50 protein-coding genes (2 of these 50 cut by a window edge) are annotated in these 57,671 nt (G+C 70.9%); 26 read left to right on the top strand and 24 right to left on the bottom strand.

Annotated features, from left to right (window positions below; all coding sequences use genetic code 11):
* Positions 1-392: the final stretch of a VOC family protein gene (locus G3I54_RS31900; protein WP_164619773.1), read on the top strand. Its footprint begins 595 nt before the window's first position; 392 of the gene's 987 nt are visible here — the last part of the coding sequence; the start codon falls outside the window, past its left edge; its stop codon occupies positions 390-392.
* A 13-nt stretch (positions 393-405) separates the two neighbouring features.
* On the opposite strand, the gene G3I54_RS31895 is transcribed toward G3I54_RS31900, so the two are convergent.
* Positions 406-969, bottom strand: coding sequence for a hypothetical protein (locus tag G3I54_RS31895; protein WP_239144673.1), 564 nt, complete (start codon positions 967-969; stop codon positions 406-408).
* A 141-nt stretch (positions 970-1,110) separates the two neighbouring features.
* Positions 1,111-1,569, bottom strand: coding sequence for an NUDIX hydrolase (locus G3I54_RS31890; RefSeq protein ID WP_164619874.1), 459 nt, complete (start codon positions 1,567-1,569; stop codon positions 1,111-1,113).
* 18 nt (positions 1,570-1,587) lie between these two features.
* Between G3I54_RS31890 and G3I54_RS31885 the strand changes: the two genes are divergently transcribed.
* From G3I54_RS31885 to G3I54_RS31865, 6 genes are all read left to right on the top strand, one after another.
* The gene (locus G3I54_RS31885) at positions 1,588-2,367 is read left to right on the top strand and encodes a GntR family transcriptional regulator (protein WP_164619771.1); all 780 of its coding nucleotides are present in this window, start codon (positions 1,588-1,590) and stop codon (positions 2,365-2,367) included.
* Positions 2,368-2,698: 331 nt separating this feature from the next.
* Positions 2,699-3,025, top strand: a complete 327-nt coding sequence (locus G3I54_RS31880; protein WP_164619769.1) for a hypothetical protein — start codon at positions 2,699-2,701, stop codon at positions 3,023-3,025.
* Entirely contained in the window at positions 3,013-4,131 is a 1,119-nt protein-coding gene (locus G3I54_RS31875; protein WP_164619767.1) for a radical SAM protein, read from the top strand. Before G3I54_RS31880 ends, G3I54_RS31875 begins: the two co-directional genes overlap by 13 nt.
* Positions 4,128-4,265 carry a hypothetical protein gene (locus G3I54_RS39130; protein WP_203687441.1) on the top strand — a complete coding sequence of 46 codons (138 nt, stop codon included), beginning with the start codon at positions 4,128-4,130 and terminating at the stop codon, positions 4,263-4,265. Before G3I54_RS31875 ends, G3I54_RS39130 begins: the two co-directional genes overlap by 4 nt.
* A gap of 109 nt (positions 4,266-4,374) precedes the next feature.
* Positions 4,375-5,196 (top strand): aminoglycoside phosphotransferase, encoded by an 822-nt coding sequence (locus G3I54_RS31870; RefSeq protein ID WP_164619765.1) that lies wholly within the window; start codon positions 4,375-4,377, stop codon positions 5,194-5,196.
* A gap of 479 nt (positions 5,197-5,675) precedes the next feature.
* Positions 5,676-6,266 (top strand): DUF4352 domain-containing protein, encoded by a 591-nt coding sequence (locus G3I54_RS31865; RefSeq protein WP_164619763.1) that lies wholly within the window; start codon positions 5,676-5,678, stop codon positions 6,264-6,266.
* Between the two features lie 299 nt (positions 6,267-6,565).
* Here G3I54_RS31865 and G3I54_RS31860 read toward each other — a convergent pair whose 3' ends face one another.
* The 3 genes from G3I54_RS31860 to G3I54_RS31850 all read right to left on the bottom strand — a co-directional run bounded on the left by G3I54_RS31860 (position 6,566) and on the right by G3I54_RS31850 (position 9,201).
* A complete protein-coding gene (locus G3I54_RS31860) occupies positions 6,566-7,642 on the bottom strand; it encodes an ATP-binding protein (RefSeq protein ID WP_343240484.1) in 1,077 nt (358 codons plus the stop codon).
* Positions 7,643-7,863: 221 nt separating this feature from the next.
* Positions 7,864-8,349, bottom strand: a complete 486-nt coding sequence (locus G3I54_RS31855) for a hypothetical protein (protein ID WP_164619870.1) — start codon at positions 8,347-8,349, stop codon at positions 7,864-7,866.
* A 207-nt stretch (positions 8,350-8,556) separates the two neighbouring features.
* Positions 8,557-9,201 carry a dihydrofolate reductase family protein gene (locus G3I54_RS31850; protein WP_164619761.1) on the bottom strand — a complete coding sequence of 215 codons (645 nt, stop codon included), beginning with the start codon at positions 9,199-9,201 and terminating at the stop codon, positions 8,557-8,559.
* A gap of 166 nt (positions 9,202-9,367) precedes the next feature.
* Here G3I54_RS31850 and G3I54_RS31845 point away from each other — a divergent pair, with 166 nt between their 5' ends.
* The 4 genes from G3I54_RS31845 (at position 9,368) to G3I54_RS31830 (ending at position 13,141) form a co-directional block, all read left to right on the top strand.
* Positions 9,368-9,931 carry a flavoprotein gene (locus G3I54_RS31845; RefSeq protein WP_164619759.1) on the top strand — a complete coding sequence of 188 codons (564 nt, stop codon included), beginning with the start codon at positions 9,368-9,370 and terminating at the stop codon, positions 9,929-9,931.
* Positions 9,932-10,476: 545 nt separating this feature from the next.
* The gene (locus G3I54_RS31840; protein WP_343240479.1) at positions 10,477-11,166 is read left to right on the top strand and encodes a hypothetical protein; all 690 of its coding nucleotides are present in this window, start codon (positions 10,477-10,479) and stop codon (positions 11,164-11,166) included.
* A gap of 227 nt (positions 11,167-11,393) precedes the next feature.
* On the top strand, positions 11,394-11,864 hold the full coding sequence (locus tag G3I54_RS31835) for a cation:proton antiporter regulatory subunit (RefSeq protein WP_164619755.1): 471 nt from the start codon (positions 11,394-11,396) through the stop codon (positions 11,862-11,864).
* Positions 11,865-11,866: 2 nt separating this feature from the next.
* Complete coding sequence (locus tag G3I54_RS31830; RefSeq protein ID WP_164619753.1) at positions 11,867-13,141, top strand: cation:proton antiporter; 1,275 nt, start codon at positions 11,867-11,869, stop codon at positions 13,139-13,141.
* A 113-nt stretch (positions 13,142-13,254) separates the two neighbouring features.
* Here G3I54_RS31830 and G3I54_RS31825 read toward each other — a convergent pair whose 3' ends face one another.
* Positions 13,255-13,692, bottom strand: coding sequence for a hypothetical protein (locus G3I54_RS31825; protein WP_164619751.1), 438 nt, complete (start codon positions 13,690-13,692; stop codon positions 13,255-13,257).
* A gap of 216 nt (positions 13,693-13,908) precedes the next feature.
* Between G3I54_RS31825 and G3I54_RS31820 the strand changes: the two genes are divergently transcribed.
* Positions 13,909-14,364, top strand: coding sequence for a TerB family tellurite resistance protein (locus tag G3I54_RS31820; protein WP_164619749.1), 456 nt, complete (start codon positions 13,909-13,911; stop codon positions 14,362-14,364).
* A 31-nt stretch (positions 14,365-14,395) separates the two neighbouring features.
* Here G3I54_RS31820 and G3I54_RS31815 read toward each other — a convergent pair whose 3' ends face one another.
* Positions 14,396-15,469, bottom strand: coding sequence for a helix-turn-helix domain-containing protein (locus G3I54_RS31815; RefSeq protein WP_164619747.1), 1,074 nt, complete (start codon positions 15,467-15,469; stop codon positions 14,396-14,398).
* Between the two features lie 435 nt (positions 15,470-15,904).
* Here G3I54_RS31815 and G3I54_RS31810 point away from each other — a divergent pair, with 435 nt between their 5' ends.
* The 4 genes from G3I54_RS31810 to G3I54_RS31795 all read left to right on the top strand — a co-directional run bounded on the left by G3I54_RS31810 (position 15,905) and on the right by G3I54_RS31795 (position 26,359).
* The gene (locus G3I54_RS31810; RefSeq protein ID WP_164619868.1) at positions 15,905-16,582 is read left to right on the top strand and encodes a hypothetical protein; all 678 of its coding nucleotides are present in this window, start codon (positions 15,905-15,907) and stop codon (positions 16,580-16,582) included.
* A 273-nt stretch (positions 16,583-16,855) separates the two neighbouring features.
* Entirely contained in the window at positions 16,856-18,973 is a 2,118-nt protein-coding gene (locus G3I54_RS31805; protein ID WP_164619745.1) for a flotillin family protein, read from the top strand.
* 284 nt (positions 18,974-19,257) lie between these two features.
* Complete coding sequence (locus G3I54_RS31800; RefSeq protein WP_164619743.1) at positions 19,258-24,315, top strand: DNA repair ATPase; 5,058 nt, start codon at positions 19,258-19,260, stop codon at positions 24,313-24,315.
* Between the two features lie 40 nt (positions 24,316-24,355).
* Entirely contained in the window at positions 24,356-26,359 is a 2,004-nt protein-coding gene (locus tag G3I54_RS31795; RefSeq protein ID WP_164619741.1) for an NAD(P)-binding protein, read from the top strand.
* Positions 26,360-26,459: 100 nt separating this feature from the next.
* Here G3I54_RS31795 and trpS read toward each other — a convergent pair whose 3' ends face one another.
* Positions 26,460-27,575 carry a tryptophan--tRNA ligase gene (gene trpS / locus G3I54_RS31790; RefSeq protein ID WP_164619739.1) on the bottom strand — a complete coding sequence of 372 codons (1,116 nt, stop codon included), beginning with the start codon at positions 27,573-27,575 and terminating at the stop codon, positions 26,460-26,462.
* Between the two features lie 330 nt (positions 27,576-27,905).
* Positions 27,906-28,046: a DUF6126 family protein gene (locus G3I54_RS39125; protein ID WP_203687479.1), complete on the bottom strand. Its 141-nt coding sequence runs from the start codon at positions 28,044-28,046 to the stop codon at positions 27,906-27,908.
* A gap of 153 nt (positions 28,047-28,199) precedes the next feature.
* On the opposite strand from G3I54_RS39125, the gene G3I54_RS31785 reads away from it, so the two are divergent.
* The 4 genes from G3I54_RS31785 (at position 28,200) to G3I54_RS31770 (ending at position 34,206) form a co-directional block, all read left to right on the top strand.
* A complete protein-coding gene (locus tag G3I54_RS31785; protein WP_164619737.1) occupies positions 28,200-29,291 on the top strand; it encodes an LLM class flavin-dependent oxidoreductase in 1,092 nt (363 codons plus the stop codon).
* Positions 29,292-29,296: 5 nt separating this feature from the next.
* Entirely contained in the window at positions 29,297-29,956 is a 660-nt protein-coding gene (locus G3I54_RS31780) for an FMN reductase (RefSeq protein WP_164619735.1), read from the top strand.
* 116 nt (positions 29,957-30,072) lie between these two features.
* Entirely contained in the window at positions 30,073-30,495 is a 423-nt protein-coding gene (locus G3I54_RS31775; RefSeq protein ID WP_164619733.1) for a universal stress protein, read from the top strand.
* 138 nt (positions 30,496-30,633) lie between these two features.
* Positions 30,634-34,206: an AAA family ATPase gene (locus G3I54_RS31770; RefSeq protein ID WP_164619731.1), complete on the top strand. Its 3,573-nt coding sequence runs from the start codon at positions 30,634-30,636 to the stop codon at positions 34,204-34,206.
* A 27-nt stretch (positions 34,207-34,233) separates the two neighbouring features.
* On the opposite strand, the gene G3I54_RS31765 is transcribed toward G3I54_RS31770, so the two are convergent.
* The 5 genes from G3I54_RS31765 to G3I54_RS31745 all read right to left on the bottom strand — a co-directional run bounded on the left by G3I54_RS31765 (position 34,234) and on the right by G3I54_RS31745 (position 38,675).
* Positions 34,234-35,511, bottom strand: a complete 1,278-nt coding sequence (locus G3I54_RS31765; RefSeq protein ID WP_164619729.1) for a MerR family transcriptional regulator — start codon at positions 35,509-35,511, stop codon at positions 34,234-34,236.
* A 143-nt stretch (positions 35,512-35,654) separates the two neighbouring features.
* Complete coding sequence (locus G3I54_RS31760) at positions 35,655-36,512, bottom strand: ABC transporter permease (protein ID WP_164619727.1); 858 nt, start codon at positions 36,510-36,512, stop codon at positions 35,655-35,657.
* A complete protein-coding gene (locus G3I54_RS31755; protein ID WP_164619725.1) occupies positions 36,509-37,480 on the bottom strand; it encodes an ATP-binding cassette domain-containing protein in 972 nt (323 codons plus the stop codon). Before G3I54_RS31755 ends, G3I54_RS31760 begins: the two co-directional genes overlap by 4 nt.
* 58 nt (positions 37,481-37,538) lie before the next feature.
* Positions 37,539-38,108, bottom strand: coding sequence for an NAD(P)H-dependent oxidoreductase (locus tag G3I54_RS31750; protein WP_164619717.1), 570 nt, complete (start codon positions 38,106-38,108; stop codon positions 37,539-37,541).
* 159 nt (positions 38,109-38,267) lie between these two features.
* Complete coding sequence (locus G3I54_RS31745) at positions 38,268-38,675, bottom strand: hypothetical protein (RefSeq protein WP_164619715.1); 408 nt, start codon at positions 38,673-38,675, stop codon at positions 38,268-38,270.
* Between the two features lie 131 nt (positions 38,676-38,806).
* Between G3I54_RS31745 and G3I54_RS31740 the strand changes: the two genes are divergently transcribed.
* Complete coding sequence (locus G3I54_RS31740) at positions 38,807-39,700, top strand: hypothetical protein (RefSeq protein WP_164619713.1); 894 nt, start codon at positions 38,807-38,809, stop codon at positions 39,698-39,700.
* Between the two features lie 144 nt (positions 39,701-39,844).
* The gene (locus G3I54_RS31735; protein WP_164205593.1) at positions 39,845-40,090 is read left to right on the top strand and encodes a DUF2630 family protein; all 246 of its coding nucleotides are present in this window, start codon (positions 39,845-39,847) and stop codon (positions 40,088-40,090) included.
* Positions 40,091-40,171: 81 nt separating this feature from the next.
* On the opposite strand, the gene G3I54_RS31730 is transcribed toward G3I54_RS31735, so the two are convergent.
* A complete protein-coding gene (locus tag G3I54_RS31730; protein WP_164619711.1) occupies positions 40,172-40,573 on the bottom strand; it encodes a S4 domain-containing protein in 402 nt (133 codons plus the stop codon).
* Positions 40,574-40,691: 118 nt separating this feature from the next.
* Positions 40,692-42,761: a PhoX family protein gene (locus G3I54_RS31725; RefSeq protein WP_164619709.1), complete on the bottom strand. Its 2,070-nt coding sequence runs from the start codon at positions 42,759-42,761 to the stop codon at positions 40,692-40,694.
* A 294-nt stretch (positions 42,762-43,055) separates the two neighbouring features.
* Between G3I54_RS31725 and G3I54_RS31720 the strand changes: the two genes are divergently transcribed.
* Positions 43,056-44,678 carry a VWA domain-containing protein gene (locus tag G3I54_RS31720; RefSeq protein WP_164619707.1) on the top strand — a complete coding sequence of 541 codons (1,623 nt, stop codon included), beginning with the start codon at positions 43,056-43,058 and terminating at the stop codon, positions 44,676-44,678.
* On the opposite strand, the gene G3I54_RS31715 is transcribed toward G3I54_RS31720, so the two are convergent.
* Together G3I54_RS31715 and G3I54_RS31710 are read right to left on the bottom strand one after the other, a co-directional pair.
* Complete coding sequence (locus tag G3I54_RS31715; protein WP_164619705.1) at positions 44,612-45,919, bottom strand: HAMP domain-containing sensor histidine kinase; 1,308 nt, start codon at positions 45,917-45,919, stop codon at positions 44,612-44,614. The two genes, G3I54_RS31720 and G3I54_RS31715, sit on opposite strands and share 67 nt — an antisense overlap.
* Entirely contained in the window at positions 45,916-46,569 is a 654-nt protein-coding gene (locus G3I54_RS31710; RefSeq protein ID WP_024263690.1) for a response regulator transcription factor, read from the bottom strand. Before G3I54_RS31710 ends, G3I54_RS31715 begins: the two co-directional genes overlap by 4 nt.
* A gap of 183 nt (positions 46,570-46,752) precedes the next feature.
* Between G3I54_RS31710 and metG the strand changes: the two genes are divergently transcribed.
* The gene (metG, locus tag G3I54_RS31705; protein WP_164619703.1) at positions 46,753-48,366 is read left to right on the top strand and encodes a methionine--tRNA ligase; all 1,614 of its coding nucleotides are present in this window, start codon (positions 46,753-46,755) and stop codon (positions 48,364-48,366) included.
* Positions 48,367-48,437: 71 nt separating this feature from the next.
* Here metG and G3I54_RS31700 read toward each other — a convergent pair whose 3' ends face one another.
* From G3I54_RS31700 to aspS, 3 genes are all read right to left on the bottom strand, one after another.
* Positions 48,438-49,019: a Uma2 family endonuclease gene (locus tag G3I54_RS31700; protein WP_164619701.1), complete on the bottom strand. Its 582-nt coding sequence runs from the start codon at positions 49,017-49,019 to the stop codon at positions 48,438-48,440.
* A 90-nt stretch (positions 49,020-49,109) separates the two neighbouring features.
* Positions 49,110-49,901, bottom strand: coding sequence for a L,D-transpeptidase family protein (locus tag G3I54_RS31695; protein ID WP_164619699.1), 792 nt, complete (start codon positions 49,899-49,901; stop codon positions 49,110-49,112).
* A gap of 247 nt (positions 49,902-50,148) precedes the next feature.
* Positions 50,149-51,945, bottom strand: coding sequence for an aspartate--tRNA ligase (gene aspS / locus G3I54_RS31690; RefSeq protein WP_137229263.1), 1,797 nt, complete (start codon positions 51,943-51,945; stop codon positions 50,149-50,151).
* Between the two features lie 166 nt (positions 51,946-52,111).
* On the opposite strand from aspS, the gene G3I54_RS31685 reads away from it, so the two are divergent.
* Entirely contained in the window at positions 52,112-54,220 is a 2,109-nt protein-coding gene (locus tag G3I54_RS31685) for a SpoIIE family protein phosphatase (RefSeq protein WP_164619697.1), read from the top strand.
* Positions 54,221-54,281: 61 nt separating this feature from the next.
* On the opposite strand, the gene G3I54_RS31680 is transcribed toward G3I54_RS31685, so the two are convergent.
* The 3 genes from G3I54_RS31680 to G3I54_RS31670 all read right to left on the bottom strand — a co-directional run bounded on the left by G3I54_RS31680 (position 54,282) and on the right by G3I54_RS31670 (position 57,124).
* Positions 54,282-55,409, bottom strand: coding sequence for an AI-2E family transporter (locus tag G3I54_RS31680; RefSeq protein WP_164619695.1), 1,128 nt, complete (start codon positions 55,407-55,409; stop codon positions 54,282-54,284).
* Between the two features lie 91 nt (positions 55,410-55,500).
* Complete coding sequence (locus G3I54_RS31675; RefSeq protein WP_164619693.1) at positions 55,501-56,457, bottom strand: pirin family protein; 957 nt, start codon at positions 56,455-56,457, stop codon at positions 55,501-55,503.
* A 199-nt stretch (positions 56,458-56,656) separates the two neighbouring features.
* A complete protein-coding gene (locus G3I54_RS31670) occupies positions 56,657-57,124 on the bottom strand; it encodes an SseB family protein (RefSeq protein ID WP_006125898.1) in 468 nt (155 codons plus the stop codon).
* A 167-nt stretch (positions 57,125-57,291) separates the two neighbouring features.
* Between G3I54_RS31670 and G3I54_RS31665 the strand changes: the two genes are divergently transcribed.
* A protein-coding gene (locus G3I54_RS31665) for an acyl-CoA dehydrogenase (RefSeq protein ID WP_164619691.1) crosses the window boundary here: on the top strand, positions 57,292-57,671 show its 5' end (the start). The gene runs 1,447 nt beyond the window's last position; 380 of the gene's 1,827 nt are visible here — the first part of the coding sequence; its start codon is at positions 57,292-57,294; the stop codon falls past the right edge of the window.

Genomic DNA, 57,671 nt, shown 5'->3' with positions numbered 1-57,671 from the left:
AGTCCGCACGACACCTGGACCACCCCAACGGGGCGACGGGTCTGGCCGAGGCGACGCTGTGCGTGGCGGACGAGGACCTGGCCGCCACGCACGACCGCTACGCGACCTACCTGGACCGCAGCCCGCGCCAGGAGGGCCAGGCCCTGATCTTCGACCTCGACGGCGCGGCCCTGAGGCTCATCCCGAAGTCGGCCCTGCCCAGGACCCTGCCGGGCGAGGAGCCACCCGCGCTCCCGGCTCTGGTGGCGTACACCGTAACGGTGCACGACCTGCCCCTGACCCGGGATCTGCTCCACCGCAACGGCGTCCCGGTGCGGGAGACGCCGACCGGCGACCTCTTCGTACCGGCAAAGGCGGCGCTGGGCACGGCGGTCGTCTTCCGCGCCGGGTGAGGCGACGGCCCTCTCAACCACCGCTGAGTGGCGAGCCCCAGCCGGAATCGTGCAGGGCCCGCCGCTCCAGATAGCCGAGCAGATGACCGGCCGCCCGTCCCACGGTGCCCCCTGGTGCCCCGACCGCGACCAGAGCGGCGACGATCCGCTCCCGGACCACGTCGCCCGACCACTCTCCACTCAGGAGAGGCAGAAGCAACAGGAAGCGCCCGGAGACTTCCTGGACGCCGTCGGCCGGAGGCTCGGGGCAGTCGGCGACCCGAATCAGCTCACGCCACGAAAGCCCCGGGCCCAGGGCCGAACTCAAGCCCGCGCCCGTGCCCGGACCGCCGGGGAGGTAGTCGACCCCGAACTCGTCGACCAGATTGCGGTAGACCACGACAACACCGGGAACAGGGTGCCCGTCCGGCACCAAGGCCCGGAACATCGGCCACTGTTCGGGATCGAAGAGCACCTCGGCGAGGGCGTCGGCATCGGCCCCGTCCCCACCGAACCACTCAGGAACGGCCCGCTCGGCACACGTCCCGGCACCGCACATCGCCAGCAGGTGGTTGGCCGAGAAGCCACGCCGCCCCACGAGCGGCTCCCCGCCACGACCGGCCCGTGGCCGTACCCCTCGATCAGCACCCGTGGATTCTCTCAGCGGCCACGTTCCAGGTCCTTGGCAGCGAGGCCGGCCGAACCTGCGGGCCGCCGAGCCGTGAGGCCGACTCATGAATCACGCGAGCTTTCGACCGTCATGGGTACGCAGGCGCGGCGCACCGTCGAGCAGGGCATCGGTGACCCGAACCGCGTAGACCTCGGCCATGCGGCCGGTCACCTCGTCCGGAGTCAGCCATTCAACTGCCGATGCCTCATTCGTCAGTTGCTCGTGACCCCCTTCGACGCGACAGCGGAAGACCAGGGCGACGATGCCTCGGGCAGTGTTCTTGTAGACCCCGGTGAGCCGGTCCACCCGGACCTTGACGCCGGTCTCCTCGTAGACCTCGCGTCGGACGCCGTCCTCGGGGGCCTCGGCCAGTTCGAGCACTCCTCCGGGCGGCTCCCAGGTCCCGTTGTCCACCCGCTTGATCGTGAGCACTCTGCCGTCCTCCCGGACGACCACCCCGGCTACGGACACGGAGTGGAGCGGCGTTGACGGGGTTTCCTGACGGATGTTACTCATGTACATGAGAATAGGAGACTCAGAAGGACTATGGCGAGCAGCGATGTGACCTCTTCGGCCAAGGCTAAGTATCTCCAGATTGCCGACGACCTTGCCGCGCAGATCCGGTCCGGCGTCCTGGGAGCCGGGGCCGCCGTACCGAGCGAGACGGCCCTCATGGAGCGGTACGGCGTCGCCTCGGGCACCGTACGCAAAGCGGTCGCCGAGCTACGGGCGACCCAGCTGATCGAAACTCACCACGGCCGGGGTTCGTTCGTCCGGTCCAGGCCGCCCGTACAGCGCAAGTCCTCCGACCGGTTCCGCCGCGCACACCGGAAGGCGGGCAAGGCGGCCTACCTCGCGGAAGCCGAACAGGCCGGCGGCAAGCCGTCGGTGACCGTCCTCTTCATTGGTCCCACTGAGGCACCGCAGGAGATCGCCGAGCGGCTGGGCGTATCCACCGGTTCCCAGGTCCTCGCCCGCAAGCGCCGCTACTTCAGGGAGGGCGTGCCCACGGAAGAGGCCACCTCGTACCTCCCGTGGGACGTGGTGAAGGACATCCCGGAGATGTTCACCGAGAATCCCGGCGGCGGCGGGATCTACGCCCGCCTCGAAGACCACGGCCACACCCTCTCCGAGTTCACCGAAACCGTCCGGGCCCGCCTCGCGACCAAGGCCGAGGCGACCGCGCTCGCACTGAGCCCGGGCTCTCCCGTGATCCACCTGGTCCGGAACGCGGAAACGCGGGCCGGACGAGTCGTGGAGGTGTGCGACACCGTCATGGCCGCCGACCAGTTCGTCCTGGACTACCGCTTCCCAGCTGCGGACTGAGTAGCCGTCAGGCCCATAACCCGCGAGCGCCCACCCCGGCGGCCCCTTGACTCATATACAGGAGTACGGCACTCTATCGAGCATCACTCATATACATGAGTGAAGGAGATTATCTCTTCTACATGAGGTGACTCATGCCGTCATTCAAGACTGCTGAGGTACGGATGACACTCCGGGTCTCGCACGACTCGGGCCGCACGTGGGGGCCTCTCACGGAGGTATGCGTGGGCGACAACCCGGTACTCCCCGACAACCCTGGCGGATTCCCGCCCTGCGCATGCAGACAGTGCATGGGGCGGAAGTCCATCGACCGTCTACGGATGGTGTCGTGATGCGGTGCAAGCACTGGCGCAGGGTGCCGCTGGGCCTGGTGCAGGAGGCACGGCAGCTGGCTCCGGCCGGGTGCGTCGACCGAGCCGTCCGGTGTCAGCTGTCCGTCCACGAGGGCGACGAGCACTACGGGCTCCTGGCCGAACTCGACGAGTACGGCATCGCCCTCTGGCTCCGCCGGCGTGAGCACTGGATGAACCTCGTCGTGCTGCGGGACTGCGCCGTGGCCGCCCCGGGCCCCGACGGAGACGGCTGCTGCCTGTTCGCCGGGCACCCCGAGCAGCACACCTGGGAAGACACCCCGAGGGAGGTCTCGTGCACCAGCTGATCGCGAGCCCGTACAACGGAACGTTCCTGATCGCCCGCCCCGGCTCCAAGGGCGGCATGCGCATCCCCCGGGCACTGTACGAAGAGCTGGCATCGATCGCCGAGAGCAGCAGCCCTCTGCCAGCCTGGCTCCTCGACCACGCCCGTACGGCCTGGAACGTGGACCTGGCGGGTGCCGTGATGCGGGACGCCGTCCTCATACGCCCCGAGACCCATCTCGGCTACGGCCGGGCCACGTACGAGATCAACAAAGGCTGCAACTTCAACTGCGAGCACTGCTACCTCGCGGAGCGGAAGTTCGAGGGACTGCCCTGGGCGGACAAAATCTGGCTCCTGCACCTATTACGGGACGCCGGGGTCCTGTGGCTCCAGTTCACCGGCGGCGAACCGCTGATCGACCAGGACTTCGTCGACGCGTACACCCTCGCTCACCGCTCCGGGATGCTGATCGAGATCCTGACCAACGGCTCCCGGCTCCACCGCCCCGAGATCATCGACCTCCTGCGCGAACTGCCGGCGCACAAGGTGACCGTCTCCCTCTACGGGGCGACCCCGGACAGCTTCGACTCGCTCACCCGCAAGCCGGGAGCGTTCAAGCTGGTCGAGAAGGGGCTCGTCGCGGCGCGCGAGGCGGGCATCGCGCTGGAGCTGGCGCTGATCATCACCCGGCACAACGCCCATGAGCTGGACGCCATGCGCGCCCTCGCCGATCAGTACGGGGCGGGCCGCCAGGAGTACGGCACGATCTCCCCCACGTACACCGGCGCACCCGAGCCGCTGGCCGCGCAGGCACCCGGCTTCCTGGACAAGACCAGCGTCTTCAAGGGCTGCCCCGCCGGCCACACCTTCTTCCACGTCGACCCGCACGGCCTGGCGACCATGTGCAAAGTCGGCCGCGAGAACCCCGTCGACCTCATGACCGAGGGATTGGACGGACTCCTCCGCCTGCCCGGCATCGCCGATGCCCAGATGCTTCGCACCGGTGGCTGCGGCGGCTGTCAGCTCTCCGGCACCTGCCGGGTCTGCCGACCGCTCGCCAAGGCGTACCAGGAGGCGAAGGCACCACTGAACACCTACTGCCAACACGGAAGCGAGGAAGCGTCATGACCGCTGTCATGGTGGAGATCAGCCCCCGACCGCAGACCCAGGAAGAGCCCGAGGGAGTGATCCTCCTGGACGACCTGGAGGTGCTGTCCGAAGGGGCCATCCCGGGCTGCAACGACGACAACCCGTACCGGTAGCCCCCCGGTCGCGCAGAACCGCGGGGGCTTCCGGACGTTCTTCCGTCCGGAAGCCCCCGCACCACTGCCCGCCCACACCCGCACCCGCCTCCGTGGAAGAGTGAAGCCCATGGCGACCACCCGCATCGGCCTCGACCAGCTGCCGCCCGCCGCCCGCGCCGCCATCGAGAAGCACACCGGCCCCCTCCTCACAATCGAGGAGACAACCGAGGGCTTCAACAGCGAGATCGCCGCCCGCGTCACCTCCACGACGGGCACCTGGCACATCAAGGGACTGCGCACCGACCACCCCCGCGCCTGGACCCAACGACGGGAAGCCGCCGTCGCCCCCTTCCTCACCGGTCTGGCCCCCACCCTCCGCTGGCACGTCGAAACAGCAGGCTGGGACCTCCTCGGCTTCGAACCGCTCAGCGGCCACCACGCCGACTACGCCCCCGGCTCCCCCGACCTGCCCGAAGTCGCCACCCTCCTGCGCCGCGTCGGCGAAACCCCCTGCCCCGACATCGAACTCCGCCACGCCGAACAACGCCTGGCGAACTACACCACCCACCCCGACGACCTCCACCACTTCGCCGGACCCCACCTCCTCCACACCGACCTGAACAACACCAACGTCCTGGTCGACGACCATGCGCCCCAGGGCGATCGGGCCCGCCTGGTCGACTGGGCCTGGGCAACTCGCGGCGCGGCCTGGCTCGACGCCGGCTACTGGGTCATGTGGCTCATCGCCGCCGGACACACCCCCGCATCCGCCGAACACTGGGCCGCCGAAATCCCCTCCTGGCACACCGCCCCCGCCGAAGGCATCACCGCCTTCGCCGCCGCCAACGCCAACATCTGGTCCGAGATCAGCCAAGCCGACCCCAGCCCGTGGACCCTGCGCCTCGCAACAGCCGCTGAGGCCTGGCACGCACACCGCAGGGCTGGTTGAGCCGAAGCGGTGGAAGTTCTGGCCACCGCTAGACAGCGGCGCCACCTACTGGATGGGAAGTCAGGCGCAACCAGCAGGGCGGCACCCTGGAGTCTTCGAGCGTCGACTTCAGCGACGACGGCTGCACGGACTCGGACGCAGGGTGATCGATTCTGCCGATCGGACATAGAACACCTTGCCGTTCCTCAACGAGGGGGCAGCCCACTGGTCGCCTGCGCCGACTGACCACTGCCGCTGCGTTCCAGGAACCGCTGCTCTCAGGAGTTCGGCCCTCGGTTCCGTGGGCAGGCAGGTCACGCGCTTTGGCTGCCGCAGCGGGTTGTTCAGGAACGCGACGGTGGGACGCCGTTGCTGCCAACCGCAGGCAGCCCACGCGTGCCGACCTCTCACTCGCGAGAGTCACTATTCCGTCACATAGCCCCCACGAAATCTCCATGTGCTACATGATGCGATCACGATCTACTCGTCCTTGGGGGACTATGCGCGCCGCCACCGCCCTGCTCCCTGCCGTATCGGCCACACTGCTGGCCGGATGCGGCGACTCCGACTCCCGCACAGACGGCAAGGCCAGCAACACTCCGAGGCCCTCGCCATCCACCGAGTCGACCCCTGCCAGCCCGACGCAGCCCACAGCGCTGGCCATCGGCGAGCCCTACAGGTGGACACACCCTGCCACCCCGGAGAACGTCGCAACCAGCGGCATCAGCACCGTCATCGGCTACGAACAGCCCGTCTCTGTAAGGAACTGGCCCGCCGATGCGACCGATGCGGAGAATCCTGAGTGGATTGCCGTCGAGGTGAAGGTCTGCAATGACAACGGCGACGACATCACGGTGTTTCAGACCCCATGGTCTCTCGGTTTCCGAGATGACACCCGCGTCGAGACGAGGGGACTCATCGGCTCCGGCCTGCCGAAGCCGGAGTACCCGGTGGACGGGGGAACACTACGTCCGGGCGACTGTCTACGTGGAAAGATTCCGTTCGTGGTCGAGAAGGGGCAGCGGCCGGATCGGATCATCTACCAGGGTGGCGAGATCGGCCCCGTCGAGTGGGCCGTGCCGGCGAGTTAGCGCTTCACCGACGGTCGAGACGTCCCGCACCGAGGCGAAGGCGCCCGGGGGAGCCCTATCGACCGCTTCATCCTGAAGCAACTGAAATGCTGACTACCCATGATCTCTTGTGCTTTCACCTGCACTGATGGTACGCAGACGTCCACGGGTGTTCGCCAATGTGCGTCGCGGTTGTCACGCACTTAGACACTCACCGAGCCACCCTCCACCTGCTGAGCCCGTCATTGCGTTCAACTTGATCATCGATCGCCTCCAGTCCGGGCTACTCCCTTTTGGTGTGCTCTGCACCCGAGCGCTAGCTAGCTAGCTAGGGTATTGATCTTGTGCAGAACTTGCAGCATTTCGGCAGGAATCTCATCCTGGTTAATGCGTTTCGCGAGCGCATCAAAAGACACACCCTTATATCCGTTGCTCTGCAAGTGCCGATTTAGCTGCGACATAATTTCTTTCGGCGGGCAAACCGATTGCCTGTATTCCACTTTAGACCATCGTGGCGTAAAGTCGGCAAGAGCGGCAGCAGTAATGTTTACTTCGTGGTTTTTCCCCGACCGCTCCACGGACTGGCGCTCAAAATTCACCCTGGCAAAGATGTCCCCCTGCATGGAATTCATGATTTCACCCATGACTCGTTCTACCTCGACAAGCGGACAACCCGAAATTCGGGCAATCGCGGTCGGGGAGATTAGGTAGCTTTCGAGTTCTTTCTTAGACCATACATGGCATTCAATGCCTGCTTCTCTCAATTTTCCCGTGACCGAATCGACCTGGGACTGTGTCCTATAGTCACGATCCAGGATAATGATCGAACCAACCGACCCCTTCAAGAAGTCTTTGACCAACCAGCCGAATGCTTCGGCGCTGCTCCAGTTCGAGTATCCGTTGATCGGGACTACGGCGAGCTCCATATCTGCAACAATATTCGTATATCCGAGATTCTTGGCAAGCATCCTTAGGGTTCTCAGGTCCTTACCCTCGACGAAAACAATCCCTTTGGCACGCAGAGCCTTCGCCATGCCCAGATTGAATGCAGTTCCCAGGGATGTGCTAAGCGTTTCGAGCCCCTCCCTGCGAGGGGCTCGAATGGCGTTTCGCTTGGATTTGTCAATCCATACGATCGACTTACTGTCTGCCTCAGCCAGCACTTCGCTAGAGTGAGTCGCCAATACCACTTGAATTCCCAGCGAGTCGATCAACCTTACTAGTCGCCGTTGCAGGTCAGCATGCAAGAACACCTCGGGCTCATCGAGGATCAAGGTGGGATATTCTTTGAGGCGGTGAATATGGAGGAGGAGTTGGAGCCAAATCTGCACTCCGTCTCCAGCCCAAACGAGTTCTTTCTCCCGACCGCTTCCCGGTTCGGTGTAAAAGACGTCAATACTTGACTCGGGTCCGTATTGGGCTACTGGTTCCGATGAATGAATCTAAGTCAGATTGGTGATCTTCTGCCGGGTCGTGGCTCGCAGGACCCAAGGCCAGCGCAGCGGTTCGCCGGTCGCGTTGAACGGCCAGCCTGGGAGGACGCACAGTCTCGGTGATGTCTGTAGGAGCAACGGCCGAGGCCGCGAAGGGCCCCGCAGCGCCGTTCCTCTCCCGCCCCTTACTCCGCCTCCGCCTCCACCTCCGACAGCGCCTCCGTGATCATGCGGGTCGCGAAGTTCTGGTCGTCCGTCATGCGGTTGATGTGTTCCGCGAGCAGGAACGCCGTCGCCTCCAGCGCGGTCAGTTCCGCTTCCGTCCAGTCGCCGTACTGCTTGCGCCACAGGGTGGGGCTCAGGCCGGTGGCGGCCGCGATGGCCAGGCCCGCCATCGTGGGGACCGCCTCGGGCGGGACGCTTCTCGGCAGCATTTTCAGGGACGTGACGAGGGTCGGCACCACGTACTCGATGACGTCCTTCTCGTGCGCCTCGTGGGCCTCCCGGAGCCACTTCATGTACAGATAGACGAGTGTGCACGCCCCGTCCCGCACGTCGTCCAGGCCCTCCGGGCCGAGTGACGTGAGGAGTTGCTGGACCAACTGTTCCTGTTCGGGATCGGCCCCGCTCCTGCCCGCGTGGACGGTCCTGAGCCGGGAGTCGATCAGCATGAGCGCCGCGCCCACATCACCGGCGGGAGCGTATCGAGGTTCGAAGGGCGACAAGGCGGAAGTCCTTTTCGGGCCGGCTGCGGGTGGGCAGCGCGCGGTGCCCGAGTGCGCTTCGTACCTGTGCGCACTCGGACGACTACGCAATCGACTCTCCCCGATCCGTTGCCGCGACGCCGGGCGTTTCGCGGATCTGGGCGGCCCTCGCCGTCACTTCCGCCAGAACAGGTGATGTGTCACGCCGCTCGGGCTGGGCACCGCCTCCAGGTGGTAGCGGTCCAGCAGTTCGTCCGGCGACCCCCACAGGCGCAGGCCCGTGTCCAGCTTCACCGGGGAGACCGCCACGTGCAGGGTGTCGATCAGGCCGGCGTCGAGGAACTCGCGGATCGTGGTGACTCCGCCGCCGAGCCGGACGTCCTTGCCGCCCGCCGCTTCCTTCGCCCGGTCCAGCACCGTCGCCGGGTCGGCGTCGACGAAGTGGAACGTGGTGTCGGAGAGGGTGAACGACGGGCGCTCGTGGTGCGTCATGACGAACACCGGGGTGTGGAACGGGGGTTCCTCGCCCCACCAGCCCTGCCACTCGTGGTTCTCCCAAGGGCCGCGCTGCGGGCCGAACTTGTTGCGGCCCATGATCTCCGCACCGATGTTGTGGGCGAAGTCCCGTGTGAAGTAGTCGTCCAGGCCGCGACTCCCACCGGGGTCCGTGCGGTTCGGCCAGCTCGCCGTCGCGCCCGCCCAGGAGAAGAGCCGCCCGGGGTCGACGTGGCCGAACGGCCGCTCCAGCGTCTGGTTCTCACCGGCGGCGACCCCATCGCTCGACACGGTGAAGTTCTGGACCTTCAGCAGCTGTGCCACGCCGTCCTCCTGCGTTCTCTGTGCTCGGTGTTCTCGGTGTCGGTGATCAGACCGGATCCGCCGCCGGAACTCATCGGTGCCGGCCGACCCAGGGCCCTCCCACTATCGCCCCCGGCCCGCCGTACGCTGCTGAGCCGCACCGCCTCAGCGATCAACAGGGGAGCCCATGAGCGAGCAGCCGGACCGTAAGCCGTTCCTGTACGTCGTCGTCTGCGCGGCCGGGGTCGCCCGCGAGGTCGACCGGCTGTTCGCCGCCGCGCAGGACGCCGGGTGGGACGTGGGCGTCGTCGCCACCCCGCAGGGGCTCGGGTTCCTGGACGCGGCGGCAGTCGAGGCGCGGACCGGGTATCCGATCCGCTCCGCCTGGCGCTCCCCCGGCGACCCGCGGCCGTTTCCGGACCCGGACGCGATCGTCGTCGCGCCCGCCACGTTCAACACGATCAACAAGTGGGCGGCCGGAATCTCGGACACCCTGGCCCTCGGCATCCTCTGCGAGGCGTACGGGCTCGGCGTCCCCACCGCCGTCCTCCCAGCCGTGAACTCCGTTCTCGCGAAGCACCCCGCGTACGGGCAGAGCCTGGCCCGGCTGCGCGACATGGGCGTCCTCATCGGTTCCCGTACGTACCAGCCGCCCGCGTCCGACGGCGACGAGGAGCCCTTTCCCTGGGACGAGGCCCTGGAGCTGCTCGCCCCCACGATCTCGGCGCGAGCGCCCCGGCCGCCTGCCTAGTCCCGCGGCGCGTATACGGAGTTCGTCGAGTACTGGTGCGTGCGGGTAGGCGCCCGGGCCGTGTCCGGCAGTCAGTTGCTCGGGACGGCCGGTCCTTGCCTCGGGCACACGGCCCACCGGTTCGGGCGGCTCGGCGACGAGACCCTGGCGTCGGCTGGGCAGTTGGCGGCACGCTCCGAGGCCGACCCCTCGGGTACGGACGCGGACCGGCAGCCAGGGCGAAGCGCCCTTCTCCGGGAAAAGCCCTGGAGTTGCTCGCGTCCGGTGATCCTTTCGTGACGTGAGGGTCAGGCTCACCGAGCCACAGGACCGTGTACCGCCGTGCGAGGGCCGTCGGCCGCCCTCACGTATGCGTCACAGTTCCAACACATCCGGAGCATTCTGCCCACCTGCTCGCCCACCCGGTCGTTACGGTCGTTCCTCCGCGAACCACCCTTGGGGGACAAATGACTTGGAACAACCAGACCCAGCCGCAGTGGGGACAGCCTCCGGCGCCGCCTTCGACACCGCCCGGAGCGCGACCGGGTTGGGCACGGAAGCGCGTCGTGATCCCTTCCGCGCTCGGCCTGTTCTTCGTCGGTGTGATCATCGGCAGCGCCGGGAGCGGCGGTACGGAGACCACGAGCGGTGCGAGGCCCGCACCTGGAGTCACAGTCACGGTCACCGCGACCGCTGAACCCAAGCCGGTGGACGCCTCCGACGACAAACCCGCCGACCCGAAGGAGAAGGCGAAGCCCACCGCCGAGAGCTCGGGCAAGGAAGCACCCGTGCCGGACTTCGTCGGCATGGGCCTCCAGTCGGCGCAGGACACCGCCCAGGCGAAGGGCTTCTACGGCCTCACGTCCCACGACAGTCTGGGACGGGACCGGATGCAGGTCCTCGACCGGAACTGGAAGGTCTGCTCGCAGAACGTCAAGGCGGGCAGAACCGTGTCCACGGAGACCGGGCTGGACTTCGGCTCGGTGAAGCTCGAGGAGGACTGTCCCGCCAAGGACGAACAGCCTCTGGAATCGGCGGGCGGCCGGATGCCGGACCTCGGTGGCAAGTCGGTGAAGGCGGCGCGGGGGGCACTCGACTCGGGCACCTCGGTGACCGTGACGGACGCCGCCGAAGACCGCATGGTGCTGCTGGAGAGCAACTGGAAGGTCTGTACCCAGGCGCCCGGACCCGGCGTGAAGCTGAAGGGGCAGCCTGTGGAGATCACCGCGGTGAAGTTCGAGGAGGAATGTCCTTGACCCCGCTCCCTTCCTCTCCGTACGCGAACGCCCAGGGGCGATTTCCGGACAGGGACGGGCGGGGACGAACAGGCATCGACAGGGCAGCGCGACCCGGAGGCCGTCCCGCGGCCCCGTGCGGCTTCCGGCTGCGGCCCATCGACGGGTTGGAGCCGCCCGATAAGGTAATGGCCGAATAAAGAGATCGCCAAGTGCGCGCACGCCGCCGCACGTCTCGGGAGGAAGCCATGGGAACCCGCCGCACGTCACTGCCCGGAGTGGGTGCTCAGTACGACTTCACGACCGAGACAGGGCAGCACATCTCGGTCGTCGTCCACCACGACGGACGCCGGTTCATCGGGTTCTACGAACAGGACGACCCTGATTCGTGCCAACTCTCCGTCCCCCTGACGACGGCCGAGGCCACCGCGCTCGCGCACCTCATCGATCCGGCGCCCATCGACGCCGTACGGACCGAGGGCATCGACCTCGTCACCGAGCACATCCCGCTCGGGTCCCGCTCCCCGTACGGCGGGCGGCTGCTGGGGGAGACGCGGGCGCGGACGCGGACCGGGGCGTCCATCGTGGCGGTGCTGCGCACCCACAGCGCGCACCCGTCGCCGGAACCGGATTTTCGACTGGCCATCGGGGACACTCTCGTCGCCGTCGGTACGCGTGAGGGCGTCGACGCGCTCTCCGAGATCATTGCGGAGGGCTGACCGTGCATGACACGACTGCATTGCTGGTGGAGCTGGGGGCCGTCATCCTCGGGCTGGGGCTCGTCGGGCGGTTCGCCGGGCGGATAGGGCTCTCTCCGATTCCGCTCTACCTCCTCGCCGGGCTGGCGTTCGGGCACGGTGGGCTGATCCCGCTCGACGCGAGCGAGGAATTCACCATGGTGGGCGCCGAGATCGGCGTCATCCTGCTCCTTCTGCTGCTGGGGCTCGAATACAGCGCCTCGGAGCTGGTCACCAGTCTGAAGACGCAGTACCCGTCCGGTGCCGTGGACTTCGTCCTCAACGCGACGCCCGGCGCCGTCGCCGCACTGATCCTCGGCTGGGGTCCCGTCGGCGCGGTCGCGCTCGCCGGTGTCACCTGGATCTCGTCGTCCGGCGTGATCGCCAAGGTCATGACCGATCTCGGCCGGCTCGGCAACCGCGAGACACCCGTCATCCTCGGCGTCCTCGTCATGGAGGACCTGGCGATGGCGGTGTATCTGCCGCTGCTCACCGCCATGCTCGCCGGGGTCAGCCTGGCCGGCGGCAGCCTCGCGCTCGTGATCGCGCTCGGGGCCGTCGGGCTCGTCCTCTACCTGGCGCTCCGCCACGGCCGCCTGATCAGCCGCGCGGTCTCCTCCGACAACCCGGAGATGCTGCTCCTGGTCGTCCTCGGCCTCACCGTCCTGGTCGCCGGTGTCGCCCAGCAGCTCCAGGTGTCCGCGGCCGTCGGCGCGTTCCTCGTCGGCATCGCGCTCTCCGGCGAGGTCGCCGAGGGCGCCCGCAAGCTGCTCACGCCGCTGCGGGACCTGTTCGCCGCCGTGTTCTTCGTCTTCTTCGGGCTCTCCACGAACCCGGCCGACATCCCGCCGGTGCTGCTGCCCGCGGCCCTGCTGGCCATCGTCACCGTCTTCACCAAGATCGCCACCGGCTACTACGCGGCCCGCCGCGCCGGAGTCGGCTCGCGCGGTCGCTGGCGGGCGGGCGGCACCCTCGTGGCGCGCGGTGAGTTCTCCATCGTCATCGCCGGTCTGGCCGTGGCCACCGAACCGCGCATCGGCCCCATCGCCACCGCGTACGTCCTGATCCTCGTCATCGTCGGCCCGCTCACCGCCCGGTGGACGCAGCCCATCGCCGCGAAGATCGAGGCCCGGCGCGGCGGCGGCAAGGGCACGGGCGACGCGGCGGCGAAGGAGCCCGTCGCGAAGTCCGCGCCCGAGCGCCGGCTGCCCACGCACGACGACCTCACCCCGGAACCGGCGGGCGAGAAGCACGAGTAGGCGCGCGCCCGCCACCGACCGCCGATCGCGGATCGCGGATCGCGGATCGCGGACGACGAAGCCCCCGGACATCTGCCTGGTGTCCGGGGGCTTCGTCGTCCGTACGTCACGTCTCAGTGCGCGATGCCGTCGATCAGTTCCCGCGCTCTCTGCCGGAGCAGCGCCACCGCGACGGACGTGCCCAGGGTGGCCGGGTCCAGCGGCCCCGCCCATTCGTGCGCGTTCAGCACGGTCTTGCCGTCGGGCGTGAACACCTTCGCCCGCAGCGAGAGGTCGCCGTTCCGCTCGACCTGCGCGTACCCGGCGATCGGGCTGTTGCAGTGGCCCTGCAGCACATGGAGGAACATCCGCTCGGCGGTCGTCTCGCGGTACGCCGCCGGGTCGCCGAGGGCGCTGAGATCGCCCATCCACTTGTCGCCGGTCGTCCGGACCGGGACGACCTCGGTACGGATGCCGGGGTGGAAATCGGCCAACTCGGCGCGCACCCGCTCCACCTGGGCGAGCGCCATCGGGGAGTCGCGGGACACGATGCGGATCAGATCGGCGGACATGGCGACCACGATAGAGGGTCGGGCACGGGTTCCGTGGAACGAACCCTCCGTCACTTCCGGTTCACGCAAAGGCTGTTGAGTATCGCTCAGCCGTACGGGACGGCATCCGGCCGATGCGTGTCCGAAGGCCGCGGAGCGGCTCGTTCTCGGCGCCCGGGGGCGCCTCGGCTGTTAATCTCTACATGTTTGTAGAGATGCTCGGCGTAGGGAGATGTCATGGCTCTGTGGGATCGCATCAAGGAATCCGCGTCGTCGATGCAGACGCAGTTGGAGGCGAAGAAGAACGAGCTGAAGTCGGGGTCGTTCCGGGACGCGAGCATGGCCATGTGCGCCCTGGTCGCCGCCGCCGACGGTTCCGTCGACCCGTCCGAGCGCCAGCGCGTCGCGGCGCTCATCGCGTCCAACGACGTCCTGCGGAACTTCCCCGCGGACGACCTCCAGCGGCGTTTCAACGCGTACGTCGACCAGCTCACCGCCGACTTCGCCCTCGGCAAGGTCAGCGTGGTCCAGGAGGTCGCCAAGGCGAAGAAGAAGCCGGCCGAGGCCCGTGCGGTGATCCAGATCGGCATCGTCATCGGCGGCGCCGACGGCGACTTCGACGCGACCGAGCAGGCCGTCGTGCGGGAGGCGTGCTTCGCGCTCGACCTGCCGCCGCACGAGTTCGACCTGTAGAGCGCGTAACACCCGGGCCGGCCGGGGCGTGTCACAGCTCCTTGGCCGGCCAGTCCAGCAACCGGGCCCCGATGACCGCCGTCTGCAGGCTGTAGCGGTGCATCGGGTCCGAGGGGTCTGACCCGGTCAACTGGTGGATGCGCTCCAGGCGGTACGTCAACGCCCTTACGCTCAGGGCCAGTCGGCGGGCCGTCTCGGCGGCAACGCAGCCCGCGTCGAAATAGACCGCCAGCGTGTTCAGCAGCGGTTCCGCACCGCCCCTCGCCTTCTGGAGCGGGCCCAGCTCGCTGCGCACCAGATCGGCCATCGCCTGCCGGTCCCGGGTCAGCACCGGGTAGACCATCAGGTCCGAGGCGTACAGCACGGGGTCGTCCATTCCCATCCGGTCCGCCAGATCGAGGGCTTCGAGCGCCTCGTCGTACGAGTGGACCACCCCGCCCGGACCCTTGTGCGGGCGGCCGACCGCGACCCGGCCGCCGTCCGTCGCCGCGTGCGCCTGCTTGGCGAAGTAGCGCAGGACATCGGGCTGGCTGCCCGGGGCGATGCAGACGATCCGGCCGTCCTTCGTCGTCAGCAGGATCTTGCGGCCGCTGAACCGCGTCAACAGCGCCGTCTCCACACTGCGCGGCACCGCGTCCGTCTCCGTGTACGCCTCCGGGCCCGACGCCACCGCGACCGCGTGCGCCCGGGAAAGCCGCAGGCCGAAGCGGGTCGCGCGCTCCGCGAGCCGGACCAGATCGCTGCGCCCGTAGAGCAGGTCGTCGATGAATTCCCGGCGCGCCGCCTCCTCCCGCCGTACGGTGAGCCGTTGGGCGCGCTCGAAGCCCTCGGCGAACGCGTCGATCGCCTGTTCCACCGCGGCCAGGACGGCATCGGTCACGGCGGGGGAGTTTCCGGCAGCGGCGCGCGGCCAGGCCTCACGTGTCTGTGCCAGATGCATCGTCACCAGGGCGCGCAGCTGATGCCCGGCGTCCGCCGCCGCACGCCCGAGTGCTCGGCGCGCCTCCAGTTCGTTACGCGTCAGACGCCTTCCGGTCAGGGCGACTTCACCCAGGATATGGGCATAATTGCCCAGCATTTCCTCGGGAATCCTTGGCTCGGCCACGCACTCTCCTTCAGCCTTGCAACAGTCCTGTCATTTCCCCAACGCACACGGGGCGGTGCCGGTGCCCGGCATTAGCAAAGCGTAAAGATTGCCGGGATCCGGCAATGCGCTGGGCGGGCCCCCGGTGACAGGATCAGGTCAGCAACAACACGGGGGAAGCACACGGGGGAGCACGGGGAACGGGGGAACGGGAGCCCTTCGCGGGTCTCGGATCCCGGATCGTCCACGGGGGACCACGGACGGTTCGAGGAGGGTTCGGGATCCGGTGGGAGGGCTCCATCGGGGGAACAACCCGGCCGCTGCGGCAGGCACCGACAGTGCCGCAGCGGCCGGGGCCCCGGCGCCCGCCGACCGGCCGCTCGCCACCCCCGTACCGGCATCAAAAGGTCGCGCACCGCCTCAGGGCCCGTGCGCAGGACGCAGGGGGTGGGACCGTTGGGCGAGTTCCTGAGCGCGGCGCTCGGATTCCCCGCTGTCATCTTCGGCGCCGCTCTGGTCGTCGTCGTCTGCTTCTGGCTGCTGGTGCTGGCCGGGGCCGCCGGTCACGACTCCTTCGACGCGGACCTCGACACCGGCCCGGCCGGTCTCGGCGGTGTACCGGTCTCCGTCTCCGTCTCCCTGCTGGTCGTCTTCTCCTGGTTCGGCAGCCTGACCGGCACCGTTCTGCTGCGCCACAGCGGGACCGGCACCACCACCCGCGCCGTGCTCGCCGTCGCCGTGCTCGCCGGTTCGCTGCTCCTCGCCTGGGGAGCCGTCCGCCTCCTCGTCCACCGCTTCCGCCGGTATTTCCCGGCGGAACCTCCGCCATCGAGGCTGGACTTCGTCGGGAGCGTCTGCACGATCCGCACCGGCTCCGTCACCGCGACGTTCGGCCAGGCCGAGGTCGTGTCCTACGACGGATCGACGGCCATCGTGCAGGTCCGCCGGGCCGAGCCCTTCCCGCTCCCCGGACCGGGTGCGGAGGAAGCGCCGCTCGTCATGGGCGGCTCCGGACTCCTCTACGCGTACGACGAGGACGGCGAGTTCTTCTGGGTCTCGCCCTACGACGCGGCGCTCGATCCCGGTCCGAACGCCCGACCGCAGCAGCAGCTGCCGGGCGGGGCGGACAGCTGACCCGGCCGATCCGGGTGGCCCGGTTTCCCGGGTGACCCGTCCGGCCCGGGTGATCCGGCCGGACGACCCGGGTCAGCGGTTCACCGGGGCGGCCGGGGCAGCCTGATCGGCCTGGTCCGACCGGCGCTTCGAGACTTCGAGGCTTCGGGGCTTCGGCGCTTCGGGGCTTCGGACCGTCCTGACGGAACTGCCCGCCGCCCGTCCCCGTAACGGCCGGCCACCCCTACTTCGCTTGTGCCACTTCCGTACCGACAAGCCGCCAAGGACTCTTCTATGGATGCCATCTCCTTGGGCATCGGCGTGCTCATCGCCGTTGTCCTGCTCATCGTCATCGCCATCGCCTTCGTCATCACCCGCCTGTTCCGCAAGGTCGAGCAGGGCAAAGCGCTGATCATCTCCAAGACCAAGAAGGTCGACGTAACCTTCACCGGCGCCGTCGTCCTGCCCGTGCTCCACAAGGCCGAGACGATGGACATCTCGGTGAAGACGATCGAGATCCGCCGCGCCGGGCGCGAGGGTCTGATCTGCCAGGACAACATCCGCGCCGACATCCAGATCACCTTCTTCGTCCGGGTCAACAAGACCGTCGAGGACGTCATCAAGGTCGCGCAGTCCATCGGTACGGCACGGGCGAGCGACAAGGTCGCCATCCAGGAGTTCTTCGCCGCGAAGTTCTCCGAGGCGCTCAAGACCGTCGGCAAGCAGCTCGACTTCGTCGACCTGTACACCAAGCGCGAGGAGTTCCGGGACCGGATCATCCAGGTCATCGGCACCGACCTGAACGGCTACCACCTCGACGACGCCGCGATCGACTTCCTGGAGCAGACCCCGATGGCCCAGCTCGACGGGGCCAACATCCTGGACGCCCAGGGCATCCGGAAGATCACCGAGCTGACCGCGATCGAGCACGTACGCACCAACGAGTTCCAGCGCACCGAGCAGAAGGAGATCACCCGGCAGGACGTCGACGCCCGCGAGACGATCCTGGAGCTGGAGCGCCGGCAGGCCGAGGCGGAGATCAAGCAGCGCCGCGAGGTCGAGACGCTGCGGGCCCGCGAGGAGGCGGCCACCGCCCGGGTGCAGGAGGAGGAGCGGCTCGGTTCGCAGAGCGCGTTCATCAAGACCGAGGAGCAGCTCGGCATCCAGCGCGAGAACCAGGCGCGGGAGATCGCCGTCGCGCAGAAGAACCGTGAGCGCGTCATCGCCGTCGAGAGCGAGCGCATCGAGAAGGACCGGATGCTGGAGGTCATCGGGCGTGAGCGCGAGACCGAGCTGAACCGGATCGCCGCCACGAAGGAGGTCGAGGCCGAGCGCCGCGAGGTCGCCGACGTCATCCGGGAGCGGATCGCGGTGGACCGCACGGTCGCCGAGCAGGAGGAGTCGATCCTCACCCTGCGCGCCGTCGAGGACGCCGAGCGGTCCCGCAGGTCGGTCATCATCGCGGCCGAGGCGGAGGCCCAGGAGAAGCTGGTCAAGGACATCAAGGCGGCCGAGGCCGCGGAGGCGGCGTCCACGCACCTGGCGGCCGAGCAGCTCACGCTCGCCGAGGCGCGGCTCAAGACCGCGGACCTCGACGCGCAGGCCAAGCTGCGGCTCGCCGAGGGCATCCAGGCCGAGACGGCCGCGCCGGGGCTCGCCGCCGTACAGGTGCGCGACGCGGAGGCGGACGTCACCGAGAAGGCCGGTCTCGCGGAGGCCGAGGCGACGGCGGCCCGGCTCAAGGCCGAGGCGGAGGGCTCGCGGCTCAAGGCGCTCGCCGAGGCGGAGGGCACCCAGGCGCGGGCGACCGCCGACGCGGCGGTCATCGGCGAGAAGCTGAAGGCGGAGGCCGCGGGGCTCACGGAGAAGGCGGCCGCGATGGCGGCGCTGGACGAGGCGTCGCGCGGGCACGAGGAGTACCGCCTGCGGCTCGACGCGGAGAAGGAGATCCGGCTGGCCGGCCTGGAGGTGCAGCGGCAGGTCGCCGAATCGCAGGCGACGGTCCTCGCGACGGGTCTGGAGAACGCCGACATCGACATCGTCGGCGGGGAGTCCGTCTTCTTCGACCGGCTCGTGTCGTCGATCTCGCTCGGCAAGGCGGTGGACGGGTTCGTGGACAACTCGCAGACCGCGCAGGCGTTGGCGGGGCCGTGGCTGGACGGGTCGTCGTCCTTCACGGACGACCTGAGCAGGGTGCTGGGGTCGGTCTCCACGGGCGATGTGCAGAACCTGACGGTGTCGGCGCTGTTGATGCGGCTGATGGGGTCGTCGGGTGCGGCGTCGGGGCAGGTGGAGCAGTTGCTGGCGGCGGCGAAGGAGCTGGGGCTTGCGGATCTGCCGGTGTCTTCGGTGGCCGGTACGAAGGTGGCTCCCGGGGCTGTGTCCCTGAACGGGGCCGGGGCGCAGGGGTAGGGCCGGCGTTCTCAGCCCGTCCGGCGTTTGAGGACGGAGCCCTCGGCCGGGGGGCCGGAAGGTCTGCGTGTGCGTCCCACGGGGGTGGGCGCACCAGGCCTGGCCCACCCGGTCGGGGGTTCCGTCCTCAAACGCCGGACAGGCTGGATCTCGGGGCTGCCCCCGAACGCCGGGAAGCGGGCCCAACGGCCCAACGGTTCCGTCCTCAAGCGCCGGACGGGCTGGGTGTGCCGGACGGGCTGGGTTGGCTGTACGTAGGAAGAAACACGTAGGGAGCCGTACGCATGGACAGCGACATCACCGCCACCGTCACCGCGCCGCAGGGCGGGGAGGGCGATGTGGATGCCGGTGCCTACGAGGTGCTGCGGCGGCGGCTCTCCGCGCAGGCCGGGGAGCTCGTGCGGCGGGCCGAGGCGCTCAACGTACGGCGGACCGAGGAGTTCGGGTCGACCGGGCTGCAACTGCTGGCCACCGAGCAGGTGCGCACCGAGCAGGCCTCCGTGCCGCGTGATCTCGTCGCCGTGGGCGGCCGGCTGCTGTTCGGGTTCGAGCGGGGGCCGGGTGCCCGTGGTGAGGCCGGGGTCGAGGACGTCCTCCTCGTGCGGGACGCGGACGCGGAGGACGACGCTCCCGGAGCAGAAAGCACCCTCCTCGACGACGAGGGCTTCCGGCGCGAGTTCTCCTCCCTCCACCGCTACTTCCGCGACGCCCGCCTCCTGCGGCTGCGCCGCGCCAACGGCAAGCTGCTGGCCGTCTTCCGCACCGGCGAGAACGCCGAGGACATCCGGGTGCTGCGGTGGGCGCTCGGCCCGGACGGGGCTCCGGGGGCGTTCCTCGACGCGCAGGGCGAGCGGGACCATGTCTTCCCGCCTTCGCACGACTTCGAGTGGACCGTGGCGGGACGGGACGCCCACGTTCCGGGGCGGCATCCGCACATCGCCGTCGGCAAGGGCGGCGGGCTGTTCGTCGACACGCTCGGCGGCACGCTCACCGTGAAGGTCACCGATGACACCGAGTCGCCGGACGGGATCTACGAGGAGCCCGTCGACGAGCCGTTGCAGTCGCTGGCCGACGCCGACGTCGAGTACGCGGAGGTCGGGCCGCTGGTGCTGCTGCGGGTCCGCCCGTACAAGGAGACGGACTGGCGGTATCTCGTCTTCAACTCGCTGCTCTCCAGCGTCCAGCGGCTCGACTCCATCGGGCCCGCGTGCCACCGGCTGCCCGAGGACCAGGGGATCATCTTCCCCGGCGGCTACTACCTCACCACCGGCACCGCGAAGACCTTCGACACCGCCGAGGAGCTGACCGAGCCGGTCTTCGAGGGCGCGGTCCGCTCGCCCAACGGCGAGGACGTGCTCTACGTCTTCCGCTCCCGCGACGGCCTCCGCAGCCTCCTCCTCCCCTACAACCTGATCCGCCAGGAGGTCGCCACCCCGCTGACCGGGCGCGGGCACGCGCTGCTGGACGACGGCACGCTGATCCTGCTCCGGGACAACCCGGACGGGCCGGCCCGGGTGCACCCGTTGCAGCGCTGGCAGACCCCGTACGTCTCCGACACCTACGCCGCCGCCCGGCCCGCCGGGACCGGGCCGCTCGCCCGGACCGGCAACGCCGACCTCGTACGCGGGATCTCGGACTGCCTCGCGCTCGCGCACGGCGTTCAGGACATGACGCCGACGACCGCCGTCTACGGGCAGCTCGCCGCCGACTGCGCCCGTGCCCAGGACCGGTACCACTGGCTGTCCGACCCCGAACTGGGTTCGCTGGCCCAGCCGTTGGGTGAGCTGCGGGCGACCGCGCAGCAGGTGCTGGCCGAGTTCACCGCCGTACAGGAGCTGACCCGGCGGGCCGCCGACGCGCTGGAGGAGACGGCCGCCCGGATCACCGCGCTGGTGCGGCGGGTACGCGGCGAGGTGCCCGGGTCGGCGTCCGTCTGGGTCGAGCGGCTGACCGAACTGCGCCAGGCGCACGGTCACTTGGCGACGGTCGGCGAGATGCGGTACGCCGATGTCGAGCGAATCGCGGAGCTGTCCGCCCGGACCGAGGACGACATCGCGTCCGCCGCCCAGCGGGCCGTGTCGTTCCTGGCCCGTGAGGATGCCTTCGACGGATACCACGAGGACATCGCGGGCCTGGTGGCCGAAGCGGGTGCGCTGGAGACCGTACGGGACGCCTCCGCGGTGACCGACCGGCTGTCCGCGATGACGGAGGGGCTGGCCACCGTCACGGACGTGGTCGCCGGTCTCGACATCGGCGACGCCACCGTGCGTACGTCGATCCTGGAGCGGATCGCCGAGGTGCTGGGCGGCGCGAACCGGGCCCGCGCCACGCTGGACGCGCGCCGCCGGGAGCTGCTGTCGAAGGAGGGGCGGGCCGAGTTCGCCGCCGAGTTCGCGCTGCTCGGGCAGGCCGTCACGGGCGCGCTGGCCGCCGCCGATTCGCCGGAGGCCTGTGACGACCAACTGGCGCGGCTGCTGCTCCAGTTGGAGAACCTGGAGTCGCGGTTCGCGGAGTTCGACGACTTCCTCGCCGAGCTGGCCGAGCGCCGCACCGAGGTGTACGAGGCGTTCTCGGCGCGCAAGCAGACCCTCCAGGACGAGCGGGCGCGGCGCGCGGAGCGGCTGGCCGGGTCGGCGGACCGGGTGCTCGACACCATCGCCCGGCGGGTCGCCTCGCTGGAGGACCTCGACGCCGTCCACACCTACTTCGCCTCCGACCCGATGGTCGCCAAGGTCCGCCGGACCGCCGACGAGCTGCGTGAACTGGGCGACCCCGTAAGGGCCGAGGAGCTGGACGGGCGGCTGAAGGCGGCCCGTCAGGAGGCGGGCCGCGCCCTGCGCGACCGCACCGAGCTGTACGCGGACGGCGGGTCCGTGATCAAGCTGGGCCGCCACCGGTTCGCCGTGAACACCCAGCCGTTCGACCTGACGCTCGTGCCCGCCGGGGACAGCCTCGCCTTCGCGCTGACCGGGACCGACTACCGGGCTCCGGTCACCGACCCGGAGTTCGCGGCGGCCCGGCCGTACTGGGAGCAGCTGCTCCCCTCGGAGAACGCCGCCGTCTACCGGGCCGAGCATCTGGCCGCCCGGCTCCTCGACGAGCACGGGGTCGGACATCTCACCTCGCTCGCCGACGCCGAACTGGCCGCCCTCGTACGGGAGTCGGCTGCCGAGGCCTACGACGAGGGGTACACCCGGGGCGTCCATGACGAAGACGCCACCGCGATCCTGGCCGCCCTGCTGCGGCTGCACGCGGACGCCGGACTGCTGCGCCACGAGCCGGCCGTCCGCGCGGCGGCCCAGCTCTTCTGGGCGTACGGCTCCGACGAGGCGCGGCGCACCTCCTGGACCAGGCGCGCGGTCTCCCTGGCCCGGGCCCGCGACACCTTCGGGCTCGCCCCGGCCATCGCGGTGCTCCAGGAGGAGTGGGCGTCGGCGATCGGCTCCCCGTCGCCCTCCGCACCGGCCCACGCCGTCGCCGCGTACCTCTTCGAGGAGCTGACCACCGGGCCCTCCGGGTTCGTCGTGGGCTCTCCGATCCGGGCCTTCCTGGAAGCCTTCCACCGGGCGGCGGGACCCGACGCGTACGCGGACGACCTGGCGGCCCTCGGCGACGACCTGGCCGCGCGCCGGCAGCTCGTGGAGGGCTGGCTCGCCCCGTACGCCGAGGCCACGGGGGCGGGCCTCGGCGACGGCGATCTGGCGGAGGCCGTGGCGGTGGAGCTCTGCCCGGAGCTGGAGCGGTACGCGTGCGACGCGCCGCTCACCGAGCGTCTTGAGGGCCTCCTCGGCGACCACCCGCGCATCGCGGGCGGCGGGGTCCTCACCGTACGGATCGACGAACTCCTCGCCCGTACCGCCGAGTTCCGCAACGACACCGTGCCCGGCTTCCGCGCCTACCAGCGGCTGCGGACCTCGCTGGTGAACGCCGAGCGCGGCCGGCTGCGGCTGGACGACCACCGGCCGCGCGTGATGTCGGCGTTCGTCCGCAACCGGCTGCTCGACGAGGTGTACCTGCCGCTGATCGGCGACAGCCTGGCCAAGCAGCTCGGCACCGCCGACGCCGACCGGCGCACGGACTCGCAGGGCATGCTGCTGCTCGTCTCGCCGCCCGGCTACGGCAAGACGACGCTGATGGAGTACGTCGCGGACCGGCTCGGGATGGTCCTCGTCAAGATCAGCGGTCCGAACCTGGGTCACGACGTGACCTCGCTCGACCCGGACCAGGCTCCGAGCGCCACCGCCCGGCAGGAGATCGAGAAGATCAACTTCGCCCTGGAGGCGGGCAACAACACGCTCCTCTACCTCGACGACATCCAGCACACCTCGCCCGAACTGCTCCAGAAGTTCATCCCGTTGTGCGACGCCACCCGCCGTATCGAGGGCGTGCGGGACGGCGAGCCGCGCAGCTACGACCTGCGGGGCAAGCGGTTCGCGGTGTGCATGGCGGGCAACCCGTACACCGAGTCCGGCGAGCAGTTCCGGATCCCGGACATGCTCGCCAACCGGGCCGACGTCTGGAACCTCGGCGAGGTCCTCAGTGGCCGGGACGACGTCTTCGCGCTGAGCTTCGTGGAGAACGCGCTGACCGCCAACCCGGTCCTCGCCCCGCTGGCCGCCCGCTCCCGGGACGATCTGGCGCTGCTGGTGCGGCTGGCGGGCGGCAGCGATCCGGCCGCGCGCGCGGAGCACCTGGAACACCCGTACAGCGCAGCCGAGTTGGATCGAATCCTGGCGGTACTGCGCCATCTGCTCACGGCCCGGGACACCGTGCTCGCGGTGAACGCGGCGTACATCGCCTCGGCCGCGCAGACGGACGCCACACGCACCGAGCCGCCGTTCCGGCTCCAGGGCTCCTACCGCAACATGAACAAGATCGCCGAGCGGATCGTGCCCGTCATGAACGACGACGAGCTGTCCGCCGTCGTCGAGGACCACTACGCGGGCGAGGCCCAGACGCTCACCACCGGCGCCGAGGCCAACCTGCTGAAGCTGGCCGCCCTGCGCTCCAAGCTCACCGCCGAACAGGCCGAGCGGTGGGCGGCGATCACCGCCTCCTACGTCCGTACGCAGGCGCTCGGCGGGCCGGACGGCGACCCGATGACCCGGGCGGTGGCCGCGCTCGGACTGCTCGCGGACCGGATCGCGGCGGTCGAGACGGCGATCCAACGGGCGGCTGACCCCCGGCACCTGCTGGCCGGTCCGGCGGCCCCGGCGCACCCGCCACACCCGGTGAACCCGCAGGTCACGGCGTACGAGCGGGCCGCCGTGAACCCGCCGCACCCGGTCGACGACCAGGCCGTGCCCGACCGTCGTGCGAAGATCACAAACACTCCACACTGATCGGGACCGATCGGGAAGACCGAGCCGGAAGGATCACGGCATGCTGGGTTTCGTGCCTCCACTTCCTCAGCAACCGGGACGGCCGCCGTCCACCGGCCACATGATCGTCTGCGGTGACGACGCCCTGGCTCGCCGGCTCGCCGTGGAGCTGCGCTTCGTCTACGGGGAGCGGGTCACGCTGCTCCTGCCGCCGGGCCGGGACGCGAACAGCCCGGAGACGCCGCTGACCCAACGGGGGCGGGCGGCCGCCCTGTTCGGCCGGATGTCGGCGGCGATGAACCGCGCGGGCAACGGCGGCGGGACCACCGGCGGCAGCGGCGACACCAACGCCGGAGTCGAGGCAGTCCGCATCATGGAGGCCCCCGAGCCCTCCGACGACGTCCTGGAGGAAGCGGGCGTCGACCGGGCCGCCGCCCTCGCACTCGTCTACGACGACGACGAGCGCAACATCCGCGCCGCCCTGACCGCCCGCCGCCTCAACCCCCGTCTGCGGCTGGTGATCCGGCTCTACAACCGCAAGCTCGGCCAGCATCTGGAGGAGCTGCTGGACCAGGCGGCGGCCGTCGCCATGCCCGGCATCGATCCGGCGCTGCTGGACGCCTCCACCACCGTCCTGTCCGACGCCGACACCGCGGCCCCGGCCCTCGCCGCCACCGCGCTGACCGGCAGCAGCAAGATCATCCAGGCCGAGGGGCTGCTCCTGCGCGCCGCCGAGCGCCCTCCGCCGCGCCCCGGCGAGACGGCCGACCCCGGCCTGTGCACCCTCGCCCTGCTCTCCTCCACCACCAACGACCCGGCGGGCGCGGAGGGTTCGGACAGCAGCGGCGACGAGGCCCCGCAACTGCTGCCCGACGAGAGCGCCATCGCCGCCGCGACCGGCCGGGGCACGGTGGTCCTCGAAGCGGTCAGCCGGGCCGACCCGGACCGTCCGGCCACCCGCATGGGCGGCCGGGGCGCCCCGCTCTCCCAGGTCTTCTCCCGCAGGCTGCGCTGGTCGGCCCTCGGCGTCGCGCTCGCGGCACTCGCCCTGGTGGTCGCCTCGCTCCTCACCACCGAGGACAGCCTCATCCACTCCACCTATCTGACCCTGCTCGACCTGCTCGGCATGAACGACCCGTCGGAGGACGGCACGACGGCCCGGAAGATCATCCAGCTCCTCTCCGGCGTCGCCGGGCTGCTCCTGCTCCCGCTGCTGCTCGCCGCCGTCCTGGAGGCGTTCGGCACCCTGCGCACCGCCTCCTCGCTGCGCCGCCCGCCACGCGGTCTGTCGGGGCATGTGGTGCTGCTGGGGCTCGGCAAGATCGGTACCCGCGTCCTCGTACGCCTCCGCGAACTCGACATCCCCGTGGTCGTCGTCGAGGAGGACCCCGACGCGCGCGGCATTCCGCTGGCCCGTTCGATGCATGTGCCGACCGTCATCGGCGACGTCACCCAGGAAGGCGTCCTCGAAGCGGCCAAGATCCGCCGCGCCCACGCCCTCCTCGCGCTCACCAGCATCGACACGACGAACCTGGAAGCGGCGCTGTACGCCCGCTCGGTGAAGCCGGACCTGAGGGTGGCGCTGCGGCTGTACGACGACGAGTTCGCCACCGCCGTCTACCGCACCCTGCGCACCGCGCACCCCCAGGCCCTGACCCGCTCCCGCTCGGTCTCCCATCTGGCCGCGCCGTCGTTCGCGGTCGCCATGATGGGCCGCCAGATCCTCGGCGCGGTCCCGGTCGAGCGCAAGGTCATGCTGTTCGCGGCCCTGGAGGTCGCGGGGCACCCGCAGTTGGAGGGCCACACGGTCGAGCAGGCGTTCCGGGCGGGCGCCTGGCGGGTCCTGGCCATCGACGCCACCCCGCCCGCCGACCGCAACCCGGACCTCGCCGCCCCTCCGCCGTTCGACCCGGAGGGCGACACGACACCGCCGCCCTCCGGCCTGGTCTGGGACCTGCACCCCGGCTACGTCCTGCGCGCCCAGGACCGGGTGGTGATCGCCGCCACCCGCCGCGGACTCGCGGAGCTGCTGCGGCGGCAGCGGTCGGTGGTGCCGGGGCGGTAGGGCGGCCGGGGCTCGCCCCCGGTGGCCGCCGACCGCCGACCGTCGCGGGCGTCTCGGCGGCGGGCCCGGTGGCCCCGGGCTGCCGGAACGCCACCGAGGGCTACCGGAACGCGCCCATCGCCTCCCGCACCTCGTCCAGCGTGGCTTCCGCCAGCGCGTTCGCCCGCTCGTTGCCGGCGCGGAGCACCGACCGCACGTACGGCAGGTCCTTCGCGTACTCCGCCCGCCGGGCCCGGAAGGCGGCCAGGTGGCCGTTGACCGCGTCGGTCACCGTCCGCTTGAGCGCGGCGGCCCCGCCGTCGCCGATCTCCGCCGCGACCTCGTGCGGGCCCCGCTCCAGGCAGAGGGCGGCCAGCAGCACCAGCGAGGAGACGTTGGGGCGGGCGTCGGGGTCGTACGTGATGTGCCGGTCGGCGTCCGTCGTCGCGCCCTTGATCAGGCGGGCCGTTTCGTCGGCGGTGGCGGAGAGCGGCACGGAATTGGCCCGGCTCTTGCTCATCTTCGTACCGTCCGTGCCGAGCAGCAGGGGCGCGGCGGAGAGCAGGATGTCCGGTTCCGGGAAGACATCGCCGTACCGCTCGTTGAAACGGCGGGCGATGGTCCGGGTGACTTCCAGGTGGGGCGCCTGGTCCCGGCCGACCGGGACCAGGTTGCCCTTGCAGGACAGGATGTCGGCGGCCTGGTGGACCGGGTAGGTGAGCATCAGCCCGCTGACCGTGGACTGCCGGGAGTGCGCGATCTCGTCCTTGACGGTGGGGTTGCGGTTCAGCTCCGCGACGGAGACGAGGCTGAGGAAGGGCAGCATGAGCTGGTTGAGCGCGGGAACGGCGCTGTGGCAGAAGACGGTGGACCGGGCGGGGTCGAGACCGAGGGCCAGATAGTCCAGGAGCAGCCCGTCGGTGTACTCCCCCAGCCGCTCCGCGGTGTCCCGGTCGGTGATGACCTGGTAGTCGGGGATGAGGACGATGACGTCCACGCCGAGGTTCTGGAGGCGGAGCCGGTTGAGCAGGGAGCCGAAGTAGTGGCCGAGGTGAAGGGCTCCGGTGGGGCGGTCCCCGGTGAGGACCCGGAAGCTGCCGGGGTCCTGGGCGATACGGCGCTCCAGCTCGGAGCTGCGGAGCTCGGCCGGGGCGGCAGCCGGGGCGGCCGGGGCGAGTGCGGTGGGCGCTGTGCCGGTGGCGGCGGGTGCGGCGGGTGCGGGGGCGGTGCTGGTCATGGGATCGGGTCTCTCCTCGCGTGGATGGTGCGTGGAGGACGGCCCCGCCGGTGAGCGCCGCTGCGCTTCGTCTCCGTGTCCGCGCCGTACGAGGTGCCGTACAGGTGCCGTACAGGTGCCGTACGAGGGCAGCGAAAAGGGCCGTCCATGTCGAACGGCCCTGGTTCCGTGCAGATGCTGTGGCCGCTCCTAGGAGGAGCGCCACCAGTTTCGGTACGGGACGGAGGTCATGCGCTTCAGTATAGAGGGGGCCCACTTCACATAAGGGTCTGTTTCGTTCATACGAGGGGCCACTCCGGTCATCACAGGGCCACTCCGTTCACCACGGGGCTACTTCGGCGCGTGCTCGCCCACGTAGAAGAGGAGCCAGATGAACCCGGCGAACAGGTGCGTCGCGAAGACGTAGACGAAGACGCGCACGAACACTCCGCGCGCCTTCCACTCCTCGCTGTTGCTCTTCAGCTCGCTCACCGTTCCAGAGTACGCCCGGCCGCGAAGGGCGCCCGGCCGTGCGGAATAGGACGGAGGGGGGTCCCGTTGTAGGGTGTAGTTCAACGTTCAACCAAATTGGTCAGGGCCTCCGGATCCCCGGATTCCCGGCCGGGACCCAGGAAGGCGGACGCCATGCAGTTCGGGATCTTCACCGTCGGAGACGTCACGACCGACCCGACCACCGGCCGGGCCCCCACCGAGAACGAGCGGATCAAGGCGACCCTGGCCATCGCGCAGAAGGCCGAGGAGGTCAGCCTGGACGTCTTCGCGACCGGCGAGCACCACAACCCGCCGTTCGTCCCGTCCTCCCCGACGACGACCCTCGGCTACATCGCCGCCCGCACCGAGAACCTGATCCTGTCCACCTCCACCACGCTGATCACCACCAACGACCCGGTGAAGATCGCCGAGGACTACGCCACCCTCCAGCACCTCGCGGACGGCCGCGTCGACCTGATGATGGGCCGGGGCAACACCGGACCGGTCTACCCGTGGTTCGGCAAGGACATCCGCCAGGGCATCCCGATGGCCATCGAGAACTACGCCCTGCTGCACAAGCTGTGGCGCGAGGACGTCGTGGACTGGGAGGGCAAGTTCCGTACGCCGCTCCAGTCCTTCACCGCCACCCCGCGCCCGCTGGACGGCGTCCCGCCGTTCGTCTGGCACGGCTCCATCCGCTCGCCGGAGATCGCCGAGCAGGCCGCTTACTACGGCGACGGCTTCTTCCACAACAACATCTTCTGGCCCATGGAGCACACCAAGAAGATGGTCGACCTCTACCGCCGCCGCTACGCCCACTACGGGCATGGCACCGCCGAACAGGCCGTCGTCGGGCTCGGCGGCCAGGTGTTCATGCGCAAGAACTCGCAGGACGCGGTACGGGAGTTCCGCCCGTACTTCGACAACGCGCCGGTCTACGGCCACGGCCCGTCCCTGGAGGACTTCACCCGCGAGACCCCGCTGACGGTGGGCTCCCCGCAGGAGGTCATCGAGCGGACGCTGACGTTCCGGGACGAGGTCGGCGACTACCAGCGCCAGCTGTTCCTGATGGACCACGCGGGGCTCCCGCTGAAGACGGTCCTGGAGCAGCTCGACATCCTCGGCGAGGAGGTCGTGCCGGTGCTGCGCAAGGAGTTCGCCAACCTGCGGCCGGCCGGGGTGCCGGAGTCCGCACCCGTCCACCCGGCGGTCGCCGCCGCCCGAGCCTCCGGAAAGGAGTCCTGACCCCGATGTTCGCCACCACACCGCTGCGCATCGTCGCCGTATCGGCCGGGCTCAGCCAGCCGTCCTCCACCCGGCTGCTGGCCGACCGGCTGGCCGCCGCCGCCCGCGAGCGCCTCGCGGCCGAGCAGGACCGGAACGTCGAGGTCCAGATCATCGAGGTCCGCGACCTCGCCGTGGACATCGCCCACCACCTGCTCAGCGGCTTCCCCTCGGCCGCGCTGCGGGAAGCGATCGACGCGGTGACGGAGGCCGACGGGCTGATCGCCGTGACGCCGGTGTTCACCGCCTCGTACAGCGGACTGTTCAAGTCGTTCTTCGACCTGATCGACAACACCGCGCTGACCGGCAAGCCCGTCGTGATCGCGGCGACGGGCGGCACGGCCCGGCACTCGCTGGTCCTGGAGCACGCGCTGCGCCCGCTCTTCGCCTATCTGCGGGCCGTCACCGTGCCCACCTCCGTCTACGCGGCGTCGGAGGACTGGGGCTCCTCGGGCGACGAGTACACCGAGGGCCTGCCGTCCCGGATCCGGCGCGCGGGCGGCGAGCTGGCCTCCGCGATCCTGGGCCGTACGGTCTCCGGGGCCTCGCGGACGCCGGGCCTGGACGACGGGGAGGACGCGGTCGTCCCCTTCGAACAGCAGCTCGCGGACCTGCGGCTGGACTGAGGGCGGGCGGGCGGTACGGGGCGGGTCACACGGACCCGCCCCGATTGCCCTATTTGACTACAGTGAGACCGGGCGCTGTACCGAACAGGCCGAGCGCGACCGAGCTGGAGGCAGATATGGGCAGGATCGTTGTGGGCGTCGACGGCTCCGAATCCTCGATCAAGGCACTGCACTGGGCCGTGCGCCAGGCCGAGCTGACCGGCGCCACGGTGGAGGCCGTGAACAGCTGGGAGTACCCCGCCACCAGCTGGGCGTCGATGATGCCGGGCATGCCGGAGGACTTCGACCCGCAGGCCCTGGCCACCGTCTCCCTCACCGAGGCGCTGGAGGAGGCCCTCGGCGCCGCCGGAGCCGCCGCGGTCAGCAAGATCGTGGTCATCGGCAACCCGGCCCAGGCGCTGCTGGACCGCGCCCAGGGCGCCGATCTGCTCGTCGTCGGAGCCCGCGGCCACACCGGCTTCAAGGCCACCTTGCTGGGCTCGGTCAGCCTCCATGTCACCCAGCACGCGCCGTGCCCGGTGACGGTGGTCCGCGACTGACGGTCACGCGACGGCCGGGCGGGCGGCCGCGCGGGCGGTCTCGCGGGCTGTTTCGCGGGCTGTTTCGCTCACGGCCTCGGCAACGGCCCTGTACGGAAACGAGGGGCCGTTGTCAGTGGGTGCTCCTATCGTGTGGTCATGACCCCTGCTCTCTTCGGGCGCGACCACCCCGTCGGCGTACTCCGCTCGGAGATCGCCCGGGCCACGGACAGCCACGGCGGTCTCGTGCTGGTCACCGGCGAGGCCGGGATCGGCAAGAGCACCCTCGTCACCGACGCCGCGCACGAGGCGCGGCGGCGCGGGGCGCTGGTGGTCGGCGGTTCCTGCTGGGACTCCGACAACACCCCCGGCTACTGGCCCTGGGTGCAGGTCCTGCGCGGTCTGCGCCGGTCCGCCACGGCGGCGGAATGGGCGGCGGCCCAGGAGGCGTCGGACGGCCGGCTCGCCGCGCTCCTCGGCGATCCGGTCAGGATCGCCATGGGGGGAGCGGACGGCCCGAGGCCCAGCACGCTGTCGGCCCCGGCGGCGGCCGGGGGCCCGGGTTCCGGCGGGGCGCAGGGCGGCGAGCCCGGCACGGCGACGGGTACGAGCCCGTCGGGCGGCGGATCGCCCGGTGGCGGTTCCCCCGGGGGCGGCACGCCTGAGGGGCCCGAGGCGTTCGGGCTCTTCGACGCGGTGACCACCGCCCTCGTCACGGTCTCCCAGAGCCGGCCGCTGGTGGTCGTCCTCGACGATCTGCACAGCGCCGACCCGGCCTCGCTGCGGCTGCTCGAATTCGCCGCCCAGCACGCCTGGTTCGAGCGGCTGCTGCTGATCGGCACCTACCGGGACGTCGAGGTGGAGGCCCTCGGACACCCGCTCCAGCAGCTGATTCTGCCGCTGGTCTCGCGCGCCGCCGCGACCCTCACCCTGACCGGCCTCGGCCGGGACGAGGTGGGCGCGCTGATGACGGTGACGACGGGCCGCGAGCCCGCACCGCAGCTGGTCGACGAGGTCCACCGGCGCACCGGCGGCAACCCCTTCTTCGTCGAGCAGACCGCCCGGCTCTGGCACAGCGGAAGCCCGGTCTCCACCATTCCGCCCGGCGTGCGGGAAGCGGTCCGGCAGCGGCTCGCCCTGCTTCCCGATCCGGTCGTCGCCCTGCTGACCAGCGCCGCCCTGCTCGGCCGGGAGTTCCGCCGGCAGGTCCTGGCCGTGGTGCACGGTTCGCCGGTCCCCCATGTGGAGCGGCTGCTGGAGTCGGCCGTCGTCGCCCGGGTCGTCGTTCCCCGCCCGTCCGGCCAGTACGCCTTCGCCCACGACCTGCTGCGCGAGACGCTGTACGCCTCGCTGGACGACGCCGAGGCCCGCGAACGCCATGCCGCCGCCGTGCGGGCCCTGGACGCGCACGGCGGCCTCGGTGACGCGGTACGGCCCGGCGACCTCGCCCGGCACGCCCACCTCGCCGGCGGGGCCCTGGACCGCGACCGCCGGATCGACCTGCTGCTGGCGGCCGCCCGGGACGCCTCGGGACGCCTGGCCGAGGAGGAGTCCGTCGGCCACTACCGACGCGCCCTCGCGGTGGCCTACGGCGAGGCGGAGGAGTCGGGTGAGCCGGGGGCGCCCGGTGGGCCGGGGGCGTCATCCGGGTCGCCGGGAGGAGACCCGGCGGGCGGGGCGGGTACGGCGGGCCGGGGCCCGGACCTCCGGCGGGCCGCGCCGATCGGCCTCGACCTCTCCGGACAGCTCCGGCACGCGGGGGAGACGGCCGAGGCGCAGCGCCTGCTGGACCGGTCGGTCGCCCTGGCCCGGGAGCTGGACGACCCCGAGCTACTGGCCCGGGTGGCGATCACCCTCTACCGCGACGGCTCCATGGGCGGCGGCCTCGACGCGTCCACGAGAGACCTCCTCGCCGAGGCGCACCGCGAACTCACCGGCAAGGAGGGCCAGGAGAACCTCTCCGACGACCGGCTCGCCCAGGAGCTGGCCATCCACATCATGGCGCTGGCCCGGAGCGGCTCGGACGACGAGGCGCTCGCCTTCTCGCTCTGGGCGCGCCACGACTCCGTGTGGGGCCTCGGCTCGGCGGTGGAGCGGATCGGGCTGACCGACGAGATGACCCTCATCGGCCGGCGCACCCGGCACCAGGACATGGAGCTGCACGCGACGTCCATGCGCTGGGTGGCGCTGCTGGAGCTGGGCGACCCGACCTTCATCGACCAGTTCCGTACGTTCGTCCGGCTCGCCGAGCAGACCGAACTGCCCCGGTTCGCCCTGGGCATCGCCGTCGACACCAGCCTGATCGCCTCTCTGCAGGGCCGGTTCGCCGAGGCGACCACCGCGTTGCGGGACGATGCGCTCGACCCCGAGAGCAAGGACCACGTCGACTTCGGCTTCATGGGGCACCACCTGCACTGGGCGCTGCATCTGATCCAGGGGCACTTCGCCGAGGCCGAGGGCATCGTCGGCAGGCTTCCGGCCGCCGGGTACCCCTACCCCGGGCTGCTGGAGTCGGTCACTGCGGTGGAGCAGGGCGACGCGACGCCCGCGCTGCGCCTGATCGCCGAGCAGGCGGACCGCGACGGCCCCTATCCGCGGGCGTTCATGCCGCTGTGGCTCCGGCTGCTGGCCCAGACGGCCGCGGTGACGGGCGACCGGCGCCTCATCGCCCGCGCGGAGGACGAGCTGGCCCCCTACACGGGCCAGTGGATCGTCTCGCTGTACGGGTGCGACATCGGCGGGCCCGTCGACCTCTGGCTCGGGATGCTCGCCGCCGCGCGTGACGACCAGGACGCGGCGGTGGCGGCGCTCACCGAGGCCGCCGCCTCCTCGGCCCGCCTCGGCGCCCGCCCCTGGGCCGTACGCGCCCGACTCGGCCTGGCCCGCGCCCTGCTCGCCCGCGCCGCTGCGGAGGGGGCCGGTGCGGAGGGTGCCAGGGTCGAGAGGGCCGGTGCTGAGGGTGGCGGTGTCGAGGGCGCCGGTGACGCCGGGCGGGCTCGGCGGCTGCTCGGCGAAGTGGCGCGGGAGGCGCGCGAGTTGGACCTGCACCACCTGGAGGCCGAGGCCTCGGCCCTCCGTACGGCCCCGCCCACCGCCGCTCCCACCGTTGCCGCCGCAACCGCCTCCGCCGCTGCCTCTACCGGGACCGGCGCCTCTGCCACCTCCGGTCCCGCCGCCGCCTCCGGTTCCGCCGAGTTCCGGCGGAACGGGCCGGTGTGGCAGCTGCGGTGGGACGGGGTGACCGTGCATGTCCCGGACGCCAAGGGGCTGCGGGACCTGCACAGTCTGCTGGGGCTGCCCGGCGCCGACGTCCCGGCGGTCCGGCTCCTCGCGCCCGAGGGCGGGGAGCTCGTCGTCGCCGCCGGACAGCTCGGCGGCGACCCGGTGCTCGACGAGGAGGCCAAGCGCCGCTACAAGGAACGCCTGGCCCGGCTGGACGCCGAGATAGACCGAGCCGCCGCCCGGGACGACGTCCGGCAGGTCGAGGCGTACGACCGGGAGCGGCAGGCCCTCCTCGACGAGCTCCGCACCGCGGCCGGGCTCGGCGGCCGGACCCGCCGGCTGGGCGACCAGACCGAGCGGGCCCGCAAGACGGTCACCGCCCGGATCCGCGACACCCTGCGCAAGCTGGAGACCCTGCACCCCGCGCTGGCGGCCCATCTCAAGGCCTCCGTGACGACCGGGACCACCTGCGCCTACCGCCCCGAGCACTCCCCCGACTGGCGGCTCTGACCCGCGCCGCTCTTCTCCGTACGCCGACTACTCCTCGACGACGACATCGGCGACGGCACACGCCACGTTGTCGGGCCCGCCCGCCTCACGGGCCAGGCCGACCAACCGGCGTACGGCCTCCTCCGGGTCGTCCGCCGCGACGACCGCCGCCCTCAGGTCCGCCTCGTCCACCACCGCCGACAGACCGTCCGAGCAGAGCAGATAGCGGTCCCCGGCCAGCACCTCCTGCAAGCGGACGTCGGGACGGGTCGCCACCGCGAGCTGGGCGGACCAGGCCTCGCCGACCAGGGCCTTCAGCAGCAGTGCGCGCTGCGGGTGGGAGGCGGCCTCCTCCTGGCTGAGCGAACCGTCGTCGATCATCGACTGGACCAGGCTGTGGTCGTGCGTGATCCGGAACAGCTCACCGCCCCGCAGCAGATAGGCCCGCGAGTCCCCGATGTGTACGAGCCCGAGCCGCGACCCGGTCCACAGCATCGCGGTGAGCGTGGTCCCCGAACCGTCCGGGGCCGCACAGGAAGCGACCGCCTCCCGGACCGCCCGCGAAGCGGAATCCGCCGTGTCCTCCAGGGCGTTCAGCAGATCCGCGGCGGACGGCGCACCACCCCGGGAGCCCCACGCGGAAGGCTTGAGCGCCTCGATCGCCGCCGCACTCGCCTCGGCCCCGCCCTCCCCGAAACCGTCGGCGACCGCCAGCAGCCGAGGCCCCGCGAACGCCGCGTCCTGGTTCGCCGTACGCACCGCCCCGGCATCGGTCAGCGCGGCACACCGGATCGCGAGCGGCACCGCCCCCGCACGTCCCGTACCGCCCTCACCACCCGCGCTGCCGGAGTCGCCTGCGCTCCCTGGGCTGCCTGCACTCCCCATGCTGCCTGTGTTGACCGTGTTGCCTGTGTTCTCCGTGTTCCCGGTGTTGCCCGGTATCCGCGACATGGCCCTGCCTTCCGCTGACAGATGGTCGACGAGGTACATGGCCAGATCGCGCCGGGTCGCCGTCTCGGCCTCCACCCGCGCCCAGTAGGCCCGGATCTCCACCGCCGCGGCGCCCGCGTCGAGCGCCACGACCCGGCCGATCCGGCTCAGCGGCATGCCGATCCTGCGCAGCCACGCCACGAGCCGGGCCCCCTCCACCTGCGCCGGGTCGTAGTACCGGTAACCGTTCACCGGGTCGACCAGGGCGGGCCGGAGCAGGCCCAGCTCGTCGTAGCGCCGGAGCGCCTTGGCGGAGAGCCGGGACAGCCGGGCGAACTCCCCGATCGTCACCAGCTCCCCGCTCGCGGCGCCCACCGCGCGGCCTTCGCGTTCCACCCCGTACCTCCTCGTACCGGGCGCTTTCCGCCCGGCCCCACCGATGCTGGGGCTTCCCCCGCGGGGAAGGTCAAGGATGCACGGGGCGGGTGTCTCCGCGACGCCTGCGGCGGGTGGCTCCGCCGTCGGTCACCTCCGGTCGGTCACTTCCGGTTGTAGAGCCGCATCGTCACCACTCCGAAGACCACCATGAGCACCCCGGCCCAGCCCAGCGTCCAGGCGACGTCGGTGGCCGGCCAGTTGCCCGCCAGCAGCTCACGCACGGCTGTGGCGAGGTGGGTGACCGGGCTGTTGTTCACGAAGGCCTGGAGCCAGCCCGGCATCGTCTTCGGGTCGACGAAGACATTGCTGAGGAACGTCAGCGGGAAGATCACCATCATGCTGACGCCCATCACCGACTTCTCGGAGCGCAGCAGCAGACCGAACATCGTCCAGATCCAGGAGAACCCGAACGAGAACACCACCAGCAGAGCGATGCCCGCCAGCACGCCGAGCACACCGCCGTCCGGGCGGAACCCGATGATCATGCCGACGGCGAGCATCACCGCCGACGCCAGCAGATAGCGCAGGACGTCGCCGAGGAGATAGCCGACCATCGGAGCGGGCCGCCAGATCGGCAGCGTACGGAACCGGTCGAAGACGCCCTTGGCGATGTCGGTGTTCACCGCGACGCCCGTGTACATCGTGATCATCACGACGCTCATCACCATGATGCCGGGCAGCAGGAACTGGATGTACTCCTCGGTGGAGCCGGCCAGCGCCCCTCCGAAGAGGTACGTGTACATCAGGACCAGCATGATCGGGAAAGCCGTCACATCGAAGAGCTGTTCCGGCACATGCTTGATCTTCAGCATGGCGCGCCAGCCGAAGGTCACCGACGCCGACAGGGCGCTGGGCCTCGGCGGGCGCTCCTGGCCCACCAGGAGCCGCGAGAGGCGTTCCGTGTCCGGCGCGGCGAGCGCCACGTCCTCCGGCTCCGTCTTGGCGGTCGCGGTGCTCATGCCGCCACTCCCTTCTTGTCCGTGAGTGCGAGGAAGACCTCGTCGAGGCTGGGCTGTCCCAGCGAGAAGTTGTCGACCGTGATGCCGGACCGGGCCAGCTCGGCCAGGGCGCGCCCGGCCTGTTCCGCCGCGCCCTGCTCGGTGCTCTGGGCGTCGATCCGGGCGGTCAGCGCCACCGGGTCCGCGTCCAGCTGGACCTCCGCGTTCAGCGCGAGCGCCAGCACCCGCTGTGCCTCGACCCGCTGATCGCCGTCCCGCAGCCGCAGATGGACGGTGCCGGCGCCGACGGAGGCCTTGAGCTCGCCCTTGGTGCCCTCGGCGATGACCTTGCCGCGGTCGATCACCGCGATGCGGGAGGCCAGCTGGTCGGCCTCGTCCAGATACTGCGTGGTCAGCAGGACCGTGGTGCCGTGGGCGACGACCGCCCGCACGATGTCCCACACCTGGTTGCGGCTGCGGGGGTCGAGTCCGGTGGTCGGCTCGTCCAGGAACAGCACGTCCGGGGTGTTCAGGATGGACGCGGCGATGTCGATGCGCCGCCGCATGCCTCCCGAGTAGTTCTTCACCTGCTTGCCCGCCGCCTCGGTCAGCCCGAACCCTTCGAGCAGCTGGGCCGCCCGGTCGCGGGCCGCCGGCTTGGTGTGCCCGAGCAGCCGGCCGAGCAGGACGAGGTTCTCCGAGCCGGTCAAGTCCTCGTCCACCGAGGCGTACTGCCCGGTCAGGCTGACCCGGCTGCGGACCGCGTCGGCGTCCTTCACGACGTCCTTGCCGAACACCCGGGCCGTGCCGCCGTCGGGGCGCAGCAGGGTCGCGAGCATGCGGACGGCGGTGGTCTTGCCGGCGCCGTTGGGTCCGAGGACGCCGTAGACGGTGCCGGTGGGGACGGCGAGGTCGATGCCGTCCACCGCGCGGTTGTCGCCGAAGACCTTCACCAGCCCCGTGGTCTCGATGGCCAGTTCAGTGCTCATGATCCATTTCCTTGTGGGTCGTCGGTGGGTGTCTGCGAGCTGTGTCGGGCCCGGCAGCTCATGAGACGTACGGGCGGACGGCGCGCGCCTCACGCAGGGCCCAGCCCCACCAGCCGAGCTGGTCGAGCATCAGGCCCACGGACCGGTCCCGGCCGGTGTCGCCGGGGTGCCCCTCCAGCGGCTGCTGGAGGAAGTCGAGCGCGACCCCGTTCCTCAGGGTCACCGTGTGCAGCTCGGTGAAGACCGAGCGCAGCTGCTCCACGGCGTACAGCCCGGCGGAACCGTGTCCGTAGCTCACGAAGGCGACCGGCTTGGTCTGCCACTCCTCGTAGGCGAAGTCGATGGCCTGCTTCAGCGAGGCGGGGAACGAGCGGTTGTACTCCGGGGTGACCACGACGAAGGCCTCGGCCCTGGCGATCTCCTCGGTGAACTCCGTCATCTGCCCGGTCGCCCGCCCCGGGTAGTGCACGGGGAAGTCGAAGTCGGCGAGGTCCAGCACGGCGAGGTCCAGCTCGCTCCGGCCCTGGGCCCGCTCCATGAACCAGCGGCCGACCGCATCGCCGATGCGCCCTTCGCGGGTGCTGCCGATGATCACCGCGACCCGCAGCGGAACACCGTCCGTCGTCATCGCTCGCTCCTCCTCCCGCGTCCCGCGGCGCTTCCCGGACCTCCCGTCCGGGCCGGACCGCTCCCTCACCTCTTGGGCGCCAGACGCGGGGGCGCGGCCGCCAGATCGAATCTGGCGGCCGCGCACGCGGTCGGAGGAGCCGGGGACGGCGGACGGGTCTCAGGTCTCCCGCGTGTAGAGGAAGTAGAACGAGATGACGAGAACGCCCGCCCCGACCACCAGGCCCAGACCGGTCGACCGCAGCACGCTGGTGTCGGTGAGGCTCACCAGGAAGCCGATCGCGCACGCGGTCAGCGCGCCGTACGCGACCGCCCGGAGTTCGCGCGGCAGAGAGCGCTGGATCCGGCCCAGCGCGAAGCAGAGGGCCGCCAGAGCGACACCGGAGACGAGCCCGAGCAAGACCTGCCCGCCGGTGCTGGGGCCGCCGTCGCGGCGGATGAACGCCGCGTAGAACCCGTAGATCACGCCGAGCACCAGAGGCAGGGCCCAGGCGAGCGGGGTGTGGTGGCGGGTTCGCGCATGTGCGCGGGCGCCCCTTCGGCCGGGCATGGCTGCGTGTGTGGCCATCACGGACAGCTCCTTCCGTCGCCCCCGTCGCACGCCCCCGTTCCTCCAGAGCACACCCGACCGCGCGACCCGGCAACTCGAATGGCGTACGGCCCGGAGCGGCCCGGCTCCGTACGGGATTCCCTGGAGGAGTGCGGACCTCTCCCTCGGCGATCTCGGCGGCCTCGGCGGCCTTCTCGGCGCTCCTGCTCGTCCTGCTCGCCGTCCTCGTGCCGTTCGGCGCGCTCTCGGCCTGGGTCGACCTGGAGATCGACGACACCGACCGATACGTCGCCGCCGTCTCCCCGCTCGCCTCGGACCCGGCGGTGCGGACCACCGTCGCGGACCTGGTCACCGAGGAGGCGATGCGGCAGATCGATCTCGGCCCGCTCCAGGACACGGTCCGGGAGTTCCTGCACGAGTCCGTGCGCTCCTTCACCAGCACCGAGGCCTTCCAGCGTGCCTGGGACACCGCCAACCGGGCCGCGCACCAGGCGGTGGCGGCCGCCTTGGACGGCGACAGCGGAGAGGCCGTGACGATCGATCTGGCCCCGGTGATCGACCAGGTCAAACAGGACCTGGTCCGCGACGGGGTGCCGTTCGCGGATCAGATCCCGGTCGAGCGGACGGAGATCACCGTGCTCGGCCCCGGTCAGGCCGACGACCTCAGGAACTCGTTCCGGTGGCTTCGCTACTGCAGCATCTGGCCGGCGGTCGCCACCCTGGTCCTGCTCGTCCTGGTGGTGGGCACCGCGACCGTACGGCGCGGACTGCGGGCCGGGTTGTGGGCCACCGCGGTCGTGGGCGCCGGGTTCCTGCTCGGCGCACTCGTGCTCCGGGTGCTGGTCGCGGTCGGCCGGAGCCGGGTGCTGGACGAGGTGCCGGGCGGCGACCGGGACGCGGCCGCCGCCGTGTTCGACGCCCTGACCGACTCGCTGCGGACCACGGTGTGGGTGGTGCTGGCGGTCGGTGCGGTCCTGCTCGTGGGGGCGGTGTCGGCCCGGGTGCTCCTGCGGAACAGGACGTCCCCGGCCGACGTGCGATGAGGCGGTGGCCGGGTGAGAGTGGGATCCGTGGCCGTCACCGGGCGACGACCGCCACCGAGCGCCCGAGCGTGCGTGCCAGGCGTCGCCCGGCAGACGGCAGTTTGACGACAGGCCCTGAGAGGCGTGCGACCCGAAAGAGGCGTCATGGCCGACCGAGACATCTTCGAGAACATCGACGAGCTGGTCTCCGAGGAGCGCGACCTGCGCGACCGCTCCGTGGCGAAGATGGGCCTGTCCACGGACGAGAAAGCCCGGCTGCGGGCCGTGGAGGTCCAGCTCGACCAGTGCTGGGATCTGCTGCGCCGGCGGCGGGCGCTCAGCGAGTACGGCGAGGACCCGTCGACGGCGAAAGTCCGCCCCGCCGACGAGGTGGAGGGCTACCAGAGCTGACCGGGGTCGAGGGCTCCAAGGCCTGGAGCAGGATCACGGCGGCCGTCCGGTGTTTCACGTGAAACACCGGACGGCGCGGCGTCAGTTCTCCGGCGGGCGGCCCTGAAGTCGTTCCATCTCCCGGCGGTCGCGCTTGGTCGGACGGCCCGTGCCCCGGTCCCTTACGGGAACCTGGATCGCGAGCTCGCGGGGCGGCGGGGGCGGGCTGTTGTCGACGAAGCACTCCACGGCCACCGGCGGGCCGACCCGCTTCTTCACGATCTTCGAGACGACGACCACCCGGTCCCGCCCCGCGTGCCGGAGCCGCACCTCGTCGCCGACGCGTACGGCCTGTGCGGGCTTGGCCCGCTCGCCGCCGACCTTCACATGCCCTGCCCGGCAGGCGGCGGCCGCCTGGGCCCGGGTCTTCGTCAGCCGGACCGACCAGATCCACACGTCGACCCGGACGCTTCCCTCCGCCTGTGGTGCGTCACCGGAAACCATGGGTCCGACTGTAATGCGGACCGGTCGGCGGGCGGGAGGCAATAAGGGCTCCCGCCCGCCGACCTCGTACGCCGGACTCGTACGCCGGACTCGTACGCCGAACCTCACACGCCAGACCTCACACGCCGATGTCGCGCCCGTCCTTGCGCCAGACGGCGACGACCGAGGGACGGACGATCTTGCCCGGTCCGTCGGGCCAGACGCTCGCCGGCTTCTCCACGGAAGCCCCGTCGATCTCGCCCGGGTGCTGGACCGCGACCAGGACACGGCGGTCCTGGATGACCGGGCCACAGGTCTCCGCCCCGGCCGGGACGGTCAGGAACTGCTTCAGTTCACCGCGCCGGTCACCGTGGGTCGCCACGCCGAACAGCCCGTCGTGCGAGCCGAGCGCGTTGCCGTCCGTGGAGATCCACAGGTTGCCGTGGGCGTCGAACGCCACGTTGTCCGGGCAGGAGATGGGGCTGACCTTCTCCTTGGGGAAGCCGGAGAAGTACGTCGACGGGTCCTCCGGGTCGCCCGCCACGAGGAACAGCCGCCAGGCGAAGCCGTCGCCCACCGGGTCGTCCCAGTTCTCCGCGAGCTCCAGGATCTGACCGTGCTTGTTGCCGTTGCGCGGGTTCGCCTCGTCCGCTCCGGCCTTGCCCTCCTTGCCGCGGTCCGAGTTGTTGGTGAGGGCCACATAGACCCGGCCGGTGCGCGGCGAGGGCTCGACGTCCTCGGGGCGGTCCATCTTGGTCGCGCCGACCTTGTCACCGGCGAGCCGCGTGTAGACGTACACCTCGTCGGCGGTCATGCCCGGTACGTGCGAGGTGGTGCCGGTGGCCAGCGGGATCCAGACGCCGCTGCCGTCGAACTCCCCGTCCACCGGAAGCTTTCCGGTGCCGTCGATCTCGGTGACCGGCGAGTCCCCCGTCAACTTGGCGACGTACAGCGTGCCCTCGTCCAGCAGCGTCAGGTTGTGCTCGCGCGCGGCCCGCGAGTTGCCCTTCTTCATCCGCTTGCTGGAGACGAACTTGTAGAGGTAGTCGAACTTCTCGTCGTCGCCCATGTAGACGACCGGACGGCCGTCGGAGGTGAGCCGGGGCTGCGCCGCCTCGTGCTTGAACCGGCCCAGCGCGGTCCGCTTGCGCGGGGTGGAGTCCGGGTCGTACGGGTCGAGTTCGACGACCCAGCCGAAGCGGTTGGCCTCGTTGGGCTCCTTCGCCAGGTCGAACCGCCGGTCGAACCGCTCCCACTTGCGCTCGGTGGCGCCGGTGCCGATCCCGTACCGCTTGTGCATGTCGGTGTTGCCGTTGGCGAAGTACTGATTGAAGTTCTCCTCGCCGTGCAGCGTGGTGCCCCACGGAGTGGTGCCGCCCGCACAGTTGTTGAGGGTGCCCAGCACCTTGCGGCCCGTGCGGTCGGCGGACGTCCGCAGCAGCGGGCTGCCCGCGGCGGGGCCCGTCACACGGAACTCGCTCGTCGCGGTCAGCCGGCGGTTCAGCGGGTGCCGGTTGACCGGGCCCAGCTTGCCGGTGCGGTTCTCCTCCTGGACGACGACCACGGAGAGTCCGTGCGCCGCCCAGGCGATCTCCACCTGTTCGCGGGTCGGGTTGGCCGGATCGTAGCCGCGGAACATGAGGATCTCGTCCGTGTACTCATGGTTCGCGACCATCACCTGCCGCCCGCGCTCGCCGCGCAGCGGGAGCAGGGAGAGGAAGTCGTTGTTGTAGCCGAACTGGCCCGCCTGCGCCTTCGCCGTCTGCTTGTCCGGGTTGAAGGCGGGCGCGCCGCGCAGGATCGGCTCGCCCCAGCGGATCACCACGTTCTGGGCGTACCCGTCGGGGATCGTGACCTTGTCGTCCTTGTTGGGCGCGACCGGCGAGAACCGCAGGCCACGCGCCCCGGACGGGGCCGGTTTGTGGGGGTGGCCCGGTTTGTTTCCGTGCCCGGCCAGTGCGGCGGCCTCGGCCTGCGGGGCGCTCGGACCGGTCAGCGCGGCGGCCCCGGCGGCGGTGGCGACGGTGACCACGGCGGCGGCGCGCATCATCGAGCGGCGCGACACGGCACCGGCGATGATGTCGCCGGCGTACTCGTTGTCGCTGTTGTTGGGCGTCTCCTTGAAGCAGGCGTCCCCGCAGCGGAAGCGGCAGGTCAGCGCGGAACGCCCACCGGGATGCGAGCTGATGAACGGCAGCAGGTTGCGCACGTGGATTCCCTCCGTCTGGTGTCGTGCGTGACGGTAGGTGCGCCTCCACGCGGTCCGAGGGACTCCCGGTGAACGGCGGGTGAAGTCCGGGCCACCGCTGTGCCCTTGAGGGCCGACGGCGGACACGGTCGCGGACTCGGTCCGGGAACGGTTTCGGCTCGGTTGACGCAGGGGTGGGCCGCACCGGCGAACGGCCGGATCCGGCCGCTAACCTTACGTATCCGGTCCTGGCCAGGGATGAATTCACCCAGGGCGGACATTCCCCGCACCCAACTCATGCGAAAGGCCTCGCCCATGGGCATTCGGAGCTTGCTGCGTAAGGTGTTCGGCCGCACGGAGCAGGACGAGCCGACCACGGCCACCGTCCCGCCCCAGGCCGAGCGCACTCAGCCCAAGGAGACGGAGCCGGAGACCACTTCGGCGGCCGAGCCCGCTGCGGAGCCGAAGGCGTCGATCCCGGCCCCCGCCTCGCCCTCGTCCTCCGCCCCGTCCTCCGCCGACGCACCGTCCACGGCGTCCGCGTCCACGGCCACGTCCACCGCCTCCACCGCCGCCGGCTCCACGGACTCCGGCGACTCCACGGAGCGTGACGGTGCGAAGGCCACCGACCTGGTGGCGGAGGCCTTCGACAAGGCGGCCGCCGCCGCCAAGCCGTCGCCGACCGTCCCCGCGCAGGCCTCGGCCCCGGAGGAGACCCCGAAGGCGGAGAAGCCCGCGGAGCCGGAGCCGGAGCCGGTGGCCCTCGAAGAGCCGGTGGCCGCCGAGAAGCCGGAGGCCGTCGAAGAGCCCGTGGCCGCCGAAGAGCCGGTCAAGGCCGAGGAGCCCGTAGCGGCCCCGGAGCCGATCACGATCGACCTCGACCTCGACGAGGCCCCGGAGCCGGAGGCCGCACAGGAGCCGGAGACCAAGCCGGAGCCGGCAGCGGAGGCCGCACCGGCAGCGGCGGAGGCCCCGGAGACGGCTCCCGAGCCCGCCCCTGAGGCCGCCCCCGAGGCGCCTCAGGCCACCTCGGAGACCCCCAAGGCCGCTGAGGCCCCTGAGACCGCTGAAGCCCCGGAGGCCCCCAAGGCCCCCGAAGCCTCAGCGGCACCGGCGGCACCGGCCGTCACAGAGGCCCCGGTGGCCCCGGCGGTCGTGGAAGAGACCCCCGCGGCCCCCACCGCACCGGAGCCGGCCGCCGCCGAGGAAGCCCCGGTGGCGCCCACCGCACCGGAGCCCGCCGCCGGCAAGCCCGCCACCACCCTCGCGCGGGTCAAGTCGCAGGCTCCGCAGCTCGTCGCCCCGTACAAGGCGGCGCAGGCGGCGCTCAAGGCGCACGGGCTGACCGGGCTCCGCGCCCGCGTCTACCTGGTGCTCGACCGCTCCGGCTCGATGCGGCCGTTCTACAAGGACGGCAGCGCCCAGCACCTGGGCGACCGGACGCTCGCGCTCGCCGCGCACCTGGACGAGGCCGCCACCGTGCCGGTCGTCTTCTTCTCGACCGACATCGACGGCACCGGATCCATCGAGCTCTCCGGCCACGAGGGCCGCGTCGACGAGCTGCACGCGGGCCTCGGCCGGCTGGGCCGGACGCACTACCACCGCGCGGTCGAGGAGATCGTCGCGCACTACGAGAAGACAGAGGCCACCGGTCCGGCTCTCGTGGTCTTCCAGACGGACGGCCCGCCGGACGCCAAGCAGGCCGCCCGGCAGGCCCTCACGGAGGCGGCGCGGCTGCCGCTGTTCTTCCAGTTCGTCGCCTTCGGCGAGCAGGACGCGAAGGGCTTCGACTTCCTGCGGAAGCTCGACGCCCCGAACGCCGGCTTCTTCCACGCCGGCCCGGCGCCCCGCGAGATCGCGGACGCCGAGCTCTACCGGGAGATCCTCGCCGGGCTGCCGGCCTGGACCGCCGCGCGCGCGGCCGGCTCCGAGGGCTGATCGACCGGCAGTCGTACGGTCACGGCGAGACCACCGCCCTCCGGGCCCGGTCTCGCCGTGACCGTTCCGCCGTGGGCCACCGCGATCGACCGGACGATCGACAGACCGAGCCCCGACCCCGGGCCCATCCGGTCCCGGCCCTCGCCCCGCCGGAACGGCTCGAAGAACCCCGCGATATCGGCCTCGGAGACCACCGGTCCGGTGTTGCGCACCAGCAGGGCCCCCTCTCCGCTCAACGAGACCTCCACCGAGCCGCCCGGCACGTTGTAGGTGACCGCGTTGGCCAGCAGGTTCGCCACCAGCTGGGCGAGCAGCAGCCGGTTGCCGCGCACGGAACAGGCGGTCGCCGTCACCGTCACCACCGGCCCGCCGTCCGTCGTCCGGCCCGCCGGGCCGCCGATCGTGCCGCGTACCGCCGGATGCCGGCCCGTCTCCTCCTTGACCACGTGGTCGAGGCGGACCGACTCGCGCTCGTCCGTGGCCAGCCCTCGTTCGCTGCGGGCCAGCACGAGCAGCCCCTCGATGAGCCGCTCGCTGCGCCGGTTGGTGTCCAGCAGGGTCTGCCGGGTGCGGACGAGGTCCTCGGGGGACGGGTCGTCCAGGCCGATCTGGATCGCGGCGCGCTGGGTGGCCAGCGGGGTCCGCAGCTCGTGCGAGGCGTTCGCGATGAACCTGCGCTGGCTGTCGAACGCCTTCTCCAGGCGGCCCAGCAGCGCGTCCAGGGTCTCGCCCAGCTCCTTCAGCTCGTCGTCGGGGCCGCTGGACGCGATCCGTTCGTGCAGGGTCCGCTCGGAGAGCCTGCGGGCCTTCGCGGTCATCGCGTGGACCGGCCGCAGCACCCGGCCCGCTATCCACCAGCCCACTCCGACCGCGCCCGCCGTCATCACGAGCAGCGCGGCGAACGACCAGTTCATGAGCTGTTTGCCAGCCGCGTCGCTGACATGGTCGGTGATCTCGTAGACGGTCGGCGATCCGGCGGAGCTACGGGTGATGACGGGACCGTTCACCGCGTATCCGGGCGGGTGGACGACGTATCCGGGCGGGCCGGTGTCCGCCGAGGAGGCGATGGCCCGCGCGTCGGTCTCCGTACCGGCGCGGGAGGCCAGGTTGACGGTGGCCAGCAGGGCGGTGCCGAGCACCAGGAAGACACCGCCGTACACGAGGGCGATACGGGTCCGGATCGTCGAGTGCGGCAGCTTCGAGGCGTCCACCAGCCGGCGCAGCAGGTCCGTCCGCTTCACAGGGCGTACCCGACGCCCTGCACGGTGCGGATCAGCGCGGGCTCGCCGAGTTTGGCGCGGAGCTTGCTCATACAGACGCGTACGGCCCCCGTGAACGGGTCGGCGTTGGCGTCCCAGGCCCGCTCCAGCAGCTCTTCCGCGCTGACCGTGCCGCCGTCGGCCTCCAGGAGCAGTTGCAGCACGGTGAACTCCTTCGGCGAGAGGTCCAGGTCCCGGCCGTCGCGGAGCGCCGAGCGCCGTACGGTGTCGAGCCGGATGCCGTGCCGCTCCAGCTGCGGCGGTACGGGTCTGGCGCTGCGCCGGCGCAGGGCGCGTACCCGGGAGACCAGCTCGGGGAACTCGAACGGCTTGCTGACGTAGTCGTCGGCCCCCAGGTCGAGCCCGGCGACCCGGTCCTCCATCGCGCCGGAGGCGGTAAGCATCAGGATCCGGGTGCGGGAGCCGGAGGCGACCAGGCGGCGGGCCACGTCGTCGCCGTGCACCCGGGGGAGGTCCCGGTCGAGCACGACGACGTCGTAGTCGTGCAGGCCGAGGTAGGCGAGGGCCGCGTCGCCGCTGTACACCGTGTCGACCGCGAAACCGGCCCGGCGCAGTCCGGTGGCGACCAGCTCCGCGAGGATCTCCTCGTCCTCGGCGACCAGAACCCGCATGGTGATGTCCCCTGCCTCGTGCACGCTTGTCCGCTCCCTCCCAGGATGCGACTTTCCTACGGGAACCATTACGGGAACGGATGTTTCGCAAAGCTCTCCACCGGAGGGCTTCGCTCCGCCTACGCGCGCGGCCCCCGTTTATCGATGTGAGTGGATCTTCAACGGACCGTTAGGATTTCGACCATGGCGGCCACTGGATCCGAGAAGCAGGGGGCGACGGCGTACTACGTCTCGACCCCCATTTACTACGTCAACGACGCTCCTCACCTGGGCCACGCCTACACGACCGTCGCAGGCGACGTGCTCACGCGCTGGCACCGCCAGCGCGGCGAGAAGGTGTGGTACCTCACCGGCACGGACGAGCACGGTCAGAAGATCATGCGCACGGCCGAGGCGAACAACGTGACTCCGCAGGCTTGGGCGGACAAGCTCGTCGAGGAGGCGTGGAAGCCCCTCTGGGAGCATCTGAACATCGCCAACGACGACTTCATCCGGACGACGGAGAAGCGGCACACCGACCGTGTGCAGGAGTTCGTGCAGGACCTGTACGACAAGGGCGAGATCTACAAGGGCGGATACGAGGGCCCGTACTGCGTGGGCTGCGAGGAGTACAAGCTCCCCGGCGATCTGATCGACGGCGAGGGCGAGTTCGCCGGGCAGAAGCTGTGCCCGATCCACAAGAAGCCGGTGGAGCTCCTCAAGGAGGAGAACTACTTCTTCAAGCTCAGCGAGTACGGCCCGAAGCTTCTGGAGTTCTACGCGGCGAACCCGGACTTCATCCAGCCCGAGTCGGCGCGCAACGAGGTCGTGAACTTCGTCGAGCAGGGCCTCCAGGACCTGTCGATCTCGCGCTCGACCTTCGACTGGGGCGTCCCGGTGCCGTGGGACGACAAGCACGTCATCTACGTCTGGATCGACGCGCTGCTCAACTACGCGACGGCGGTCGGCTACGGCGCCAACCAGGAGAAGTTCGACGGTACGTTCCCGGCGAACGTGCACCTGATCGGCAAGGACATCCTCCGCTTCCACTCGGTGATCTGGCCCGCGATGCTGATGGCGCAGGGCCTGCCGCTTCCCGGCAAGGTCGTCGCCAACGGCTGGCTGATGGTCGGCGGCGAGAAGATGTCGAAGTCCAACCTGACCGGCATCAAGCCGCAGGACCTGACCTCGCACTTCGGCGTGGACGCGTACCGCTGGTACTTCCTGCGGGCCATCGCGTACGGCAGCGACGGGTCGTTCTCCTGGGAGGACTTCACCGCCCGCTACACCTCCGAGCTGGCCAACGACTACGGCAACCTCGCCTCGCGCGTGGCGGCGATGGTCGGCAAGTACTTCGGCGGCGCGCTGCCGGAGGCCACGGCCGTCGGCGACGCCGAGCGGGCCGTGCAGGAGGGCCTGGCGAAGGCCGTCGCGACCGCCGACCGGAAGATCGGCGAGGAGCTGGACTTCCAGTCCGGCATCCTGGCGGTCTTCGACTTCGTGAAGCAGGTCAACGGCTACATCACGGAGCAGGAGCCGTGGAAGGTGGCCAAGGACACCACTCCCGAGGGCCAGGCCCGCCTCGCGACCATCCTGTACACGGCCGCCGAGGCGCTGCGCGGGGTCGCGGTCCTGCTGAACGCCGTGATGCCGGAGACCTCGCAGAGCCTGTGGGAGTCGCTGGGCGCCGAGGAGTCCCTGGGCGCGCTGGCCGACCAGAGGGTCCAGGACGCGGGCACGTGGGGCATCCTGCCCGCGGGCGCGACGGTGACGAAGGGCGCGGTGCTGTTCCCGCGCCTGGAGGAGAAGCCGGCGTAGCCACCGCCGTACGTACGTCAGGAGCCCGGGACCGCGAACAACGGTCCCGGGCTCCTCGCATACGGCGTCGGTCAGCGCGTCCAGTTCTTGAGCGGCTCGGTGTCCAGCTCGATCCCGACCGGGTCGGGGAGTGTGACGGTCTTGCCGTACGGCACCGTCACGACCTGCTCGTACCGCACGCCGTCGGGCTGCGAGTGGACCTTGACCTCGCAGGTGTCCCGGTCGATCAGCAGGTAGACGGGGATACCAGTCTCGGCGTACGCGCGCGGCTTCTCGACGCGGTCGCGCCGGTCGGTGTCCTCGTCGTACGAGGTGACCTCGACGACCATGAGGACGCCGTCGGGGGTGGCCCATTCGCCTTGGCCGACGAAGGTGTCGATCGGAGCGAGAGTGGCGTCGGGACGGGCGTTGCCCTTGCGGTAGGACTCGATACGCAGGCCTTGCTCGCCGAAGAGCCACCTGCTCGGATCCGACTGCATGCAGATCTGCGTCAGCCAGGCGATGATCCGCCCGTGGTCCCCGTCCGGCACGGCCTTGACCCCCAGTTTCCCGTTCACAAACTCTAGCCGCAGCGCCTCCTCGGCGCGTATGGCGTGACGGGCCAGGTCCTCGAAGATTTCCTGCGTCAGGACACCATCCTCGACCACGCTCACCACGACCTCCTCCTGCACTGGGTCACCGGGTCACTTGTCAGTAGGGAAGGCCTTCAGCCTACGGGCACGATCCCTCGCCCGTCCGCCCCATCACCGCCCCAGCGTCTCCGCGTCCCCCATCACGATCACCGGGTTCATCGCCGGGTCCAGGGTGCGCAGGAGTTCTTCCATGAGCTCCTCCGGGATGGAGACGCAGCCCTGTGTCGGGCCGCCGTGGTCGACGTGGATCCAGATGCCGCCGCCGCGTTCGAGGCCGAGCGGGCGGGTGCGGTCCAGGGGGCTGACGCCCTCCGTGCGGTTGTAGTTGATCGCGACGACGTAGTCGAAGGAGCCCTCCAGCGGTTCTCCGAAGAAGCCCTCGCCGTCCACCGCGAACCGGGGGTGTTCGTCGTACGGGAGCAGGGCTCCCGGGTCGGGGAGCCGGCCGCCGGCGTCGGTGAGGGTGTAGACGCCCGTGGGGGACCTCAGGTCGCCCGCCACATGGTGGTCGGTCCAGCCCTCCATGCCGTTGTGCGCCGGCCAGGGGCCCGCGACCGGCTGCCAGCCCTTCGCAGGGTCCTCGCGGCTGTAGAGGACCGCGCTGGACTGGTTGGAGTCGGCCCCCTCGCCGGTCACCACGAACGCCTGACGGGCCTCGGCGGGGATCGCCGCGCGGGTCTGCGGTCCCAGGTCCGGGATCTCGGCCGGGGCGGGGGTGGGCGCGGCGGTGGGCGAGGTCCGGAGCGCGGACGCGGCGTCGGACTGCGGGCCCGCGGCGCCCTGCCCCGGGACGCCTTCGGGGGCCTTCGCGGGTGCGGCGTCGGAGGCGCAGCCGGTGAGCAGCAGGGCCAGGGCGAGGAGCGGTGCGGCGAGCAGGGCGGGCGGGCGGCGCGGGACGGACACGGTGGCGGGCTCCTCGGGTGGCGGCGGACGGCGCGAGGCGGGGTGCGAGAGGGGTGTCTCGGTGCCAGTCTTTGCCGGGCCCGGCCCGGCCGAATCCGAACCGGGGCCATCCGGCTGTACCGCGTCGCCCTACCGCCGTCGGCTCCCGGCCGGGTGCAACGAAACAGCCCCCGATCGGGTGATCGGGGGCTGTTTCACGTGAAACATCCGCAGAGCGGGACCGTACGGACCGCAGGTCCGGCGCGGACTACTTCTCCGCGGCGGGCTTCTCCGAAGCGCCCTTCGCGGCGACCGGCTTGCGCAGCTGGATGTTCAGCTCGCGCAGCCGCGTCTCGTCCAGCTCGGTCGGGGCGCCCATCATCAGGTCCTGGGCGTTGCCGTTGAGCGGGAAGGCGATCGTCTCGCGGATGTTGGGCTCGTCGGCGAGCAGCATGACGATGCGGTCGACGCCCGGGGCGATGCCACCGTGCGGCGGGGCGCCGAGACGGAACGCGCGCAGCATGCCCGCGAACTCGTGCTCGACGGTCTCGCGGTCGTACCCGGCGATCTCGAAGGCCTTGAGCATCAGCTCGGGCTCGTGGTTACGGATGGCGCCCGAGGACAGCTCGATGCCGTTGCAGACGATGTCGTACTGCCAGGCCAAGATGTCCAGCGGGTCCTTCTCCTCCAGGTCGGCCAGGCCGCCCTGGGGCATGGAGAAGGGGTTGTGCGAGAAGTCGATCTTGCCGGTCTCCTCGTCCTTCTCGTACATCGGGAAGTCGACGATCCAGCAGAACCGGAAGACGCCCTCCTCGAAGTGGCCGGCGCGCTTGGCGGCCTCGACCCGGACGGCCGACATGATCTTGGAGACCTCGTCGAACTCGCCCGCGCCGAAGAAGACCGCGTGGCCCGGGACCAGCGAGAGGCGCTCGGTGAGCGTCTTGACGTCGGTCTCGGTGAGGAACTTGGCGATCGGACCGGCCAGCGTGCCGTCCTCGCCCACCCGCACCCAGGCCAGGCCCTTGGCGCCGTGCTCGACGGCGTACTCACCGAGGCCGTCGAAGAACTTCCGGGACTGGCCCGCGGTGTCCGGGACCGGCAGCGCGCGGACGTGCTTGCCGGCGAACGCCTTGAACCCGGAGTCGGCGAAGACGTCCGAGATGTCGACGAGTTCCAGCTTGGCGCGCAGGTCCGGCTTGTCGTTGCCGTACTTCAGCATCGACTCGCGGAACGGGATGCGCGGGAACGGCGAGGTGACCTCGCGGCCGTTGCCGAACTCGGTGAAGAGCTCGGTCATCAGCTTCTCGATCGGCTGGAAGACGTCCTCCTGCTCGACGAAGGACATCTCGACGTCGAGCTGGTAGAACTCGCCCGGCGAACGGTCCGCGCGGGCGTCCTCGTCGCGGAAGCAGGGCGCGATCTGGAAGTAGCGGTCGAAGCCCGAGATCATCAGCAGCTGCTTGAACTGCTGCGGGGCCTGCGGCAGCGCGTAGAACTTGCCGGGGTTCAGCCGGGACGGGACGACGAAGTCACGGGCGCCCTCGGGGGAGGTCGCGGTGAGGATCGGGGTCGCCATCTCGTTGAAGCCGAGGGCCACCATCTTGGAGCGGATGGAGGCGATCACGGCCGAGCGCAGCATGATGTTGCGGTGCATGCGCTCGCGGCGCAGGTCGAGGAAGCGGTACTCCAGGCGCCGCTCCTCGTTGACGCCGTCCTCGGTGTTGATCGTGAAGGGCAGCGGACCGGCCTCGCCGAGCACCTCGACCTCGGTGACCTCGATCTCGATCTCACCGGTCGGCAGCTCCGGGTTGACGTTGTCGGCTCCGCGCGCGGACACCTTGCCGTCGATCCGGACGACGGTCTCCTTGGTGAGCTTCGCCAGCGCCTCGTTGCCGGGCGTGCCGGGGCGGGCGACGAGCTGCACCAGACCGTAGTGGTCGCGCAGATCGATGAAGAGGATGCCACCCAGGTCTCGGCGATTGTGCAGCCAGCCGCTCAGCCGGACGTCGGTGCCGACGTCAGAGGCGCGGAGCTCGCCGCAGGTGTGGGACCTGTACCGATGCATCGTCGTTCATCCAGTCTTCGCGGTTAGGTGTGGATTGAGCCTCCCCAGGCTACCGCCCGGGGCCGGGCCTCTTCATTTCCCTTCGCGCGGCCGCACCCGCCGGCCACCGGAGCAGCCGGCGGCTCCTCGGTGGCGTCCGCCGAGGAGACCTTCCTAAAGTGGGGCAATGCGCACCGAGGAAGTCCTGGCCGCGATCGCGACGGGCCTGTGGCGCTGGGACAACGCAGCCGGCACGGTCACGCTCGACGCGGAGGCGGCCCGGCTCCTCGGCCTGCCGCCCGAGCCCGGCAGCTACCGGGAAGCCGCGGTGCGCTCCCGCTTCCACCCGGTCGACTGGAACGAGATCTACGGGGTGGTGAACCTCGCGGTCACCGAGGGCACCCTCGCCGAGGCGCGGCTGCGGATCGTGGACGAGCGCGGGCACGTCCTCCGTACCGTGCGCAGCCGCTCCAAGCCGGTCGTCCCGCCGGACCGGGAGGCCGGGAACTACGTCCTCATCGGCACGCTCCAGGAGGTCGCCGAGCCACAGCCCGGCTCCACCGACTCCGCCCACACGCCGATCACCGGGGACTGGCGGCGATCCCGGGAGGCGTTCCTGCTGGACGCCGGGCGCGCGCTGGCCGAGGCCCGGTCCACCGCGGAGGTGCTGCGGGTCGCCGGATCGCTGTCCATGCCCGGCTTCTCCCCGGACGGCCTCGCGGTCTTCGGCTCCGCCGGGGAGCGGCTGACGATCATCGGGCACCACGGGCACACCATGGGGGACGAGGAGCCCTTCACGGACATGCCGCTGGAGACCGACTACCCGGCCGCCGAGGTCGTCCGCACCGGCCGCGCGATCTACCTCCCCTCCCCCGAGGAGTACCGCCGCCGCTACCCGGCCACCTGGCCGCTCGCCCGGCGCTTCGGGCGGCAGTCCTGGGCGTTCCTGCCCCTGGTGTCCTCCGGCCGCACGATGGGCGCCTGGATGGCCGGGTTCCGGCATCCGGTGGGGTTCTCGCCGGACGAGCGCGCGGTGCTCTCGACGGTCGCCCGGATGCTCGCCCAGGCGCTGGCCCGCGCCGGGGTGGCCGAGACCGAACGCGAGCTGTCGCTCGGGCTCCAGCGCTCGATGATGCCGACCCTGGGCCCGGACATCCCCGGTATGACGGTGGCCGCGCGGTACGTGCCGACCGGCGGCGGGCTCCAGGTCGGCGGCGACTGGTACGACATGATCCCGCTGCCCAACGGCCGGATCGCCCTGGTCATCGGCGACGTCCAGGGCCACGATGTGCGGGCCGCCGGGCTGATGGGCCAGCTCCGTATCGCCCTGCGCGCCTACGCCTCCGAGGGGCACCGCCCGGACGCGGTGCTCTCCCGGGCCTCGCGCTTCCTGTCCGGGCTCACCGACGCGTACGAGAGTGTGGAGGGCGACGCGGAGCCGGCCGCGCCGCGCTTCGCGACCTGCCTGTACGCGGAGGTGGACCCGGAGGCCGGAACCCTGGACATCGCCCGTGCGGGCCACCCCGACCCGGTGGTGATCGGCGCCGACGGGACCGCGGTGATCCGGCAGACGGCCGGCGGGCTGCCGCTCGGGATCGAGACGGACTCCGACTACCCCACCACCCGGGTGGTCCTCGAACCCGGCGAGACGATCATGCTGTGCACGGACGGCCTCATCGAGACCGGCGGGCACGACATGGCCACCGGCTGGTCCCGGCTGCGCCCCGTCCTGGAAGAGCCCGTCGAGGACCTGGAGCAGCTGGCCGACGCCCTGGTCCAGGCCGTGCACGGGCCGACCTCGCACTACACGACGGGGCCGCTCGCGGACCGGCGGGAGGACGACATCGCGGTCCTGGTCCTGCGCCGCGAGAGCACCCTCGCCCGGGAGGCGCCGCCGCGCCGCAGCGTCCTGACCATCGCGCAGGCCGAGCCCGAGCGGATCTCGGTCGGCCGGCAGCTCGTGCGCGAGCTGCTGCACGACTGGAGCGATCCGGAGCAGGTCGACTCGGCGGTCCTGATGGTCTCCGAGATGGCCACCAACGTGCTCGTCCACACGGACGGGGACGCGCTGATGGTGGCGGAGGTCTCCGGTGAGCGGGGGGAGCGGCGGCTGCGGGTCGAGGTCGCCGACGCCAGTGACGAACTGCCGCACAAACGGCGGCCGGGCGAGATGGCGTCCAGTGGGCGGGGGCTGGTGCTGATGGAGATGCTGGCGGACGCGTGGGGGGTGGATCCGCGGGGGGAGGGCAAGTCGATCTGGTTCGAGCTGTACGAAGGGGGTGGGCCGGGGTCGTGAGGTCCGGGTGGTGCGGGTGCCTACGGACGCGCGGGGCCCACCCCGTAACGAGGTTCCGTCCTCAAACGCCGGACGGGCTGGGGGCACCGCCGGGCGGGCTGGGGTGGCTGCCACCCGGGTCGTCGCCGGACGGTGGCGGTCCCGAAGGTGATCCGAATCCGTTGCGCAGCTCGCCCAGGACGCCGAAGGCCGCCGCGCACAGGGGCACGGCCAGCAGCATGCCGAGGAGGCCCGCCACGCTCGCGCCCGCCGTCAGCGCGATCATGATCATGGCGGGGTGCATCTGGACCGTACGGCTCTGGATCATCGGCTGGAGCACATGGCCCTCCAGCACCTGGACCGCGAGCACCACCCCCAGCGTCCACAGGGCGATCACGAACCCCCGGTCGGCCAGCGCGACCAGCACCGCCACCGCGCCGGAGAGGAACGCCCCGAGGTACGGGATGTACGCGCCGACGAAGACCAGCGCGCCCAGCCCCACCGCCCCCGGAACATCCAGGATCAGCAGGCCCACCGTGATGCACACGGCGTCGATCAGGGCGATGAACGTGGTGCCGCGCATGAAGCCCTCGACGGCCTCGAACGCCCGGCGCCCCATGGCCTCCACCAGGTCGCCGGTGCCGCGCGGGGCCACCGAGTGGGCCAGGTTCACAGCCCGGTCCGAGTCGCGGAGGAAGAAGAAGGTCAGCAGCAGGGCCAGCACGCTGGTCGCCACGAGCGAACCGATCAGGCTGATGCCGCTGAGCAGCCCGCCCGCCGCGCTCGCCCCGAACTTCTCGACCAGGTTCTTCGCATTGTCGGCGAGGTCGTCGACGTCCGTGGCCCCGGCGATGTCCAGATGGTCGACGACCCACTGACCGGCGTCCTTCAGCGAGGCGACGATCTGGTCGCCGGAGTCGACGAGGGCGGTGACCACGATGTATCCGGCCCCGCCGACCACCGCGACGAGGGCCGCGCAGGTGAGGCCCGCGGCCAGCGAACGGTTGAGGCGACGCGCGATGAGCCAGCGGTGGACGGGGCCCAGCAGCGCGGTGCCGAGCAGGGCGAGCAGCACCGGGGTGACCGCGGTCTTGAGGGCGACGACCAGCCAGATCGCGACGGCGGCGACGCCCACGACGAGCAGGACGACTCCGCACCAGGCGGCCGCGCGACGGGCGCTCTCGGGCAGGAGGGGCTTGGGTGCGGGCACCCTCCCACCCGATCACGGTGCGCCACGGCTGTCCCGTCCGCCGCCCCCGTACGGGTGACGGAGCGTCACCCGGCAGGAGCGGCGGGGCGGATCACATGCCGTGGACCGCCGGGACCGTGCCCAGCCGGCCGGCCTGGAAGTCCTCGAAGGCCTGCTTCAGCTCGGCCTGACTGTTCATCACGAACGGTCCGTAGTGCGCCATCGGCTCCCGGATCGGACGGCCGCCGAGGAGGACGACCTCCAGGTCCGGGGTGTTGCCGTCCTGCCGCTCGTCCGCGCGGACGGTCAGCGAGCCGCCGGCGCCGAACACCGCGGTCTGGCCCATCGTGACGGGGCGGCGCTCCGCGCCGACCGTGCCGCGGCCGGCCAGGACGTACGCGAGGCCGTTGAAGTCCTCGCGCCAGGGCAGGGTCACCTCGGCGCCGGGCCGGACGGTGGCGTGGATCATCGTGATCGGGGTGTGGGTGATGCCGGGGCCCTCGTGGCCGTCGAGCTCACCGGCGATGACCCGGAGCAGCGCGCCGCCGTCGGGGGAGGCCAGCAGCTGGACCTCGCCGCCGCGGATGTCCTGGTAGCGCGGGTTCATCATCTTGTCGGCCTTGGGCAGGTTCACCCAGAGCTGGAGGCCGTGGAAGAGCCCGCCGGACATGACGAGCGACTCCGGCGGGGCCTCGATGTGCAGCAGGCCCGAACCGGCGGTCATCCACTGGGTGTCGCCGTTCTCGATGGTGCCGCCGCCACCGTTGGAGTCCTGGTGGATGAAGGTCCCGTCGATCAGGTACGTGACGGTCTCGAAGCCGCGGTGCGGGTGCCAGGGCGTGCCCTTCGGCTCGCCGGCGGCGTACTCCACCTCACCCATCTGGTCCATCATGATGAACGGGTCGAGGTGCCGGTAGTTGATCCCGGCGAACGCGCGGCGCACCGGGAAGCCCTCGCCCTCGAACCCGCTCGGCGCGGTCGTGACGGCGAGCACGGGGCGGGCCGTGGCATCGCCGGAAGCGGCGACCTTGGGCAGGGTCAGCGGGTTGTCGACAGTCACTGCGGGCATGGAAGCCACCTCCGGGCGAGTGTTCTGAAATCAATTTAGTTGAATGATGAACATCCTGCAAGGCGTCGCGCATTCCCGACCCGGCGCCGACGGCGGACCCGAGGCGGTCCCGGCAGCGAAAAGGGTCCGCGCCACTCCTGGCACGGACCCTCGCCCGAACAACGAAACCGCAGGTCAGAGACCTGCTAAAGCCGCACTCCTACCCGTACATACGGCGCATCGCGAAGTCGACCATCTGCTCGACCGCCTTGGCGTCGAAGACCATCCGGTGATCGCCCTCCATGTCCAGGACGAAGCCGTAGCCCGTCGGCAGCAGGTCGATCACCTCGGCCCCGGTGATCACGAAGTACTTCGACTCCTTGCCCGCGTACCGCCGCAACTCCTTGAGCGTGGTGAACATCGGGATCACCGGCTGCTGCGTGTTGTGCAGCGCCAGGAATCCGGGGTTGTCTCCGCGCGGGCAGTAGACCTTCGACGTGGCGAAGATCTGCTGGAAGTCCTCGGCGGAGAGGGAGCCGGTGGTGAAGGCCCGGACCGCGTCGGCCAGGGAGGGCGGCGACGGTTCGGGATACAGCGGCTGCTCCCCGTAGCCGCCGCCCATCTGACCCATCTGGCCCATCTGACCCATCTGCTGCTGAGCACCAGGGTTCTGGTCGTAGCCGTACATGCCGCAAAGAGTAATCGGACACATCTACGGCTTGAGGGGTTGCGCCTTATTACTGACGGGTAGCATCATCGGAGAGGTCAGCTGATAGACCTACGCCTGCCTGTCGCCCGACCCGCATCACTCCCCGGGGCGCTGTGCGCCACTGCTATTGATTACGGAGCCTTCCCATGGGGCACTACAAGTCGAATCTCCGCGACATCGAGTTCAACCTCTTCGAGGTCCTCGGGCGCGACAAGGTGTACGGCACCGGTCCGTTCGCTGAGATGGACGTCGACACCGCGAAGAGCATCCTGGACGAGCTCACCCGCCTCGCGGAGAACGAGCTCGCCGACTCCTACGCCGACGCCGACCGCAACCCGCCGGTCTTCGACCCCGAGACCAAGACCGCCCCGGTCCCGGCGAGCTTCAAGAAGTCTTACCAGGCCTTCATGGACTCCGAGTACTGGCGCCTGGGCCTCCCGGAGGAGATCGGCGGCACCACCTCGCCCCGCTCCCTGATCTGGGGCTACGCGGAGCTGCTGCTCGGCGCGAACCCGGCCGTGTGGAT

This window comes from Streptomyces sp. SID14515 (genome assembly GCF_010548505.1).
In the GTDB taxonomy this organism is placed as follows: Bacteria; Actinomycetota; Actinomycetes; order Streptomycetales; family Streptomycetaceae; genus Streptomyces; species Streptomyces caviscabies.
This window is presented reverse-complemented; position numbering and strand designations above follow the sequence as displayed.

Excerpts from the sequence above, each read along its gene's own strand:
- G3I54_RS31885 (WP_164619771.1), top strand. The coding sequence starts at position 1,588 with ATGGCGAGCAGCGATGTGACCTCTTCGGCCAAGGCTAAGTATCTCCAG.
- G3I54_RS31880 (WP_164619769.1), top strand. The coding sequence starts at position 2,699 with ATGCGGTGCAAGCACTGGCGCAGGGTGCCGCTGGGCCTGGTGCAGGAG.
- G3I54_RS39130 (WP_203687441.1), top strand. The coding sequence starts at position 4,128 with ATGACCGCTGTCATGGTGGAGATCAGCCCCCGACCGCAGACCCAGGAA.
- G3I54_RS31870 (WP_164619765.1), top strand. The coding sequence starts at position 4,375 with ATGGCGACCACCCGCATCGGCCTCGACCAGCTGCCGCCCGCCGCCCGC.
- G3I54_RS31865 (WP_164619763.1), top strand. The coding sequence starts at position 5,676 with ATGCGCGCCGCCACCGCCCTGCTCCCTGCCGTATCGGCCACACTGCTG.
- G3I54_RS31855 (WP_164619870.1), bottom strand. The coding sequence starts at position 8,349 with ATGCTGATCGACTCCCGGCTCAGGACCGTCCACGCGGGCAGGAGCGGG.
- G3I54_RS31845 (WP_164619759.1), top strand. The coding sequence starts at position 9,368 with ATGAGCGAGCAGCCGGACCGTAAGCCGTTCCTGTACGTCGTCGTCTGC.
- G3I54_RS31835 (WP_164619755.1), top strand. The coding sequence starts at position 11,394 with ATGGGAACCCGCCGCACGTCACTGCCCGGAGTGGGTGCTCAGTACGAC.
- G3I54_RS31825 (WP_164619751.1), bottom strand. The coding sequence starts at position 13,692 with ATGTCCGCCGATCTGATCCGCATCGTGTCCCGCGACTCCCCGATGGCG.
- G3I54_RS31820 (WP_164619749.1), top strand. The coding sequence starts at position 13,909 with ATGGCTCTGTGGGATCGCATCAAGGAATCCGCGTCGTCGATGCAGACG.
- G3I54_RS31805 (WP_164619745.1), top strand. The coding sequence starts at position 16,856 with ATGGATGCCATCTCCTTGGGCATCGGCGTGCTCATCGCCGTTGTCCTG.
- G3I54_RS31800 (WP_164619743.1), top strand. The coding sequence starts at position 19,258 with ATGGACAGCGACATCACCGCCACCGTCACCGCGCCGCAGGGCGGGGAG.
- G3I54_RS31795 (WP_164619741.1), top strand. The coding sequence starts at position 24,356 with ATGCTGGGTTTCGTGCCTCCACTTCCTCAGCAACCGGGACGGCCGCCG.
- trpS (WP_164619739.1), bottom strand. The coding sequence starts at position 27,575 with ATGACCAGCACCGCCCCCGCACCCGCCGCACCCGCCGCCACCGGCACA.
- G3I54_RS31785 (WP_164619737.1), top strand. The coding sequence starts at position 28,200 with ATGCAGTTCGGGATCTTCACCGTCGGAGACGTCACGACCGACCCGACC.
- G3I54_RS31780 (WP_164619735.1), top strand. The coding sequence starts at position 29,297 with ATGTTCGCCACCACACCGCTGCGCATCGTCGCCGTATCGGCCGGGCTC.
- G3I54_RS31775 (WP_164619733.1), top strand. The coding sequence starts at position 30,073 with ATGGGCAGGATCGTTGTGGGCGTCGACGGCTCCGAATCCTCGATCAAG.
- G3I54_RS31770 (WP_164619731.1), top strand. The coding sequence starts at position 30,634 with ATGACCCCTGCTCTCTTCGGGCGCGACCACCCCGTCGGCGTACTCCGC.
- G3I54_RS31760 (WP_164619727.1), bottom strand. The coding sequence starts at position 36,512 with ATGAGCACCGCGACCGCCAAGACGGAGCCGGAGGACGTGGCGCTCGCC.
- G3I54_RS31755 (WP_164619725.1), bottom strand. The coding sequence starts at position 37,480 with ATGAGCACTGAACTGGCCATCGAGACCACGGGGCTGGTGAAGGTCTTC.
- G3I54_RS31750 (WP_164619717.1), bottom strand. The coding sequence starts at position 38,108 with ATGACGACGGACGGTGTTCCGCTGCGGGTCGCGGTGATCATCGGCAGC.
- G3I54_RS31745 (WP_164619715.1), bottom strand. The coding sequence starts at position 38,675 with ATGGCCACACACGCAGCCATGCCCGGCCGAAGGGGCGCCCGCGCACAT.
- G3I54_RS31735 (WP_164205593.1), top strand. The coding sequence starts at position 39,845 with ATGGCCGACCGAGACATCTTCGAGAACATCGACGAGCTGGTCTCCGAG.
- G3I54_RS31730 (WP_164619711.1), bottom strand. The coding sequence starts at position 40,573 with ATGGTTTCCGGTGACGCACCACAGGCGGAGGGAAGCGTCCGGGTCGAC.
- G3I54_RS31720 (WP_164619707.1), top strand. The coding sequence starts at position 43,056 with ATGGGCATTCGGAGCTTGCTGCGTAAGGTGTTCGGCCGCACGGAGCAG.
- G3I54_RS31710 (WP_024263690.1), bottom strand. The coding sequence starts at position 46,569 with ATGCGGGTTCTGGTCGCCGAGGACGAGGAGATCCTCGCGGAGCTGGTC.
- metG (WP_164619703.1), top strand. The coding sequence starts at position 46,753 with ATGGCGGCCACTGGATCCGAGAAGCAGGGGGCGACGGCGTACTACGTC.
- aspS (WP_137229263.1), bottom strand. The coding sequence starts at position 51,945 with ATGCATCGGTACAGGTCCCACACCTGCGGCGAGCTCCGCGCCTCTGAC.
- G3I54_RS31685 (WP_164619697.1), top strand. The coding sequence starts at position 52,112 with ATGCGCACCGAGGAAGTCCTGGCCGCGATCGCGACGGGCCTGTGGCGC.
- G3I54_RS31675 (WP_164619693.1), bottom strand. The coding sequence starts at position 56,457 with ATGCCCGCAGTGACTGTCGACAACCCGCTGACCCTGCCCAAGGTCGCC.
- G3I54_RS31670 (WP_006125898.1), bottom strand. The coding sequence starts at position 57,124 with ATGTACGGCTACGACCAGAACCCTGGTGCTCAGCAGCAGATGGGTCAG.